Origin of the sequence: Streptomyces sp. NPDC014870 (assembly GCF_043081505.1) — a bacterium.
Classification (GTDB): Bacteria; Actinomycetota; Actinomycetes; order Streptomycetales; family Streptomycetaceae; genus Streptomyces.
In genome coordinates this window covers 162,870-220,540 of sequence record NZ_JBIBWQ010000008.1, presented here as the reverse complement: position 1 = coordinate 220,540, position 57,671 = coordinate 162,870, and the positions used below count along the sequence as shown (strand labels likewise).

Annotated in this window: 46 protein-coding genes and 2 pseudogenes; 32 read left to right on the top strand and 16 right to left on the bottom strand. The window is 70.5% G+C overall.

Going from position 1 to position 57,671, the window contains the following annotated elements:
- The first annotated feature begins 10 nt into the window (after positions 1-10).
- Genes ACF09C_RS23680 through ACF09C_RS23670 form a run of 3 tightly spaced genes read left to right on the top strand, consistent with a single transcriptional unit; the run spans position 11 to position 1,370 of the window.
- Positions 11-256: a hypothetical protein gene (locus ACF09C_RS23680; protein ID WP_392094016.1), complete on the top strand. Its 246-nt coding sequence runs from the start codon at positions 11-13 to the stop codon at positions 254-256.
- A gap of 53 nt (positions 257-309) precedes the next feature.
- Positions 310-969 carry a zeta toxin family protein gene (locus ACF09C_RS23675; protein WP_392094014.1) on the top strand — a complete coding sequence of 220 codons (660 nt, stop codon included), beginning with the start codon at positions 310-312 and terminating at the stop codon, positions 967-969.
- Positions 906-1,370, top strand: coding sequence for a hypothetical protein (locus tag ACF09C_RS23670; RefSeq protein WP_392094013.1), 465 nt, complete (start codon positions 906-908; stop codon positions 1,368-1,370). The genes ACF09C_RS23675 and ACF09C_RS23670 overlap by 64 nt, the downstream gene beginning before the upstream one ends.
- Before the next feature lie 18 nt (positions 1,371-1,388).
- On the opposite strand, the gene ACF09C_RS23665 is transcribed toward ACF09C_RS23670, so the two are convergent.
- From ACF09C_RS23665 to ACF09C_RS23650, 4 genes are all read right to left on the bottom strand, one after another.
- The gene (locus tag ACF09C_RS23665) at positions 1,389-1,772 is read right to left on the bottom strand and encodes a DUF4913 domain-containing protein (protein WP_392094011.1); all 384 of its coding nucleotides are present in this window, start codon (positions 1,770-1,772) and stop codon (positions 1,389-1,391) included.
- Positions 1,773-1,800: 28 nt separating this feature from the next.
- Entirely contained in the window at positions 1,801-2,901 is a 1,101-nt protein-coding gene (locus tag ACF09C_RS23660; RefSeq protein WP_392094009.1) for a hypothetical protein, read from the bottom strand.
- Positions 2,898-3,539, bottom strand: a complete 642-nt coding sequence (locus ACF09C_RS23655; protein ID WP_392094008.1) for a hypothetical protein — start codon at positions 3,537-3,539, stop codon at positions 2,898-2,900. The genes ACF09C_RS23660 and ACF09C_RS23655 overlap by 4 nt, the downstream gene beginning before the upstream one ends.
- A gap of 116 nt (positions 3,540-3,655) precedes the next feature.
- Positions 3,656-4,783, bottom strand: a complete 1,128-nt coding sequence (locus ACF09C_RS23650) for a threonine synthase (RefSeq protein ID WP_392094006.1) — start codon at positions 4,781-4,783, stop codon at positions 3,656-3,658.
- 178 nt (positions 4,784-4,961) lie between these two features.
- Here ACF09C_RS23650 and ACF09C_RS23645 point away from each other — a divergent pair, with 178 nt between their 5' ends.
- Complete coding sequence (locus ACF09C_RS23645; RefSeq protein WP_392094005.1) at positions 4,962-6,536, top strand: S8 family serine peptidase; 1,575 nt, start codon at positions 4,962-4,964, stop codon at positions 6,534-6,536.
- A gap of 81 nt (positions 6,537-6,617) precedes the next feature.
- Here the strand turns inward: ACF09C_RS23645 and ACF09C_RS23640 are convergent, their stop codons facing one another.
- Entirely contained in the window at positions 6,618-8,117 is a 1,500-nt protein-coding gene (locus ACF09C_RS23640) for a translation initiation factor 2 (protein WP_392094004.1), read from the bottom strand.
- Between the two features lie 299 nt (positions 8,118-8,416).
- Here ACF09C_RS23640 and ACF09C_RS23635 point away from each other — a divergent pair, with 299 nt between their 5' ends.
- Entirely contained in the window at positions 8,417-9,535 is a 1,119-nt protein-coding gene (locus tag ACF09C_RS23635) for a DUF4190 domain-containing protein (RefSeq protein ID WP_392094003.1), read from the top strand.
- A gap of 88 nt (positions 9,536-9,623) precedes the next feature.
- On the opposite strand, the gene ACF09C_RS23630 is transcribed toward ACF09C_RS23635, so the two are convergent.
- A complete protein-coding gene (locus ACF09C_RS23630; protein WP_392094002.1) occupies positions 9,624-11,009 on the bottom strand; it encodes a glycoside hydrolase family 18 protein in 1,386 nt (461 codons plus the stop codon).
- 225 nt (positions 11,010-11,234) lie between these two features.
- Between ACF09C_RS23630 and ACF09C_RS23625 the strand changes: the two genes are divergently transcribed.
- The 7 genes from ACF09C_RS23625 to ACF09C_RS23595 all read left to right on the top strand — a co-directional run bounded on the left by ACF09C_RS23625 (position 11,235) and on the right by ACF09C_RS23595 (position 20,200).
- Complete coding sequence (locus ACF09C_RS23625) at positions 11,235-11,987, top strand: GntR family transcriptional regulator (RefSeq protein WP_362418107.1); 753 nt, start codon at positions 11,235-11,237, stop codon at positions 11,985-11,987.
- A 179-nt stretch (positions 11,988-12,166) separates the two neighbouring features.
- Entirely contained in the window at positions 12,167-14,128 is a 1,962-nt protein-coding gene (locus tag ACF09C_RS23620; RefSeq protein WP_392094000.1) for a recombinase family protein, read from the top strand.
- 135 nt (positions 14,129-14,263) lie between these two features.
- Positions 14,264-16,030 carry a purine-cytosine permease family protein gene (locus ACF09C_RS23615; protein WP_392093998.1) on the top strand — a complete coding sequence of 589 codons (1,767 nt, stop codon included), beginning with the start codon at positions 14,264-14,266 and terminating at the stop codon, positions 16,028-16,030.
- A 156-nt stretch (positions 16,031-16,186) separates the two neighbouring features.
- On the top strand, positions 16,187-16,366 hold the full coding sequence (locus tag ACF09C_RS23610) for an SPOR domain-containing protein (protein WP_362418113.1): 180 nt from the start codon (positions 16,187-16,189) through the stop codon (positions 16,364-16,366).
- A 76-nt stretch (positions 16,367-16,442) separates the two neighbouring features.
- Positions 16,443-16,886: a (deoxy)nucleoside triphosphate pyrophosphohydrolase gene (locus ACF09C_RS23605; protein WP_392093996.1), complete on the top strand. Its 444-nt coding sequence runs from the start codon at positions 16,443-16,445 to the stop codon at positions 16,884-16,886.
- 143 nt (positions 16,887-17,029) lie between these two features.
- On the top strand, positions 17,030-17,473 hold the full coding sequence (locus ACF09C_RS23600) for an ATP-binding protein (RefSeq protein WP_392093994.1): 444 nt from the start codon (positions 17,030-17,032) through the stop codon (positions 17,471-17,473).
- A 147-nt stretch (positions 17,474-17,620) separates the two neighbouring features.
- A complete protein-coding gene (locus tag ACF09C_RS23595) occupies positions 17,621-20,200 on the top strand; it encodes a SpoIIE family protein phosphatase (RefSeq protein ID WP_392093992.1) in 2,580 nt (859 codons plus the stop codon).
- A gap of 131 nt (positions 20,201-20,331) precedes the next feature.
- Here ACF09C_RS23595 and ACF09C_RS23590 read toward each other — a convergent pair whose 3' ends face one another.
- Together ACF09C_RS23590 and ACF09C_RS23585 are read right to left on the bottom strand one after the other, a co-directional pair.
- On the bottom strand, positions 20,332-21,039 hold the full coding sequence (locus tag ACF09C_RS23590; protein WP_392093990.1) for a PspA/IM30 family protein: 708 nt from the start codon (positions 21,037-21,039) through the stop codon (positions 20,332-20,334).
- A 59-nt stretch (positions 21,040-21,098) separates the two neighbouring features.
- Complete coding sequence (locus ACF09C_RS23585) at positions 21,099-23,180, bottom strand: TPM domain-containing protein (RefSeq protein ID WP_392094355.1); 2,082 nt, start codon at positions 23,178-23,180, stop codon at positions 21,099-21,101.
- A gap of 172 nt (positions 23,181-23,352) precedes the next feature.
- Between ACF09C_RS23585 and ACF09C_RS23580 the strand changes: the two genes are divergently transcribed.
- Positions 23,353-24,384, top strand: coding sequence for a hypothetical protein (locus ACF09C_RS23580; protein WP_392093988.1), 1,032 nt, complete (start codon positions 23,353-23,355; stop codon positions 24,382-24,384).
- Between the two features lie 106 nt (positions 24,385-24,490).
- On the opposite strand, the gene ACF09C_RS23575 is transcribed toward ACF09C_RS23580, so the two are convergent.
- From ACF09C_RS23575 to ACF09C_RS23560, 4 genes are all read right to left on the bottom strand, one after another.
- The gene (locus tag ACF09C_RS23575) at positions 24,491-25,261 is read right to left on the bottom strand and encodes a succinate dehydrogenase/fumarate reductase iron-sulfur subunit (protein WP_392093986.1); all 771 of its coding nucleotides are present in this window, start codon (positions 25,259-25,261) and stop codon (positions 24,491-24,493) included.
- A complete protein-coding gene (locus ACF09C_RS23570; protein WP_392093984.1) occupies positions 25,258-27,156 on the bottom strand; it encodes a fumarate reductase/succinate dehydrogenase flavoprotein subunit in 1,899 nt (632 codons plus the stop codon). Before ACF09C_RS23570 ends, ACF09C_RS23575 begins: the two co-directional genes overlap by 4 nt.
- A 1-nt stretch (position 27,157) precedes the next feature.
- A complete protein-coding gene (locus ACF09C_RS23565; RefSeq protein ID WP_392093982.1) occupies positions 27,158-27,994 on the bottom strand; it encodes a hypothetical protein in 837 nt (278 codons plus the stop codon).
- 87 nt (positions 27,995-28,081) lie between these two features.
- Positions 28,082-28,309, bottom strand: a complete 228-nt coding sequence (locus tag ACF09C_RS23560) for a hypothetical protein (RefSeq protein ID WP_392093980.1) — start codon at positions 28,307-28,309, stop codon at positions 28,082-28,084.
- Positions 28,310-28,573: 264 nt separating this feature from the next.
- Here ACF09C_RS23560 and ACF09C_RS23555 point away from each other — a divergent pair, with 264 nt between their 5' ends.
- The 13 genes from ACF09C_RS23555 to ACF09C_RS23495 all read left to right on the top strand — a co-directional run bounded on the left by ACF09C_RS23555 (position 28,574) and on the right by ACF09C_RS23495 (position 46,711).
- Complete coding sequence (locus ACF09C_RS23555; RefSeq protein ID WP_392093978.1) at positions 28,574-31,075, top strand: ABC transporter substrate-binding protein; 2,502 nt, start codon at positions 28,574-28,576, stop codon at positions 31,073-31,075.
- 389 nt (positions 31,076-31,464) lie between these two features.
- Positions 31,465-33,366, top strand: coding sequence for a translational GTPase TypA (gene typA / locus ACF09C_RS23550; protein ID WP_392093976.1), 1,902 nt, complete (start codon positions 31,465-31,467; stop codon positions 33,364-33,366).
- Between the two features lie 482 nt (positions 33,367-33,848).
- Positions 33,849-35,471, top strand: coding sequence for an ABC transporter substrate-binding protein (locus ACF09C_RS23545; protein WP_392093974.1), 1,623 nt, complete (start codon positions 33,849-33,851; stop codon positions 35,469-35,471).
- 126 nt (positions 35,472-35,597) lie between these two features.
- Positions 35,598-36,527 (top strand): ABC transporter permease, encoded by a 930-nt coding sequence (locus ACF09C_RS23540; RefSeq protein ID WP_392093972.1) that lies wholly within the window; start codon positions 35,598-35,600, stop codon positions 36,525-36,527.
- Positions 36,520-37,464 (top strand): ABC transporter permease, encoded by a 945-nt coding sequence (locus tag ACF09C_RS23535; protein ID WP_392093970.1) that lies wholly within the window; start codon positions 36,520-36,522, stop codon positions 37,462-37,464. Before ACF09C_RS23540 ends, ACF09C_RS23535 begins: the two co-directional genes overlap by 8 nt.
- Positions 37,465-37,478: 14 nt before the next feature.
- Positions 37,479-38,537, top strand: coding sequence for an ABC transporter ATP-binding protein (locus tag ACF09C_RS23530; RefSeq protein ID WP_392093968.1), 1,059 nt, complete (start codon positions 37,479-37,481; stop codon positions 38,535-38,537).
- On the top strand, positions 38,530-39,678 hold the full coding sequence (locus ACF09C_RS23525; protein WP_392093967.1) for an ABC transporter ATP-binding protein: 1,149 nt from the start codon (positions 38,530-38,532) through the stop codon (positions 39,676-39,678). The genes ACF09C_RS23530 and ACF09C_RS23525 overlap by 8 nt, the downstream gene beginning before the upstream one ends.
- A gap of 173 nt (positions 39,679-39,851) precedes the next feature.
- The gene (locus ACF09C_RS23520; protein WP_392093965.1) at positions 39,852-41,477 is read left to right on the top strand and encodes an ABC transporter substrate-binding protein; all 1,626 of its coding nucleotides are present in this window, start codon (positions 39,852-39,854) and stop codon (positions 41,475-41,477) included.
- Positions 41,478-41,562: 85 nt separating this feature from the next.
- On the top strand, positions 41,563-42,486 hold the full coding sequence (locus tag ACF09C_RS23515) for an ABC transporter permease (protein ID WP_392093963.1): 924 nt from the start codon (positions 41,563-41,565) through the stop codon (positions 42,484-42,486).
- Entirely contained in the window at positions 42,479-43,474 is a 996-nt protein-coding gene (locus tag ACF09C_RS23510) for an ABC transporter permease (protein ID WP_392093961.1), read from the top strand. Before ACF09C_RS23515 ends, ACF09C_RS23510 begins: the two co-directional genes overlap by 8 nt.
- A 6-nt stretch (positions 43,475-43,480) precedes the next feature.
- The gene (locus tag ACF09C_RS23505) at positions 43,481-44,455 is read left to right on the top strand and encodes an ABC transporter ATP-binding protein (RefSeq protein ID WP_392093959.1); all 975 of its coding nucleotides are present in this window, start codon (positions 43,481-43,483) and stop codon (positions 44,453-44,455) included.
- Complete coding sequence (locus tag ACF09C_RS23500; RefSeq protein ID WP_392093957.1) at positions 44,448-45,575, top strand: ABC transporter ATP-binding protein; 1,128 nt, start codon at positions 44,448-44,450, stop codon at positions 45,573-45,575. The genes ACF09C_RS23505 and ACF09C_RS23500 overlap by 8 nt, the downstream gene beginning before the upstream one ends.
- Positions 45,576-45,787: 212 nt before the next feature.
- Positions 45,788-46,711 (top strand): hypothetical protein, encoded by a 924-nt coding sequence (locus ACF09C_RS23495; RefSeq protein WP_392093955.1) that lies wholly within the window; start codon positions 45,788-45,790, stop codon positions 46,709-46,711.
- Positions 46,712-46,715: 4 nt separating this feature from the next.
- Here the strand turns inward: ACF09C_RS23495 and ACF09C_RS23490 are convergent, their stop codons facing one another.
- Positions 46,716-48,902 carry a prolyl oligopeptidase family serine peptidase gene (locus ACF09C_RS23490; protein WP_392093953.1) on the bottom strand — a complete coding sequence of 729 codons (2,187 nt, stop codon included), beginning with the start codon at positions 48,900-48,902 and terminating at the stop codon, positions 46,716-46,718.
- A 174-nt stretch (positions 48,903-49,076) separates the two neighbouring features.
- On the opposite strand from ACF09C_RS23490, the gene ACF09C_RS23485 reads away from it, so the two are divergent.
- From ACF09C_RS23485 to ACF09C_RS23470, 4 genes are all read left to right on the top strand, one after another.
- A complete protein-coding gene (locus ACF09C_RS23485; protein WP_137993529.1) occupies positions 49,077-49,271 on the top strand; it encodes a hypothetical protein in 195 nt (64 codons plus the stop codon).
- Positions 49,272-49,312: 41 nt separating this feature from the next.
- Positions 49,313-50,251 (top strand): N-acetyl-1-D-myo-inositol-2-amino-2-deoxy-alpha-D-glucopyranoside deacetylase, encoded by a 939-nt coding sequence (gene mshB / locus ACF09C_RS23480; RefSeq protein ID WP_392093951.1) that lies wholly within the window; start codon positions 49,313-49,315, stop codon positions 50,249-50,251.
- Entirely contained in the window at positions 50,248-50,592 is a 345-nt protein-coding gene (locus ACF09C_RS23475) for a DUF6113 family protein (RefSeq protein WP_392093949.1), read from the top strand. Before mshB ends, ACF09C_RS23475 begins: the two co-directional genes overlap by 4 nt.
- Before the next feature lie 908 nt (positions 50,593-51,500).
- Positions 51,501-53,015: a hypothetical protein gene (locus ACF09C_RS23470; protein WP_392094354.1), complete on the top strand. Its 1,515-nt coding sequence runs from the start codon at positions 51,501-51,503 to the stop codon at positions 53,013-53,015.
- Positions 53,016-53,088: 73 nt separating this feature from the next.
- Here the strand turns inward: ACF09C_RS23470 and ACF09C_RS23465 are convergent, their stop codons facing one another.
- The 3 genes from ACF09C_RS23465 to ACF09C_RS23455 form a co-directional block, all read right to left on the bottom strand.
- On the bottom strand, positions 53,089-54,663 hold the full coding sequence (locus ACF09C_RS23465) for an alkaline phosphatase D family protein (RefSeq protein WP_392093947.1): 1,575 nt from the start codon (positions 54,661-54,663) through the stop codon (positions 53,089-53,091).
- The gene (locus tag ACF09C_RS23460; protein ID WP_392093946.1) at positions 54,660-55,238 is read right to left on the bottom strand and encodes a phosphoesterase; all 579 of its coding nucleotides are present in this window, start codon (positions 55,236-55,238) and stop codon (positions 54,660-54,662) included. Before ACF09C_RS23460 ends, ACF09C_RS23465 begins: the two co-directional genes overlap by 4 nt.
- Before the next feature lie 381 nt (positions 55,239-55,619).
- Complete coding sequence (locus tag ACF09C_RS23455) at positions 55,620-56,120, bottom strand: FxLYD domain-containing protein (RefSeq protein WP_392093944.1); 501 nt, start codon at positions 56,118-56,120, stop codon at positions 55,620-55,622.
- A 127-nt stretch (positions 56,121-56,247) separates the two neighbouring features.
- On the opposite strand from ACF09C_RS23455, the pseudogene ACF09C_RS23450 reads away from it, so the two are divergent.
- Both ACF09C_RS23450 and ACF09C_RS23445 read left to right on the top strand, forming a co-directional pair.
- Positions 56,248-57,056: pseudogene (locus tag ACF09C_RS23450) on the top strand (DUF4394 domain-containing protein).
- Positions 57,057-57,203: 147 nt separating this feature from the next.
- Positions 57,204-57,671 (top strand): annotated as a pseudogene (locus ACF09C_RS23445) (hypothetical protein); the annotation flags it as partial.

Here is a 57,671-nt window from a genome sequence, read left to right as displayed (position 1 = left end):
AGCGGCAGCCATGACCGACAAATCTTCGCTACGTGACTACATCGAGCGCTATGCGGCGGGCGAGATTCCCCGTGACGAGGCCCTGGCGACCATCGCGGCATGGGACTTCGAGGAGGAGTGGTTCGACCCGGCCCACACCGCCCCGACGCACCAGGACAACACGCTCGCTGTCGTCAATCAGGCCTGGGGGCTCGGTCGCCTGACCGATGCGGACATCGAGGTGATCCGGCCGATCCTCAAGCGACGTGGGTTCTGACCGTAGGAACTCCGGTCTCGGGCAGATGGCGGAAAGGGAGCGACGTGCGCTTGGTGGGGGAAAACGCACAGTTCTACGAGGAGCTGCAAGAGCGGATGGGCTCCGGTGGGGACCTCGCGGTGGCAGGCGAGTACGACACCAAGAACCGCCACATGGACGCGGGAGTCTGGACCCCCGAGCGCAAGGGTCTGCACGTCGCGCTGATGGAGCGGTTCAAGGAGCAGTGCCAGGGGAAGCCGCGGAACGGCCACGCCGTGCTCTTCACGGGCGGTGCGCCCGGGTCGGGCAAGGGCAGGGCACGGCGCAACATGTCGGGGTGGGAGGCGCAGGATACGGCGCTGGGCGACGAATTGCGGCGCGTGCACGGCATGAGCCTCGACGACTACGTCGTGCTCGACCCGGATGACTTCAAGGTGGCACTCTTCGAACTGGGAGGTGCGCCGGAGCTTCCCGCCGGCCTCGACCGACTGTCCGACGGCCGCCCGCTGTCTCCGTCGGAGAAGGCTTCTCTGGTCCACAGGGAGTCGGGCCATGTCCAGGACCTGATCGAGCGGTGGGCCCGTGGCGAGGGCTACAACCTGCTCTACGACCAGTCCCTGCGGGCCTTCGACTGCTCAAGGACCTGCAGAGGGAGGGCTACGACCAGCGCGTGGTGCTGTCCGTCGAGGTGCCCGAGCAACTGTGCCTGGAGCAGAACGCCGACCGCTGGTTGACCGGTCGCAAGGAGTTCGACGCCGGGGACGACTGGTACGGCGGCCGCATGGCGCCCGAGGGGTTCATCAAGAGCCTCTACGAGGCCAGCAGCACAGGCCGCGGCTACTCCGTAGGCCGGGAGAACGCCGAGAAGCTCGCCGCGCAGGGGTTGGCCACCGGGCTGATCACCACCGACCGCGGCGACTTCGCGCCGGAGCCCGCAGCTGAGGTCGCCGCGCCGGCCACGGGCCGTTCCTTCGAACAGGGCGATGCCACGGTGCGGGTCGCCAGGGGAGCCCATTTCATGCCCGGTGTGACGATCGGCCCCACCCGCGTCCCGCCGCCGCGCGACGTCTCGACCCCGACCACCCCACCACCGCCGGGACCGGCGCCCCGGCGCGGCCCCGGCTTCGGCCTCTGACCCGAAGCCGGCGCGACGCTATGCCTGCGGGTCGTACTTCTCCAGGGGGAGCGGCTCGAAGGGGTACGCGGTGTGCCCGCCGACCTTGGGCGAACAGGCCGCGAACGGGCCCATGTCCGTGTCCATGAGCACCCGCAGGTGCGGATCGGCGTGGTGCAGCCACCACGTCGACATGCCCAGGGCCGGGTCGTGACGCAGATGCTCCCAGGCCAGCCAGAGCGCGGAGAGCCGCGCCCCGGCCTCGGGGTGTTCCCACCAGCGGGGGCACCAGGTGGCGGAGGAGCCGTTCACTCGGCGACGGATCGTCGGGGAGAGGTAGTCGGTGACGAAGGCGAAGACGTCCGGGAAGTAGAACTCCACTTCCTCGGCGTTCGCCGGCACCTCTTCGGGGCTCGTGCTCATCTGTGGTCCTTCGTGCAGAGGATGGCGGTCACCGCTCGATGTCCGTGGACTTGGGGCCGGCCTCAAGCGTCGGGTTGATCGTTCCGTGCGTGCTTACGGTCGTGGCGCGGCGGGCGGGGACAGTGACGGTGCTCGGGATTGTCACACCGGGCATGTACGCGTTCGCCGCCGTGGGCTGCTTGACCTCCGGTGCCTTGACCTCCGGTGCCTTGGCCTCCGGCTGCTTGAGCTCGGGCTCCTGCAGTTCTGGTGCCTTGGCCTCCGGCTGCCTGGGCTCTGCGGACGGAGCGGTCAGTTCTTCGTACGTCTCGACCCCCGACAGCTGAGTGACGGCGGAGGTGAGTGCCTCCTTCTGGTGATCGGGGACGTCGAGGGAGGCGAGCTTGGCGGCGAACCCCCCAGGGGTCGATTTGTCCGCCAGGTAGTCCTCCCTGCGCAGTTGGCACCGAACGGCAGGGTCCGCCATGAGGTCGTGCAGCTCTGCCGGCAGATGCTCCTGGTGGGGAAACTCGATCGGGAACCCCACGGCCTCCCTGCCGACACCCTCGGGGCCGACGATCCTGGGGATCTCGGTCCTGCCCAGGATGGATTCGGCACCGATCTCGGCTGCGAAGACAGCGACCTGTCCGGTCGCGGCGTTGGCGTACTCCGCCGAGGCGGCGTCCCAGACCTGCGCCGGAGCCGCCTGGACGTCCTCTTCCTTCAGGCCGAAGCGCTTGACGATCGCCTTCTGCACGTTGCGGTCCCACAGCTCGTACGACTCGAGCTTGCGGCCGACGGGGGTGTCTTCCAGTACCTGGTACCCCCGGCTCTCACCACATGCCTGGGCCAGGAACCTGTGGCCCACGTCATGCGGTGCTCCCTCCGGCTGGGACCTCCAGGACCAGAGCGCGCGGACTTCCCCGCGGTTCGGGACGGTTGCCGGCTCGTCCGCCGCCACGTGGGCGCTGAAGGCCAGCACATCCGTGAACTTCTCCTTGCCTCCCGCCTCCTGCCAGTCCGTGTACAGACGGTTGACCGCTTCCCGGACCCTTGCCGGGGGGAGAGGGTCCCGGCCTTCCTGGTACGCCTGCTCCAGGGCGATCGCACGCGCTATCTCGGCCGGTGTCGGCGGAGCGAATTCCGTCACGGTCCGGTCTCCAGGAACTCAGCGGGCCGATGCACCTCGAGCGAGATGGCCGAACCACCCGGAGTGTCGGAAGTCCAGGTGCCGAATGTGACGGTCTGGTCCAGCACGATGTACGGCAGTCCCGGGGTGTCGCCGACAGGCGCCCAGTAGGCGAACCGGTAGGGCTCGTGGTTGAACACACGCTCCTCGCGGTCGTTCCAGTATCCGGGGTGCGGGGGCTCGGGGAAGTCGGCGGCATCCCAGGGGCCGGTCCAGGTGGGAGCGCCGAGCACGCCTTCGGCGGCCTTGAGATACGCAGGCCACGTCTGGTCCACGGTGCCGAAGACCGCCGGGTTGTCCGCGGCGGTGTCAGCGCTCATCTGCCAGGCGAAATGGTTGAGACTCACCAGCGGGGCCCATTGCCCGCCCACCCGGTCGTAGAACGTCCACCGTCCCCCACCCGTCGTCCGCACCTGCAGCTGCCGGTCGAACGTCAGCGGCTCCCAGCCGTAGCGCCCGCACCACCTGTCGAACTCCCCCGACCCGGACTGCGGCGGTCCTGACCACACTGACGGCCAGTCGTCGACGGCCCGCATGTTCGCCAGCTCGGCCGCAAGGTCCCCTGGCGTTCGATCGGTTGTCACCGTCAGCACCTTCATCTCCTTCGTCCTCGGTGTGCTCGACCGTACCTGGTCAGGGAGGGGATCCTTCCGAACGATGACGGCACGAGGACAGCATGGGGACAAGCACGAGGACAGCGTGGGCGATCTGAGGCTCACCCCCGCCCCACCCCCGCCCCCACCCCCGTCTTCGCCCCCGCCCCGCACAGGGGCAGCACCGTCAGGCCCGGACGCGGAGGGGTCGCGCGGACCGCTGCCCAGCAGGCGGCGCCTGTGGACTCGACGAAGAGGCCGCGGCGGGCCAGGTCCAGTTGGGCGGTGTGGAGTTGGTCCTCCGTCACGGTCAGGAACGTGCCGCCCGTCGCGCGGACCGCGTGGAGGATCTGGGCCGCTCGGGGTGGGTTCGGGATGGCGATGCCCTCGGCAAGGGTCGGCCGGGCCGGCTCGGGCTCCAGGAGGTCCTCCGCCCCCGCCTCGAAGGCTCGCGCCAGGGGAGCGACCGCGGCCGCCTGTACGGCGATCAGGGGCGGGCGGGTGTCGATGAGGCCGTGGCCGTGGAGCTCCTCGATCGCCAGGGCCGCGCCCAGCAGGAGCGTGCCGTTGCCGACCGGGACGACGAGGGTGTCCGGGAGGCGGCCGCCGAGGTCCTCCCAGAGTTCGTACACGTACGTCTTCGTACCGTGCAGGAAGTGCGGGTTGTATACGTGCGAGGCGTAGAAGACGCCAGGCTCGTCGGCGGCCTCGCGGGCCGCCCGCGCCGTGGCCTCCCGGTCGCCGGGGACGAGCGTCAGGCGGGCTCCGTGCGCCCGGATCTGTTCCAGCTTCTTCGCGGACGTGGCCTGCGGTACGTACACCTCGCTGTCGAGGCCCGCCCGCGCGCAGTACGCGGCGATCGCCGTGCCCGCGTTGCCGCTGCTGTCCGCGAGGACCCGGCGCGGCGCGAGCCGGCGGGCCAGTTCGGCCAGCATGACCGCGCCCCGGTCCTTGAAGGACAGCGTCGGCATGAGGAAGTCCAGTTTGGCCGAGACGTCCTCCGTCAGGGCGACGAGCGGAGTGCGGCCTTCCCCCAGCGACACGCGCGGCGATTCCGTCGCCAGTGGCAGTGCTTCCTTGTAACGCCACAGTGAATTCACGCGTGACGCAAGGGACGTGAGTGAAACCGGGGCGCTCGTGAAATCGAGATCCCACGGGCCACGGCAGCGCGGACAGCACCAGGTGAGGGCGTCTGCGGGGGAGTTGACCCGGCATCGCGGACATACGTAGGCGGCCATGGGCGCGAGCATGGCAGGTGTGTGGCACACGTGTTACGGGGCGCTCGGGACTCTTGTGTGATTCCTATGGATCCGTCAATCTTTCGCTCGGCAGCCGGATGTACGAAACGGCGTGGACACCTCACGTCGTCTTGTCATGCGCCTGTCATACCCCCACAGCAACGCACCACCTATGAGGAGGATCCCTCACATGTCAGTGATGCGTGATTCGCGGCGCAGACTCGCCGCGGCCAGCGCCATAGCCGTCGCCGCTCTGGCTCTCGGCACCGCCGCCACCTTCCCGGCCACCGCGGCCGAGGCCGCCGCCGAAGGCGTCATCCAGAACGCCGGGGCCCCCGGGACGATCGCGGACAGCTACATCGTCACCCTGAAGGACTCCGCCCCGGCGGAGACCTCCAAGGGCCGGGCGGTCGCTGCCAAGCACGGCGCGAAGATCAAGAAGACGTACACGGCGGCGCTGAACGGCTACAACGTCGAGCTCTCCGAGGCGCAGGCGAAGAAGCTCGCCGCCGACCCCTCGGTTGCCTCCGTCGTGCAGAACCGCGTCTTCACGGTCGACGGCACGCAGCCCTCCCCGCCGTCCTGGGGCCTGGACCGGATCGACCAGCGGGCCCTTCCGCTGAACCAGAGCTACACCTACCCGGACAGCGCGGGCCAGGGCGTCACGGCGTACATCATCGACACCGGTGTGCGGATCTCCCACAGCGACTTCGGCGGCCGGGCCTTCAACGGCTACGACGCCATCGACAACGACAACGTCGCCCAGGACGGCCACGGCCACGGCACGCACGTCGCCGGCACCGTCGCGGGCAACGCCTACGGTGTCGCCAAGAAGGCCAAGATCGTCGGCGTCCGCGTCCTCAACAACCAGGGCTCCGGCACCACCGCGCAGGTCGTCGCGGGCATCGACTGGGTCACCCAGAACGCCGTGAAGCCGGCCGTCGCGAACATGAGCCTCGGTGGCGGCATCGACTCCGCCCTCGACACCGCCGTGCGCAACTCGATCGCCTCCGGCGTCACCTACGCCGTGGCCGCGGGCAACGACAACTCCAACGCCTCCAACTACTCGCCGGCGCGGGTCACCGAGGCCATCACGGTCGGCTCCACGACCAACACCGACGCCCGCTCCAGCTTCTCCAACTACGGCACGGTGCTGGACCTCTTCGCCCCGGGCTCCTCCATCACCTCGGCCTGGAACACGAACGACACCGCCACCAACACCATCTCCGGTACGTCGATGGCCACCCCGCACGTCGCGGGCGCGGCCGCCGTCTACCTCGCGGACAACCCGTCGGCCACCCCGGCTCAGGTGTCGACCGCGCTGACCAGCGCCGCGACCCCGAACGTCGTCGGCAGCCCGGGCACCGGCTCCCCGAACCGGCTGCTCTTCGTCGGTGGCGGCGGCACCACCCCGCCGCCCGGCAAGAAGTTCGAGAACACGGCGGACTACGCCATCGCCGACAACTCGACCGTCGAGTCCCCGGTCACCGTCAGCGGCGTCACGGGCAACGCCCCCGCCGCCCTGCAGGTGCCTGTGAACATCGTTCACACCTACATCGGTGACCTTCAGGTCCAGCTCATCGCCCCCGACGGCAGCGCGTACACGCTGAAGGCCTTCGGCACCGGCGGCAGCTCGGACAACATCAACACCACGTACACGGTCAACGCCTCCTCGGAGGTCGCGAACGGCACGTGGAAGCTGCGCGTCACGGACAACGCGAACATCGACACCGGGAAGATCGACTCCTGGGCGCTTCAGTTCTGATCTGAGGTGCGTCAGCTGCACTGAGTGAGTGGACAGGCCCTGGGGGCGGTCGCCGGTGTCGGCGGCCGCCCCCTCGTCTCGTCACACGGCGTCCAGCAGCGCGTGCATCGTCTCCCTGGGGAGCGCCGGATTCGCCGCCGCCTCCTTCGACAGTTCCTTGTCTTCGAGGAGTTGAAGAAGCCGCTCGACCGGAAGCGCCGGGTTCCTTGCCGCCCCCGCACGCACGCGTGCGTCGGCGTCCCGCGTGAGCGCGTCGACGAGGGCCGGCTCCGCATCGGGGTCCATCGTGGCCAGGAGGCGTACGGCGGGGTCCTCGGCGGTTCCGAAGCGCGCACCGAGCCCGGCGACCGGGAAGCGGGGCAGGCCGAGGAGGCGGTCGCGGTTCCTTCCCGTGTACTCCAGGTAGCAGCGCAGGAGCAGCTCCGGCGGCGCCTCCGGGTGGTGCTGCGCGAGGACGATCCGTACGCCCGGGTCGTCGTCCGCGGCGAGGAGCGCGACGAGCTCCGGCGGCAGCTCCGGGTTGTGGGCGACGCGGCGGCGCAGCAGGGGGTGCGCCGACCGGGCGTGCGCGAGCGGCGCCCGGTACAGGTCCGGGCCCACGTCGACGACCTCGTGCGGCTCGACGACGTAGTCGACGGCGGCCCGTTCGGCCTCGGTCAGCTCGGCGCGTACAGAGACGGCGGTACGGACGTCGGGGTCCGGGTCGCGCGCGAGGAGGTCCACCAGCTCGCGCGGGAGGTCCGCCCGCCGCGCCACCTCCACCCGGGCCTTCGCGTCGCCGACGCGGGCGACGTGCGCGACGACGTCCTGCGGGGTGCTGTAGTTGTGCGCGAGGCACCACAGGTCGTCGTCCTCGCGCTCCTGGAGCAGCTCGTCGACGACCGCCCGGGAGAGCCGGCAGTTGACGAGGATGTGGCCGTGGGCGTGCGACCGGGTCCCCGGCAGGGCGCGCAGCCGCCGCTCCATCTCCGCCGCGTCGTCGTTCTCGTCCCGCCGGGCCCGCGCGCGCTCGGCGGCGGTGCGCACGTCGGGGTCGGGGTCGGCGAGCAGGGCCGCCCGGCGCTCCTCGGACAGGGCCGACCACATCCCGGTGCCGTACGCGCGGAGCTCGGCGACCGGGTGGGCCGCGTGCGCGAGGAGCGTGCGGTACGGCACCTGGCGGGAGAAGAGCAGCGACTGGAGTTCCTGCCCGTCGTACGTCGTGAGCATCCGGTCGGTCACGTGGTCCGGGAGGTATCGCGGCCAGACGTCCTGCCCGGGCCCGTCGGCCAGGAGCGCACGGACGAGCCAGTGCTCGTCGTCGACGACCCGGCCCCGGGTCTCCCCGGGCACATGGGGGTTGCGTGCGAGGCCGCCACGCGTGCGTGGCGCCGGGTGCGCGACGATCGCGTCCACGACCTCCGGCGGCAGTTCCCGTCGCCACCGGCAGAGCGCCGACCAGGCGGCCTCGTAGGGCGGTTCGAGCAGCCGCAGGAGGATGTCGACGGTGGTGGCCGGGTTGAGGGCCAGGCCCTCCAGGGCCGCGCTCCCTGGCCCCGCGTCCGTCGCCCCGTCCGTCGCCCCGCCGGTTGTCGCTGTCACCTGTGTACCGCCTCCACCCCTCGACCACGTACGATGCGCGCGCCGCCGATCGCACGTTCGTACCACCCCGCCGCCACAGGAGCACCGTACTCGTGGAGCCCTCCCAGCCTCCCCAGGATTCCCACTCTCCGCAGGGCTCCCAGCCTCCGCAGGGCTCCCCGCCCGCCCAGGATCCTCAGTCGCCCCAGGACCCTCTGCCTCCCCAGAACTCCCAGCGCGCCGAGGAATCCCAGCCGCCCCGGCAGAGCTGGCCCGCCCCCGAGGCATCGGGTACGACCGCCGCGCCGTCGCCCGTTCCCGTGGCTCCCGGGCCGTACACCTCGGGCCCGTACGCCCCGTACGGGCCCTACGGGCCCGGCGCCGGCGCCCCCGGCCCGTACGGGATGCCGCCGCAGCGCACCACCAACGGGCTGGCCATCGCGTCCCTCGTCTCCGGCATCGTCTGCTGCCTCCCGCCGCTCGGCCTGATCTTCGGTCTGATCGCCCTCCCGCAGATCAAGAAGCGGAACCAGACGGGCACGGGGCTCGCCGTCTCCGGCATCGTCCTGTCCTCGCTCAGCTGCCTCCTCATAGTCCTCGGCCTCGTCTCCGGCGCCTTCGGCGACCTGCGGCGCGGCTTCCAGGAGGGTCTGGACGAGGCGGCGCGGGCGGAGTCCACGTTCTCGCTGCGCACGGGCCAGTGCTACAACGTCGACGGCAAGCTGGAGGCGGAGACCTCGGACGTCGAGGTGGTCGACTGCGCGCAGCCGCACGAGGGCGAGGTCACCGGCGGCTTCAAGCTGACCGGCTTCACCAAGTGGCCGGGCGAGACCTCCATCGACGACATCGCCACCAAGCGCTGCGGCGACATCGGAGAGGCGTACGCGCTCGACAGCTGGGCCTTCCCCGAGGAGGTCTACGACTTCTACTACATGCCGAGCCGCGAGAGCTGGCGGGTCGGCGACCGCACGGTGACCTGTGCGTTCGTCATCGACGGCGGCGAACCGATGAAGGGGTCCCTGCGCTCCGACAAGACCACGCTCGACGCCGACCAGCTCCACTTCCTGACCACCATGAACCGGATCGACGACGCCCTGGGCCAGGAGCCGGAGGACGACGCCGACGAGGACCTGGGCGCGAACAAGGCCTGGGCGGGGAAGGTGCACGAGGCTGTCGCCGCCGCGAGCCGGGGCCTGAAGGACCACTCCTGGCCGGCCGCCGCCACGACCGACGTCGACAAGCTCGTCAAGGAGCTGGACGCGTCCGCGAAGCAGTGGAACAAGCTGGCGAACTCCGCCGACGAGGACGCTTTCTGGGAGCACTACGACCCGGCGTACGACGGGACCTTCTGGGACTCCGAGGCCCAGGCGCGCGCGACCCTGAAGCTGGCGTCGACGCCTTCGCCGTGGTCCGAGCCGTCGTCCGACTCCTCGGCCTGAGGCGGCGCCAGGAACGTGCGGGGCCTTCGGGCCGGAACACGTGACGGGGCCGGGACTCCCTCCAGGAGTCCCGGCCCCGTCGTGTCGGCTAGCGGCGGCCGAGGACGCGGTCGACGGCCGTGATCAGCTCGCCGTCGGGGGTGTCCCCGTCCAGCGACCAGAACATCGCCCCGCCGAGCCCCTTCGCCCGCACGTACGCCGACTTGGTGCCCAGCACCCACGGGTCGTCGTACGTCCACAGGTTCGTGCCGTCGAAGAGCCAGGCGTGGCCGTTCCGCCAGTCCCGGTGCACCTTGTACGTCCCCGAGTCCGCGAGCTTCTTCAGCGCCTCGTAGTCCTCGCTGCCGTTCGCCCAGGTGCCCGTGGCGGGGCCGGTGGCGGGCCGGCCGAGCCCGTTGCCGCCGCCCGAGACACCCGTCCAGCCCTGCCCGTAGAACGGCATGCCCACCACGAGCTTGCGGGCGGGCGCGCCGCGGCGCAGCCAGTCGTTCACGGTCTGGTCGACGCTGAAGTCACCGGACGCGGCGAAGAGCGCGGACTGCTGGGCGGTGGTCGACTCCCAGGAGCCGTGGAAGTCGTAGCCCTGGAGGTTGACGAAGTCGAAGTCCTTCATGATCTTGGGGACCTCGAAGCCCGCGTCGATCTTGGCGGGGGCGGTGGGGACGAAGGCGGTCAGCTCGTAGTGCTTGCGCTTGCCGCCGTTCTCCCGCTGCCGCTCCTTCGCGTAGGCGTCGAGCTGGGTGCGGAACTCCCGTACGAGCGCGGTGAAGTTCTGCTTGTCCTCCGGGCGGAACACGGTGTCGACGTCGCCCGCGGAGCCTGGCCACTCCCAGTCGAGGTCGATGCCGTCGAAGAGACCCGCGGCGGCTCCCGCGCCGCCACGGGCGCCATCGGCGGGCAGGTTGCCCTTGATGTGCAGGTCGATGCAGGAGGCGACGAGGGCCTTGCGGGAGGCCGGGGTGCGGGCCGCGTCGGAGAAGTGCGTGGACCAGCTCCAACCGCCCAGCGAGATCAGCACCTTGAGGCCCGGGTGCTTCGCCTTCAGCTCGCGCAACTGGTTGAAGTTGCCGGCCAGCGGCTGGTCGGCGGTGTCGGCGACGCCGTCCACCGAGCTCGCCGCGTCGAGCGGGCGCGCGTAGTCGGCCCACGCGTCGGCCTCGCCGGGGACGTTGCCGGTGAAGCACTTGCCGTCCGGACTCACGTTGCCGAAGGCGTAGTTGATGTGGGACAGCTTGGCCGCCGCGCCACTGGTCTCCAGGTCCTTGACCTGGAAGTTCCGTCCGTAGACGCCCCATTGGGTGAAGTAGCCGACCCGCTTGTACGCCGTGTTGTACGCGGTGTTGTGCGACGTGCGGTCGGCGTCGCCGCGCGAGGAGGCGGGGGCGGGATCGGCGCCGGCGGCGGGGGCGAGGCCGGCCACGAGGCCGAGGGAGAGGGCGGCGATCGTCAGCCGGGCAAGGGTTGTTCGACGCATGAGGCTCGTTTCCTGTGCGTGTGCCGGAAGGGAGCGGTGCTCAGCGGTGCGCACAGGAAGCTATTGGTCTGGACCATTCACGTCAAGGTCTCGGGCGGCTATACCTGCGGTAAGCGCAGGCGTAAAGGTAAATCATCACTTCGGGTGAAACTCTGGCCCATGCTTGCGGGTGGCCACCGAGGGTTGTCAGTCTGTAGCTGTCCGTCAACCTGAGGGGAGTGTCCTGTGACGTTCGGTGAGCAGCCCGCCTATTTGCGCGTGGCGAGCGATCTCCGTAAGAAGATCGCCAACGGCTCGCTTCCGCCGCATACCCGCCTCCCTTCGCAGGCACGCATCCGCGAGGAGTACGGGGTCTCGGACACCGTGGCCCTGGAGGCCCGCAAGGTGCTGATGGCCGAGGGGCTCGTCGAGGGCCGCTCGGGTTCGGGTACGTACGTCCGGGAGCGGCCGGTACCGCGCCGGATCGCCCGCTCCGGATACCGGCCGCCGTCGGGCGCCAACCCCTTCCGCCAGGAGCAGGCGGCCGACGGGGCGCGCGGCACCTGGGAGTCCAGCAGCGAGCAGGACCACGCGAGTGCCGCGGTGGCCGCCCGGCTCGGCATCGAGCCCGGCGAGCGCGTGATGCGCACCCGGTACGTGTACCGGGACGGCGGCGAGCCGATGATGCTCTCCACCTCCTGGGAGCCGCTCGCCGTCACGGGACGGACGCCGGTGATGCTGCCCGAGGAGGGGCCGCTCGGCGGTTGCGGGGTCGTGGAGCGGATGGCGGCGATCGACGTGGTCGTGGACAACGTGGTGGAGGAGGTCGGCGCCCGTCCGGGGCTCGCGGAGGAGCTCCTCGCGCTCGGCGGAGTCCCGGGGCACGTGGTGATGGTCGTCGAGCGGACGTACTACGCCTCGGGGCGGGCGGTGGAGACGGCCGACGTGGTGGTCCCCGCCGACCGCTACCGCATCGCCTACCACCTACCGGTCCGCTGACCGGACCTGACGACCGTCGGCCGGACCCGACGATCACCGCCTGGACTTGAGGGTCGCCGGCCGGACCTTGTGACCGCCGGCCAGGCCTGACGACCGCCTGCCGGACGGGGGCGTCCGAGGGGTGGTAACTGTCCCTCAAATGAGTGTCTATGAGTGTTTTTAGGTGTCATGAGTGTCGTGTGATCTTCCGTGTGAATCTGACGGAATGGGCACGCGCGCAGGGCATTGCGCCCCGCACGGCGTACCGCTGGTTCCGTGAGGGCACGTTGCCGGTCCCTGCGGAACGAGTGGGACCGCGCACGATCCTGGTGAACATCGACGCGAACACCTCACCGACGGTGACCGGCGGTGTGGGCTTGTACGCCCGTGTCTCCTCGCACGATCAGAAGACTGATCTGGAGCGGCAGACCGCCCGCTTGTCGGCGTGGGCCGCGAAGGCCGGGCACGAGGTCGTCCGGGTGGAGTCCGAGATCGCATCAGGGAAGCGGCGGCTGCCGGTGAGTGAGCCGAAGAAGAGGCTCCGCACTGTCGAGGACCCGTTCGTTGCTCTCGGGCCGTCCGGGGTGGCGGTGCGCGACCGGCTCAAGCACCTCAATGCCGAGGACGAGAAGGTGTTGCGCCTGGTCGGCGAACACCTGGGACGCCTGGCGTCGCTCGATCTCAAGCAGCGGTGTGCGGACGGCCATGACCACAACAGCGATACGTGGGCGGCCCGGAAGCAGGGCCTGACAGCCGCCTCGTCGTCCCGCTGGGCCGGGTCGATCACGAAGTCCACGCACGATCAGTGGGCGCTGTCCAGGCGTTGCCAGCTCGCGCACATCCAAGGCCTTGAGGCCGGTGTCCGCACGCTGATGCACCGCCTGTCGCAGCCGATCGGCGAGAAGGGCACCAAGCGGGCACCGGGCGGCTACCGCTCGAAGGGCGAGTGGTTCCAGAAGAGTCGCCGCCTGGCGATCCTGGAGCATCGTCTCGACGTGGCCCGCGCCGACCGTGAGGCCGGTGTCGTTCATGTGGTGCGCGGCGGCCGGAAGCTGCTGGGCAACCGGAACAGCCTCGAAGCCACCCAGCTCACCGAGGCACAGTGGCGGGAGCGTTGGGAGGCAGAGCGATGGTTCCTCGCCGCTGACGGCGAGTCCGGGAAGCGCTTCGGCAACGAGACGATCCGCGTCACCCCGGACGGCGAGGTGAGCATCAAGCTACCCGCGCCGCTGGCGGAGCTGGCGAATGCCAAGCACGGCAGGTACGTCCTCGCCTCGAAGGTCGCGTTCGCGCACCGGGGCCAGGAGTGGGCCGACCGCATCAGCGAGAACAAGGCGGTCGCCTACCGCATCCACCTCGACGTGACCCGTGACCGCTGGTACCTGACCGCCTCGTGGACCAAACCGATCGTCAAGACGATCCCGCTCGCTGCCGCACGCGCTGAGGGCATGGTCGGTGTCGACACGAACGCCGACCACTTCGCCGCCTACCGCCTCGACCAGCACGGCAACCCGGTCGGTGAGCCGCGCCGCTTCTACTACGACCTCACCGGGTCGGCGGATCATCGCGACGCCCAGATCCGGCACGCCATCAGCCGACTGCTGCACTGGGCCAAACGCTGCGGCGTCAAGGCAATCGGCATCGAGAACCTTGACTTCACCGCCGAGAAGACACGGGAGAAGCACGGCCGCAAGAAGCGTTTCCGGCAGCTCATCTCCGGCATCCCCACCGGCAAGCTCACAGCCCGGCTCGTTTCCATGGCGGCCGAGACCGAACTGTCGATCGTTGCTGTCGATCCGGCCTACACCTCCCAGTGGGGAGGCCAGCACTGGCAAAAGCCGCTGGTCACCCCGCGACGCAAGATGACCCGTCACGATGCCGCCGGCATCGCGATCGGGAGACGCGCCCTCGGGCACCCGATCCGGCGACGGACGGCACCGCCCCCACACCACCAGAGTGATGGTGTGGGGCATCGGACCGTCCAGGCCGGACCAGGTGGCCGAGGGCGTGAGGAAACCCGCCCACCCGTCACGGAACGTGCACGCAATGCACGCCGCCGAACGGGGACACAGAGAACGCGGAAGACCAGCGCATCCAAAACCGTTCGGAATGCGCGCAGTTCCGGGAGCTGTCATCAGATGTCACTCCTGGACACTGTTTAGGAACGGTGTCTCCGGGAGTTTACGAACCGTCAACTCCCGTAACCCCGTGGCAACCGCGTACGGACGCGTGCCGACACGCCCCGCTCCTACCTTCCTGGTCCGTACCCGCACACCGGTCGGACGACAGGAACCCTCATGACGGATACGGTCACCCCGGCGGAGTCCTCAGCCGAACCCCCAGTCGTGTCCGCGGCAGAGCCCCCGGCCGGGTCCCCGGCCATCGCGCCGCCGCCCCGCCGCAGTTACGCCAAGCTGGCCGCCGACGAGAGCCGCGAGGACTACTCGCTGCGCTACGCGCCGCACTCCTTCCGCCGCTGGTCCCCCTCGATGGTGGCCGGCACGGCGCTCGGCGGCATCGCCTATCTCGCCGACTTCGCCATCGGCGCCTCGATCGTCTTCACCTACGGCTTCACGAGTGGCCTCGCCTCGATCCTCACCGCCGCGGCGATCATCTTCCTCACCGGCATCCCCATCGCCAGGGCCTGCGCGACCTACGGCCTGGACATGGACCTGGTGACCCGGGGCGCGGGCTTCGGCTACTTCGGCTCCACCCTCACCTCCCTCATCTACGCCTCCTTCACCTTCATCTTCTTCGCGCTCGAAGGCTCGATCATGGCCCAGGCCATGCACCAGGCCGTCGGGCTGCCGGTCGAGATCGGCTATCTGGTCACGACCCTCATCGTGATCCCGATCGTCTTCCGCGGCATGGGCGCCCTCGCCAAGGTGCAGGCCTGGACGCAGCCGATCTGGATCGTCGGCATGGTGCTGCCCTTCGTCGTGCTCGCCTTCGAGGCCCCGGACGCCTTCGGCGCCTTCGGCTCCTTCGGCGGTACGGAAGGCGCCGGCTCGGGCTTCTCCTGGATCGGCTTCGGCCTCGGCACGGGCGTCGCGCTCTCGCTCATCGCCCAGATCGGCGAGCAGGCCGACTATCTGCGCTTCATGCCCGCGAAGACCGAGGCCAACAAGCGGCGCTGGAACCTCGCCGTGCTCGCCGCCGGACCCGGCTGGGTGATCATCGGCGCGGCCAAGCAGCTCGGCGGCGCGTTCCTCGCCTTCGTCGCCCTGGAGGCCGTCGGCAAGACGCACGCCCTGGAGCCGATCGCCCCGCAGATCGAGGCGCTCAAGCCCTGGCTCGGCACCTTCGCGCTGCCCGCCGCCGCGGTGTTCGTGATCGTCTCCCAGATCAAGATCAATGTGACCAACGCGTACAGCGGCTCGCTGTCCTGGTCGAACTTCTTCTCCCGTGTCACCCATCGGCACCCCGGCCGCGTCTGGTACATCTTCCTCAACCTCGCCATCGCGCTGACGCTGATGGAGATGAACATGTTCGCGGCCCTGGGCAAGCTGCTCGGTTTCTACTCCAACGTCGGCATCGCCTGGATCGCCGCCGTCGCCGCCGACCTCGTCATCAACAAGCGGGCCGGCTGGAGTCCGCCGTACATCGAGTTCAAGCGGGCCTACCTCTACTCCGTGAACCCGGCCGGCTTCGGCGCCATGGTGATCGCCTCGACCGTGTCGATCCTCGCCTTCTTCGGTCTCTTCGGGACGTACGCGCAGGCCTTCTCCACCTTCATCGCCGCCGGTCTCGCGCTGGTCCTCTGCCCGCTGATCGCCTGGGCCACCAAGGGCCGCTACTACCTGGCCCGCCCGAACCCGGTGAACAGCCCTGGTGTCGAGGTGGCGGACGTGACGGCGACCCACGACTGCGCGGTCTGCGAGACGGCGTACGAGCTGCCCGACATCGCCGACTGCCCCGTGCAGTCCGGGCCGATCTGCTCCCTGTGCTGCTCGCTGGACGCGGAGTGCGGCGACGTCTGCCGCAAGGACCCCGCGGCCGCCGGTCCGGTCCTGATGCCGGTGCCGACCGTGCCGCAGGCCGCCAAGGCCGCCACCAAGCTCTGATCTTCGGCCTCCCTCCGTCGGTTCCCGGCCGGATCCGTACCTCTTTGTGAAAACCCGTATCCGCTGTGTAAAGGTCAGGCGTAAGGTCGGGCATATGCGGATTGCCATTTCAGGGAGATCCAAAGAGACGACCGGACCGGCGGAGGGAGAAGTCCGATGACCGACAGCGGCCCTGTTCTGCCCTGGCTGGTCATACGGCAGGACGACAACGGCAACCGCTATCGGGTCGGGCGGTACGCGACGAGGGACGAGGCGCAGCAAGTCGCCGACAGCCTCGACGATCGGGGGCACAAGCAGCTCTACTGGGTGGAACGCATCGGTCAGCCCGCGGTCTGACCCGTACCGCTCGGGACTGACCAGGACCGACCCGCACCGCCCCGCGACCTGACCCGCGCGGGTTACGCTCCGGCCCATGACAGAGAGCACGTCCGACCACGTGGCCGACCACGTGGTCGTGGTCGCCGGAGCCCTGTACGACCGGGGGCGCCTGCTGGCCGCGCGCCGCAGCGCCCCCGCCGAGCTCGCCGGCCGTTGGGAGCTGCCGGGCGGCAAGCTGGAGCCGGGGGAGAGCCCCGAAGAAGCCCTGGTCCGCGAGTTGCGCGAGGAACTCGGCGTGGAGACCGAGCCGGGTGAGCGCATCCCCGGCGAGTGGCCGCTGAAGCCCGGATACGTCCTCCAGGTGTGGACGGCCCGGCTGCTCGCCGGCGAACCCCGCCCGCTGGAGGACCACGACGAACTGCGCTGGCTGGCCCGCCACGAGCTGGACTCCGTCGACTGGCTCGACCAGGACCGCCCCGCCGTCGCCGAGGCCCGACTGCGCTGGCCGTCCGGCGCCGCCGACGGAGCGCGCGGCTGAGGCTCTACGCCGTTCGTGCCACCGTGCGCCCACTGGGCGGAGCGCCGCGATATCCCGCCCCGAATATCGGGTATGTGCTGATTAACCCCCCGAAAAAGGACGTGGGCCTCCCTTCTGGTGATGGGCTGGGGAAGTGATCGGGCGTGATCGACACCGAAGGCGACTGCGTCGAGTGGCATTTCCCGGCGGAGGCCAATGCCGTGCGCACGGCCAGGCACGCGGTGCGCGACACGCTCCGGAGCTGGCGCATCGACGCGGCCGTCGGTGATGTCACGGTCCTGCTGGTCAGCGAGCTGGTGACCAACTCCCTGCGGTACGCCTCCGGCCCGATCGGCGTCCGGCTCGTCCACCTCCAGCCCGACCCGGACGGCCCGGCCCACGACACCGCCCGCGACACCCCCCACCGCCCCGCGCTGCTCGTGGAGGTCTCCGATCCGCTTCCGGATCCGCCCACCGAACGGCCCGCGGGACCCGACGACGAGGGCGGCCGCGGACTCCAGCTGGTGGCCTGTTCCGCACAGCGCTGGGGCACGCGCAAGGGCAGATCGGGCAAGACAGTGTGGTTCGAGCTGGCCCTGCCGGGTTAAGAGAGGGGAGGGACAACGATCACCATGGTCTCGGCCGGAAATGAACGAGACCACCCTGTGATCGTGAACGTCGTGCCGTCGGGGGCCGTAGTGCTGAATACTGCGGGCATGGCCGGTCCGGTGCGGTGAGCTGGAGGGGACGGTCGCGTGAGCGAGATACCTGAGACGGCGAGCGGCGTCGTGTGGCAGAGCAGCCCGCCCGGCTCGATCTATGACTACATACGGGTCGCCTCCTTCTCGATAGGGCCCGACGGGCTCGTCGACCAGTGGAGCAGGCGGGCGGTGGACCTCTTCGGCGTGCCCGCCGACGAGGCCGTCGGCAAGGATCCGGTCGAGGCGTTCATGCCCGCCGACCTGCGGGATCGCGGTCGCCGCCGGGTCGCGGAGATCCTCGACGGCCGGGAGTGGACGGGCCTCGTCCCGTTCCGGATACCCGGGCAGAACCGGCGCGACGGCGTCGCCGAGATGTACGTCATGCCGAGCCAGACCCCCACCGGCGAACGGGCCGCGCTCTGCATCGTCGTGGACGTGCGGGCGCTGCGGCACATCGAGACCGACCTCGCCGCGTCGCAGGCGATTTTCGGCCAATCCCCCTTCGGCTTTCTCCTCTTCGGTACGGACCTCACCGTGCAGCGGGCCAATCAGCGCTTCGCCACGGTCTTCGGCGGCGCGGCCGACGACCATCGGGGCCGTACCGTCCACGACTACCTCTCGCGGCCCGAGGCCGAGCGGATGACCGCCGCGCTCGAGCGGGTCCTGGAGACCGGTGAGTCCGTCACCGAACTCCAGATCGTCGGCGCCCCGCCCGGCTCCACCGAACGGCGCCACTGGTCGATCAACCTCTACCGCGTGCACAGCGGCTCGGGCCGGGCCGTCGGTGTCGCCGGTCTCGGCATCGACGTGACCCGCCGCCACAACGCGGCCCGCGAGGCGGCCAGCGCCCGCCGAAACCTCGCCCTGCTCAACGAGGCAGGTGCCCGCATCGGCACCTCCCTCGACCTGGAGGCCACCGCCCGCGAACTGCTCGACGTGGCCGTCCCCGGCTTCTGCGACCTCGCCTCCGTCGACCTCTACCAGGGCCTGCTCACCGGCGACGAGGCCCCGCCCGGGCGGTGGGGGAGCTCCCACGACGTCGGCTACGGAGCGGGCAGCGCCGAACTGCGCCGGGTGGCCTTCGCCAGCGCCGTCTCCGACACCCCGCTGCGGAGCCCCGAGGCCGCCGCCGGCTCCGACGCGAGCGGCGGCTGTTGCGGCCCGGGGCCCGTCGAGGTCGGCTCCGTGCACCGCTACCCGTTCAACTCGCCCTGCGCCGGGGCCCTCCGCACCGGCCGCGTCAAGGCCGTACCCGGCCGCGAAGGCGGACTCGTCCAGTCCACCCTCGTCGTGCCGATGGTCGCCCACGACACCGTCGTCGGCCTCGTGCAGTTCTCCCGGACCAAGGGCAGCGAGCCCTTCGGGGAGCGGGACCGGGCACTCGCCGTCGAACTGGCCGCCCGCGCGGCCGTCTGCATCGACAACGCCCGGCTCTACCGCCGCGAACACGAGCGGGCCCTGATCCTGCAGCGCAGCCTGCTCCCGCCCGGAGACCCCGAGGCCGCCGGGCTCGACATCGCCTGCCGGTACCTGCCCGGCACCGCCGCCACCGAGGTCGGCGGCGACTGGTTCGACGTCATCGAACTCCCCGGCCACCGCACCGCCCTGGTCATCGGTGACGTCATGGGCCGGGGGCTGCGCGCCGCCGTCGCCATGGGCGAACTGCGCACCGCCGTCCGTACGCTGGCCCAGCTCGACCTCGAACCCGCCGAGGTCCTCTCCCACCTCGACGAGATCGCGCGCGGCCTCGGCGCCCCGGCCGGCGCCCAGCAGAGCGCCCGCGCCCACAAGACCCGAGGACCGGAACTCTCCGAGGTCTACCTCGCGACCTGCGTCTACGCCGTCTACGACCCGGTCACCCGGCGCTGCACCTTCGCCAACGCCGGCCACCTTCCGCCGGTCCTCGTCGAGCCCGGCGAGAAGGCCCTGCTGCTCGACGTGCCCCCGGGGATGCCGCTCGGCGTCGGTGGCGAGCCTTTCGAGGAGGTCGAGGTCGAACTGCCCGAGGGCTCCCTGCTCGCGCTCTACACCGACGGACTCGTCGAGTCCCGCGACCATCCCCTCGACGAGGGGCTGACCGCCTTCCGCAGCGCGTTCACGGACACGGCCCTGCCCCTCGAAGACGTCTGCGACCGGGTCCTGACCACCTTGCACACCGGGCACGGCGAGGACGACATCGCCCTCCTGATGGCCCGTATCCAAGGACTCCCGTCCGAGGCGGTCGGGGACTGGCGGCTGCCGAGGGAACCCCGCTCGGTCGGCCGGGCCCGCGAACTGGCCCGCGCCCAGCTCGCCGCCTGGGACCTCGAAGCCCTCGTGGACACCGTCGAACTGCTCGTCAGCGAACTGGTCACCAACGCCCTGCGCTACGGCGAGGGCGAGATCAGGCTCCGGCTGCTGCGCGACCGGACCCTGGTGTGCGAGGTCTGGGACGCCGGGCTCGTCCAGCCCAGACGCCGCCGCGCCCGGGACACCGACGAGGGCGGGCGCGGACTGCAGCTGGTCGGACTGCTCAGCGCCGCCTGGGGCTCGCGCCGCACCCCCCGGGGCAAGACCGTCTGGTTCGAACTGCCCCTGCCGGACGGCGAGGGAACCGCGGAGCCCACGGTGGAGCAGCTCCTGAGCATGTTCTGACCGGCGCCGGAACGAGGGCCGGAACCAGGGCCGGAACGAGGGCCGGCACCGGTGCCGCGGCCACCCGCGGGCGCGGTTCCACAGGCTCCGTGCCCCCGGGATCCGCTCGGGCCTCGGCGCCCGAGCGCCGGCTACTTCTTCAGCGCGGCGAGCCTCGCGTCGATCTCCGCGCTGTCGCCGAGCGCGTCCAGCTGCTCGAACTGGGCGTCCAGGGAGGAGGCGGCCAGCTCCTGCTTGCCCATCGCCTTCGCCTCCTCGCGCCGGACCTTGTCCTCGAAGCGGTTCAGCTCGCTCGTCGGGTCCAGCACGTCGATGTTCTTCACGGCGTCCATCATCGTGTTCTGCGCCTGCGCGGACTTGGCGCGGGCCACCAACTCGTCGCGCTTGGACTGCAGCTCGCCCAGCTTGGCCTTCATCTGGTCGAGCCCGCCCTTGAGCTTCTCCACCACCTCGGTCTGCGCCGCGATCACCGGCTCGGCCGTGGTGGCCTCCTTCTCGGACTGCAGCTGGCGCCCCAGGGCGACCTTCGCCAGCTGATCGAAACGGTCCGCCTCGGCCGTCTGCCCGGCGGCCCGCAGCTCGTCCCCCTTGCGGCTCGCCGCCAGCGCCTTCTCGCCCCACCCCTGCGCCGCCTGCACATCCTCCTGGTGGTCCTGCTCCAGCATCCGCAGATTGCCGATCGTCGTCGCGACGGCCTGCTCGGCCTCCGAGATGTTGTTGCTGTAGTCGCGGATCAGCTGGTCCAGCATCTTCTGCGGGTCCTCGGCCTGGTCCAGCAGGGCGTTGATGTTGGCCTTCGCCAGCTGGGTGACACGGCCCAGGATGGTCTGCTTGCTCATGGTCCTTCTCCTTGAACACCAGGGGACTGAACAGGGGATCGAACAGGGGGCTGAAAGGGTCAGAAACGGCCGCCGCCGCCCAGTCGGCCGCGGGTTCCCCCGCCACCGAAACTGCCGGGTCCACCACCGAACCCGCCCCCGCCGAAACCTCCACCGACCCCCCCGCCATGACCCCCGCCTCCCCTTCCTCCGCCGAACAGTCCGCCGAGGATGATGCCGCCGAGCACCGCTCCGCCGAGCCCGCCGCCGCCACCTCCCACTCCTGTTACACCGCCCAGGCCGTTCGGGTTCCCATACGTACGGACGTCCTGCTCGGCGAGCTCCTGCGCGCGCCGGGCCAACGCGTCGGCCTGCTGGGCCTCGGCGAGCGCGGACTGCGGGTCCTCGGCGGCTTCGAGGGCCTTGGCCTTCTCCAGCCGCCGCTGCGCCTCGGCCAGTCGGGTCCTGGCCTCGCTGCCCACGGCGCCGCGGTGGGTCGTGACGTAGTCGGCGGCCGCTCCGATCGCGGACCGGGCGGTCAGCATCGCCTGGTCGAGGAGCGCGCGGGCGCGCCGCGTGCCCGACTCGCGCTCCCGTGCGCCGGCCAGCGCCTCGTCGAGCACGGCGTCCGCCTCCTCGACCCGGCGCAGCGCGTCGAGCGGGTCGTAACGGCCGGCGTCGACCGCCCGCCGTACGTCGGCGACGACCGACTCCGCCCGGGCGATGCGGCCCTGGAGGTCGGCGGTGGAGACGCCCTCGGCGGTGCCCTGGAGCAGGCCGCGGGCGTCGGCGAGGTCCGCCTCCGTCTCGGAGAGCGCGGTCGGCAGCTTGCCCACGGCCTCGGCCAGCTCCAGCGCCCGCCGGTCCACGGCCTCGCTCAGCAGGGCCGCCTGGTCGACGGCGCCCTCGGCCGCCCGGATGTGGACCGCCGCCGCGCCGTTGTCGCCGGAGTCGACGGCCTGCCGGGCCTGGTTCAAGTGCGTGGTCGCGAACACCAGCCGGCCCTTGGCCTGTTCCACGTCGCCCGCGACGGGCGAGGCGGCCGACTCCGCGTACCGTTCCCGCATCGCGGTGAGCGCCGCCTCCGCCGTGCCGACCCGGCCGGTCTGGTCACGGAAGGCGGCCTCCGCGTGGGCGAGGGCGTCGGGGGCGTTGCGCTCCAGCGCCCGGAGCCGGTCGAAGTCCTCGGACTCGGCGTCGAGCCGGGCGTCGGCCTCGCCGCAGCGCCGCACGATCTCGTCCAGCATCGAGCGGCGGGTCGCGTCGTCCTCGGGGAAGGCGTCGTCGAGCTTCTGCCGCAGCCGGAACGCGGCCGTCAGCTCCTCCTTCGCGAACGCCACCGCGTCGGTGAACGGCCGGGCGGCCTCCTCGCCGAACTGGGCGGTCGCGAATCCGAGTTCCTCCTGGCTCGTGCGGACGGCGTCGTCGGTGTCGACAAGGGTCTGCCGCGCCTGCTTGTCCAGCTCCTCCAGCGTGAGCTGCGCCGGCTCCTTCGGGGCGCCCCAGCCCTGCCCGGCCTGCGGCTTCGCGCCACCACCGCCACCACCGGAGCGGGCCCCGCGCCGCCGTCGGGTCCACGCGTACGCCGCGACGGCGCCCGCGCCGCCGACGAGGACGACGGGAAGGACGAGGTCGGCCCCCGAGGTGCCTTCGTCCGCGGCGCCGCCGGGGTCGGCGGGGCCGGGGGTGATCGTGGGGGTGGGGACGGGCTGTCCGGCGAGCACGGCGTCGTAGCCGTTGGCCGCGCCGATGGCGGCGCCCGCCCAGTCGTTCTGCCGCAGCGCGGGCTCGATCGCGGTCCTGGCGACATTGTCGAGCTGGGCCTGGGTGAACCGGGAGTCGGGGTCGGCGGAGTAGCCGTACCGCCGGTCGTGCGTGGCCACCGCGAGCAGGACGTCGTCGACCCCGAGCCCGTTGCGCTGGGCGGTGGCGTCGGCCCAGCTCTGGCCCGAGCGCCCGGAGAAGTCCCGTACGTACACGACGAAGAGCTGCACCCGGCGGTCGTCGTAGAGCTGGTCGAGGGCCTGGACGACCGCGCCGCGGCGGTCGCCGAGCGCACCCACCGTGTCGGTGATCTGCCCGTCGCGGGAGAGGACGACGGGGTCGTCGGCCCGGGCGCCGTGCACGGCCGGCACGACCAGCCACCACGCCGCCACCAGCATCGCGAGAAGGGCTCGGGTGGCTGTTCGCGTCACAGGGGGAGGTTATGTCCCGATCTATCCGTTCGCGACCGGGCGGACAGGGGGAGACGGGGCCGGCGGAAACCATTCTCCACAGCCTCGCGTCACTGTCGGTAGCCGCCGCTACGGTGGTGCTCACGTAACGAACACGATCTTGGGGGCTCAGGTGGACGGTCGCGTACGACGCTGGTGGCGGCGGGGGCGCTGGGTCGCGCTCGGCCTGGCCCTGCTTCTGCTCCTGCCGACGGCGGGCAGCGCGCTCGCGCTGCGCCTCAATTACACGGGAGACCTCCGCGAGGGGACGAAGACCCGCGGCAAGGACGCGATCTGGCTGGGGCACGCCTGGGTCGACGGCCGGAAGAAGGACGCCGACCTCGCCGCCTTCGCCGCCCGGATCAAGGGGACGGGGATACGGGACCTGTACGTCCACGCGGGCCCGCTGGAGCACGACGGCACCCTGCCCGCCGCGCGCTACCCCCGCGCCGCGTGGCTGATCGACGCCGTCCACCGGACGATGCCCGGCATACGGGTGCACGCCTGGCTCGGCGACATCCTGGCCACCGAGGGCCCCGAGGGGCTGCGCCTGGAGGACGCGGCCTCGCGGGCGGCCGTCGTCGGCTCGGCCCGGCAGATCCTCGACGCCGGCTTCGACGGGGTCCACTTCGACCTGGAGCCGCTGCTCTCGGACGACGCCCACTACCTGTCGCTCCTCGACGACCTCGGCGAGCTGACGAGGGCCCGCAAGGCCCCGCTCTCCGTGGCCGCCCACCAGATCGACCCGCTGCCCGCCCTGCACTCGGTGAACGGCGCGGTCAGCGGCAGCGAGAAGTGGTGGTCGCAGGAGTTCTTCGGCCAGGTCGCCCGCCGGGTCGACCAGATAGCCGTCATGTCCTACGACACCTGGATGCCGCTGGAAGGCATGTACGGCGGGTACGTGGCCCAGCAGACCAGCCTCGCCCTGGAGGTCACCCCCGAGACGACCGACCTGCTGATGGGGCTGCCGTTCTTCCACGAGGACGACCTGGGCCACCACGACTCGGCCGAGACCGTCGCGGCCGCGATCCGCGGCACCAGGCTCGGCCTGGGCCGCGCGGACCACGACCGCGAGCGGTTCGGGGTCGCGCTCTACGTCGACTTCGCCGCGAAGGAGGAGGACTGGGCGTCGTACCGCCGCGACTGGCACTGACCCACCGCCGAGGGTGGGCGGGCCCGGACCACCCGGCCCGGACCACCCGGCCCGGGCCGGACCCGCCCGCGCCGGACCCGCCCGCGCCGGCTACGCCCCGCGCCGGCTACGCCCCGCGCCGCCGGATCTTGTTGCCGAGCCACACCAGCGGGTCGTAGGAGCGGTCCACGACCCGCTCCTTCAGGGGGATCAGCGCGTTGTCGGTGATCTTGATGCCCTCGGGGCACACCTCCGTGCAGCACTTGGTGATGTTGCAGTAGCCGAGCCCGTGCTCCTCCTGCGCCGTCCGCTTCCGGTCGAGCCCGGACTCGGCCGCCGCGTCCAGCGGGTGCATGTCCAGCTCGGCGACCCGCATCAGGAAGCGCGGCCCGGCGAACGCCGGCTTGTTCTCCTCGTGGTCGCGCACCACATGGCAGGTGTCCTGGCACAGGAAGCACTCGATGCACTTGCGGAACTCCTGTGAGCGCTCCACATCCATCTGCCGCATCCGGTACTCGCCCGGAGCCACCCCCTCGGGCGGCACGAAGGCCGGGATCTCCCGCGCCTTCGTGTAGTTGAAGGACACGTCCGTCACCAGGTCCCGCACCACCGGGAAGGCCCGCAGCGGGGTGATCGTCAGCGTCTCGGCCCGGTCGAAGACCGACATCCGGGTCATGCACATCAGCCGGGGCCGTCCGTTGATCTCGGCGGAGCACGAACCGCACTTGCCCGCCTTGCAGTTCCACCGCACGGCGAGATCCGGGGCCTGGGTCGCCTGCAGCCGGTGGACGATGTCGAGGACCACCTCGCCGTCGTGCACCTCGACCGTGAAGTCCGTCAGCTCCCCGCCGTCGGTGTCGCCCCGCCACACCCTGAAGTGCGCGTCATAGGTACTCACTCGTACAGCTCCTCCTCGGCGAGGTACTTGACCAGCTCCTCCTTCTCGAACAGCGCGAGGAGGTCCGGACGGATGGGTTCCGTACGTGTTCGTTCGAGCGCGATGCCGTGCTCGTCGTCGCCCGCGGGAGCCGGGTGGCAGAGCAGGTTCACCGGTCGCCACGCCCGCTCCATCGACGGATGGTCCTCCCGGGTGTGCCCGCCCCTGCTCTCTGTCCGCTCCAGCGCCGCGCGGGCCACGCACTCGCTGACGAGCAGCATGTTCCGCAGGTCGAGCGCCAGGTGCCAGCCCGGGTTGAACTGCCGGTGTCCCTCGACCCCGGCCCGCCGCGCCCGGACGCGCAGCTCGGCGATCCGCTCCAGGGCCTCGGCCATCTCGCCCTCCCGTCGGATGATCCCGACGAGGTCGTTCATCGTCTGCTGGAGCTCCTGGTGGAGCGTGTACGGGTTCTCGGCGGAGGGTTCCTCGGCCGCGCCGAACGGCGCCAGGGCCTCGGCGGCGGCCGCCTCGATCCCCGCCTCCGTGACCGCCGAGTGCGGAGCGGACGTCGCGTACTCCGCCGCGTGCCAGCCCGCCCGCCGTCCGAAGACCAGCAGGTCGGAGAGGGAGTTGCCGCCGAGCCGGTTGGACCCGTGCATCCCGCCCGCGACCTCGCCCGCCGCGAAGAGCCCCGGCACGCCCACGGTCGCCGCCGTGTCCGAGTCGACCGCGACGCCACCCATCACGTAGTGGCAGGTCGGCCCGACCTCCATCGCCTCCGCCGTGATGTCGACGTCCGCCAGCTCCTTGAACTGGTGGTACATCGAGGGCAGCCGCCGTTTGATCACCTCGGCCGGCATCCGGGTCGACACATCGAGGAAGACCCCGCCGTGCGGGGAGCCGCGCCCCGCCTTCACCTCGGCGTTGATGGCCCGCGCCACCTCGTCGCGCGGCAGCAGCTCGGGCGGACGCCGGTTGTTGTCCGGGTCCTCGTACCAGCGGTCGCCCTCCGCCTCCGACTGCGCGTACTTCTCCTTGAAGACGTCCGGGATGTAGTCGAACATGAACCGCTCGCCCTCGGAGTTGCGCAGCACCCCGCCGTCCCCGCGCACCGACTCGGTGACGAGGATCCCCTTCACCGACGGCGGCCAGACCATCCCGGTCGGATGGAACTGCACGAACTCCATGTTCACCAGCGGCGCGCCCGCGAGCAGCGCGAGCGCGTGCCCGTCGCCCGTGTACTCCCAGGAGTTGGACGTCACCTTGAAGGACTTGCCGATCCCGCCGGTGGCGAGCACCACGGCAGGCGCCTCCAGGACGAAGAAGCGGCCCGTCTCCCGCTCGTAGCAGAACACGCCCGCCACCCGCCCGGACTCGTCCCGCAGGACCTCGGTGACCGTGCACTCCTGGAAGACCTTCAGCCGGGACTCGTACTCCCCGGTCTCCCGGAAGTCCTCCTGCTGGAGGGCGACCGTCTTCTGCTGGAGCGTACGGATCAACTCCAGTCCGGTGCGGTCGCCGACGTGCGCGAGGCGCGGGTACTCGTGGCCGCCGAAGTTCCGCTGGGAGATCCGGCCGTCCGGTGTGCGGTCGAAGAGAGCGCCCCAGGTCTCCAGCTCCCAGACCCGGTCGGGCGCCTCGCGCGCGTGCAGCTCCGCCATCCGCCACTGGTTGAGGAACTTCCCGCCCCGCATGGTGTCGCGGAAGTGCACCTGCCAGCTGTCGTGCGGGTTGGCGTTGGCCATGGAGGCGGCGATTCCGCCCTCGGCCATCACCGTGTGGGCCTTGCCGAACAGGGACTTGCAGATGACGGCCGTCCGCGCGCCCCGCTCGCGCGCCTCGATCGCGGCGCGCAGTCCGGCGCCGCCCGCGCCGACCACGACCACGTCCCACTGCTGCCGGTCGACTTGCGTCATGTCAGAAGAACCTCGGGTCGTCGAAGGTGCCGGTGGCGAGCAGGTACACGTACAGGTCGCAGACCGCGACCGAGACCAGGGAGGCCCAGGCGAGCACCATGTGACGGGTGTTGAGCCGCCCGACGAAGCTCCAGGCGCGATAGCGCACCGGGTGCTTCGAGAAGTGCTTGAGCCGCCCGCCGACGATGTGCCGGCAGGAGTGGCAGGAGAGCGTGTACGCCCAGATCAGCACGGTGTTGACCAGGAAGATCACGGTTCCGAGGCCCGCGTGGCCCCACGCGTAGGAGGAGTCCCGGAAGGTCAGCACGGCGTCGTACGTGAGGATCGCGGCGACCGGGAGCGCGGCGTAGAAGAAGTACCGGTGGATGTTCTGCAGGATCAGCGGGAAGCGGGTCTCGCCGGTGTACGTGGCGTGCGGCTCGGCGACCGCGCAGGCCGGGGGAGAGGCCCAGAAGCCCCGGTAGTACGCCTTGCGGTAGTAGTAGCAGGTCAGCCGGAAGCCGAGCGGGAAGACCAGGATCAGCAGGGCGGGGGAGAGGCCCCACCAGCTGCCGACGATCTCCCAGTTGGGGCCGCCCTTCATCGGGACGCAGTTCTCGGCGAGGCAGGGCGAGTAGAACGGCGAGACGTAGGGGGCCGCGTAGTAGTCGCTGTTGGCGAAGGCGCGCCAGGTGGAGTAGGCGACGAAGGCGAGCAGCCCGGCGGCGGTGGCGGCGGGCGCCAGCCACCAGCGGTCGGTCCGGAGGTGGCGCGGCGCGATGGCCGCACGGGAAGGGGAGTGCACGCCGGTGGCGCGCACCCCCCTTCCGGTGGACGGCGGTTCGGTTCCTGTGGCCAAGATGGGTCTCCTGGGTCCGGATCTCCTGGGACGCGTTCCGACGGTCGGTCTCCTAGGGGGCGCCCTGTTCCGGCGGGCGCACGGCTCCTAGGGGGCGTGCCGGTCGCGTGCTCCCAGGCCCTCGTCGTCCGAGTCCGTCCACAGCCCGCTGTCGTAGGGGGTGTCGGGGATCGTCACGAGGTTCTCGGGGCGGCCCGGGGGTGGTCCCGCGGTGACGCCCTTCTCCGCCGCGATGCTGCGTTCCAGTTGTCCGACCGTGCGGACCAGGTCTTCCAGGCAGCTCTTGACGGCCGCCAAATCGTCCTGAAGGGACATGGGTTGCCCTCACTTCCGCGAGTGCGGGTGGCGAACACGCGATGGGGGGAGAGTGTCGCGCGTCACACCCCGCTTGTGAAGCCATGTGTACGGGATTTCACTCGTCCGGAGAGCGGTGCCGCCCGGCGGTTGGGCCGCACGGGTGGGTTTGCCCCGTCCTGCCGCCGTGTCGCCGTGGCCGGATCCGGTCCGTCCTTTTCAGTGTATGAGCAATAGGTGTGATCATCGCCAAATGCCATAAAACTGGACGAAGGGGTACAAGTCATGTCCCAGGTCGGCGCCCCTCGCGGGAGGACATGCTCCAGGAGCCCCCGCTCCCGCACGCTCCGCTCCGTCGCCACGCTCACCAGCGCCGTGCTCGCCATCTCCGTCCTGGCCGGATGCAGCTCCGCCGACGAAGCGGACGAGGCCGCGCCCGCCGTGCCCGACCACGCACCCGCCGCGCGTGACCAGGTGCAGGACGGCGCCACGCTGAACTGGGCCGTGGACGCGATGCCCACCACGCTCAACGCCTTCCAGGCCGACGCCGACGGCGCCACCTCCCGCATCGCCGGAGCGGTCCTGCCCGCGCTCTACACCCTCGACGAGCGCGGCCGGCCGCGGCGCAACCCGGACTACCTGGAGTCCGCGCAGGTCGTCGAGACGGAGCCCAAGCAGGTCGTCCTCTACAAGCTCAACCAGCAGGCGGTGTGGAGCGACGGCCGCGAGATCGGCGCCCCCGACTTCGTCGCCCAGTGGCGGGCCCTGAACGGTCGCGACACCGCGTACTGGACCGCCCGCAACTCCGGCTACGAGCGGATCGAGAAGATCGAGCGCGGCAAGAACGACCTGGAGGTACGGGTCACCTTCGGCAAGCCGTACGCCGACTGGCAGTCCCTCTTCACCCCCCTCTACCCGAAGGAGGTGATGGGCTCCCCGAGCTCCTTCAACGACGGTGCGCGGACCACCCTGAAGGCCACCGCAGGACCGTTTCTTCTCAAGGCCTCGGACGCCAGGGCCGGCACGGTCACCCTCACCCGCAACCCCCGCTGGTGGGGCCAGACCGCCAAGCTCGACCAGCTTGTCCTGAAGGCCGTCGCGCGCCAGGACCGTGTCGCCGCGCTCGCCGCCGGCACCCTCGACCTGGCCGAGATCGACCGGTCGGCCGCCGACCGCATCGCGCTCGCCGTGAAGGACGCCCGCGCCGGCCAGGGCGGCTCGCAGGTCCTCTCGCACGGGCCGAGCGCGGCGATCACCCCGTCGGCGGCCCTGAAGTCCTGGGCGCTGGCCAACGGCTCCGACGAGGCGAAGGCGGAGACCGTCCGGGCCGCGCGCGAGAAGAACCAGAAGGCCGTCGACCAGTACGCGGCGGAGCAGAAGGCGCTCGGCAAGCTGGTGGTCCGCAAGTCGCTGGAGCCCGCGTACACCCAGCTCTCCCTGAACGGCGAGGACGGTCCGCTCGCGGACGAGCGGGTACGGCGGGCGGTGGCCCGCGCGCTCGACCGTCGGGAACTGGCCGAATCCGTACTCAAGCCGCTGGGCCTTCCGGCCGACCCTCCCGGCAGCCACCTCGCCCTGGCGGGGCAGGCCGCGTACGCGGACAGCAGTGACGCGCTCGGCGACCAGGACACCAACGAGGCGCGGGCGCTGCTCGCGGACGCCGGATGGGTGCCGGGCGGCGCCGCGAAGAAGCCCGCCGGGACCAAGGCGGGCAGCGAGGCCGTGGAGAAGGGTGCCGGCGCCGAGAAGAAGCCGGACGCGGAGAAGAAGACGGACGCGGAGGAGCAGAAGAAGGCCGACGCGGACAAGAAGGCCGACGCCGAGAAGAAGACGTCCGACAAGGCCGCGAAGCCCGACGCCGAGAAGAAGACGTCCGACAAGGCCGCGAAGCCCGACGTCGACGCCGCCTCCAACGACGGCCTCTACATCGTCGGCGACGACAAGCCGGGCGGCACCGCCGCCCGCGACGACGGCAAGGCCCCCGAGCCCGTGATCGGCGCCGGAGGCCCCGAGAGCGGCACCCACATCCTCGCCCCCGCCCCGGGCGCGGCCCTGGAGAACATGGCCGTGCTGCGCCAGGCCGCCCTGCTCGAGGCCGGCACGGGCGCCGGGGCCAGGGCCCAGAACCCGGCCGCGGGCCCGGACAAGGGCGTCGCCGGGGCCTACGCCCCGCGCGGCACCGCCGCCCCCGCCGTGCCGGCTGCCGCCACCGGTGCCCTCGGCAAGGACGGCAAGCCGCTCAACCTGCGCTTCGTCCTGCCCTCGGGGCCGGGCTCCGAGTCCCTCCGCGCGGTCGGGGACAAGATCGTCCGGATGCTCGACGCGATCGGCATCCGAACGGAGATCACCAAGGTCGCCGACGAGAGCTTCTTCAAGGACCACATCGCTGCCGGCGACTACGACCTCGCCCTGTACTCCTGGCCCGCTTCCGCCTTTCCGGCGACCGACGCCCGGCCGATCTTCGCCAAGCCCGAGCCGGCCTCGGACGGCTCACTCCTGGTCGAGCAGAACTACGCCCGCGTCGGGACGGATCGTATCGACCAGCTGTTCGACCAGGCGGTGGCCACCCTCGACGAGAAGGAGGCCCGGGAACTGGTCCGCCAGGCCGACGCCCGGATCTGGGCGGCCGCCGGCTCGATCCCCCTCTACCAGCGCCCCCAGCTGGTGGCGGCCAAGCCCGGCCTCGTGAACGCGGGTGCCTGGGGCTTCGCCACCCCCCGCTACCAGGACATCGGCTTCAAGAAGCCGGAGTCCGCGAACGGCGCCGAGCGCAACATCAAGAAGTAGCGACGAAGCAGCGACGCAGCAGCGAAGAAGCGGCGAAGAAGCGGCGAAGAAGTCGCCAAGAACAGGCGAAACCGCAGGTCGCAACCTCAGAAGCCGCTCAAGTTCCTTGCCCGCCGGTCTCCCCGGCGGGCAGGATCGCCTCCGGCCCCTTGACCCGGCCGCCGCCGCACGCGCAGCCCCCACTCCTGATCCGCGCGGCGCTCTCGATCCCCACGCGTCACACCGTTCCACCGAGGCCCCAAACCTCCCAGTAGGCCCTCTCGAATCCGGGCGGGGAAGCCCCTTGCACGGCGGCCCCGTACCATAGGACATAGCCGTGGCGCGTCCGCCCGGCGGGCGTAAGAGGAACAGACGCCGCATCCCACGATCCGAGAGAAGCGCAAGCACCCATGCCCACGCGCCACGACATCCGTAACGTCGCCATCGTCGCCCACGTCGACCACGGCAAGACGACCATCGTCGACGCCATGCTCAAGCAGGCCGGTGCCTTCGCCGCCCACCAGCAGCTCGACGACCGCATGATGGACTCGAACGACCTGGAGCGTGAGAAGGGCATCACGATCCTCGCCAAGAACACGGCGGTGAAGTATCACCCCAAGGACGGCGGGGCCCCGATCACGATCAACATCATCGACACCCCCGGCCACGCCGACTTCGGTGGCGAGGTCGAGCGCGGTCTGTCGATGGTCGACGCGGTCGTCCTTCTCGTCGACGCCTCCGAGGGCCCGCTGCCGCAGACCCGCTTCGTGCTCCGCAAGGCCCTCCAGGCCCGGATGCCCGTCATCCTCTGCATCAACAAGACGGACCGCCCGGACTCCCGGATCGACGAGGTCGTCAACGAGACCTACGACCTCTTCCTCGACCTGGACGCGGACGAGGACCAGATCGAGTTCCCGATCGTCTACGCCTGCGGCCGTGACGGCATCGCTTCGCTGACCAAGCCGGAGGACGGCACCGTCCCGGCCGACAGCGACAGCCTGGAGCCGTTCTTCTCCACCATCCTGGAGCACGTCCCGGCCCCGTCGTACGACGAGGACGCGCCGCTGCAGGCCCACGTCACCAACCTCGACGCCGACAACTTCCTCGGCCGTATCGCGCTGCTCCGCGTCGAGCAGGGCGAGCTGCGCAAGGGCCAGACGGTCGCGTGGATCAAGCGGGACGGCAGCATCTCGAACGTCCGCATCACCGAGCTGATGATGACCGAGGCGCTCACCCGTAAGCCCGCCGAGGTGGCCGGCCCCGGTGACATCTGCGCCGTCGCCGGTATCCCCGACATCATGATCGGCGAGACCCTGGCCGACCCGGAGAACCCGATCGCGCTCCCGCTGATCACGGTCGACCAGCCCGCCATCTCCATGACCATCGGTACGAACACCTCGCCGCTGGTCGGCCGCGGTGGCACCGGCAAGGGCGCGGAGGCGAAGTCCGCGGTCAAGGACCGCAAGGTCACCGCCCGCCAGGTGAAGGACCGCCTGGACCGCGAGCTCGTCGGCAACGTCTCGCTCCGCGTCCTCGACACCGAGCGCCCCGACGCCTGGGAGGTCCAGGGCCGTGGTGAGCTCGCGCTCGCCATCCTGGTCGAGCAGATGCGCCGTGAGGGCTTCGAGCTCACCATCGGCAAGCCGCAGGTCGTCACCAAGGAGGTCGACGGCAAGATCCACGAGCCCGTCGAGCGCCTCACGGTCGACGTGCCCGAGGAGCACATGGGCGCGGTCACGCAGCTCATGGGCGTCCGCAAGGGCCGCATGGACAACATGTCGAACCACGGCTCCGGCTGGGTCCGCATGGAGTTCGTCGTCCCGTCCCGTGGCCTCATCGGGTTCCGTACGGAGTTCCTGACCAACACCCGCGGTACGGGCATCGCGCACTCGATCCACGAGGGCCACGAGCCGTGGTTCGGCGCCCTGCAGACCCGTAACAACGGCTCCCTGGTCGCCGACCGCGCGGGTGCGGTCACCGCCTTCGCGATGACCAACCTCCAGGAGCGCGGCGTCCTGTTCACCGACCCCGGCACCGAGGTGTACGAGGGCATGATCGTCGGCGAGAACTCGCGCTCCGACGACATGGACGTGAACATCACCAAGGAGAAGAAGCTCACCAACATGCGCTCCTCCTCGGCCGACTCCTTCGAGGCGATCGTGCCGCCGCGCAAGCTCTCCCTGGAGCAGTCGCTGGAGTTCTGCCGCGACGACGAGTGCGTCGAGGTGACCCCGGAGGCCGTGCGCATCCGCAAGGTCGTCCTGGACCAGAAGGAGCGCGGCCGCTCCGCGTCGCGCGCCAAGAACGGCTGACGTACGCCGAGAACGGCTGACGTACACCCGGAACCGCTGACGCGATCCGCGCCCGTGTGATCTCGGTCGCCGACGGTGGCTGACAGCGCATCAGACAGAGGCCCGGACCCCCGCAGACACTGTGGGGGTCCGGGCCTTTCGTCAAATCCATTTCATGGGCGGGGTGTCCGGATATCGGCCGTCGCTCTCCGGAACGTGTGTTAACGGTCCGTTTCGCGGGTGTCTGTCTGTGATCGCTTTGTCCGGATTTCGGTCTCATGACCCCTGGCGATGTTGTCAAAACGAGACCACTTAAGTGTGGTTTACGGCCCGGCCGTACTTAATAGTTGGCTGCATTGAGCTCGGGTCAATGGGTCACGCACTGTGGGGAGTGCCGACTCACGAGCACACTCGGGGCACATGGAGTGCAATGCCGTCAGGGGTGTCGGCGCACTCGGAGTGCCCTTCTTGTAGTGACAAGTGGACTCATGAGGAGGAACCCCATGCGCGGTGCCAAGAGCGCCAAGTGGGTAGTGGGCGCGACCATCGTGGCCCTGGCAGCGACCGCCTGTGGTGGCGGCAGTGGCAAGGACGACAGCGCCTCGAAGGAGAAGGGCAAGCCCGCGGGCTATGTCTCGATCGACGTCGGTGAGCCCCAGAAGCCGCTGATCCCGGCCGACACCAATGAGTCGCTCGGTAGCTACGTGATCCAGTCGATCTTCACCCAGCTCCTGGACTTCGACGCCCAGGGCAAGATCGTCTACACGAACGCCGAGTCGATCAAGACCACGGACTCGAAGACCTGGACGGTCAAGCTCAAGCCGGGCTGGAAGTTCCACGACGGCACCCCCGTCACGTCGGCGTCCTACGTCAAGGCGTGGAACTGGTACGCCAACATCGAGAACAAGCAGCAGAACGCCTTCTGGTTCGAGGACATCGCCGGCTACGCCGACGTCCACCCGGAGAAGGGTGCCCCGGCCAAGAAGGAGATGTCGGGCCTGAAGGTCGTCGACGACACGACCTTCACGATCGAGCTGTCGAAGCCGGTCCCGTACTTCGAGTACAAGCTCGGCTACACCACCTGGGCCCCGCTGCCCGAGGTGTTCTACAAGGACACCAAGGCCTTCGGCCAGGCGCCGGTCGGCAACGGTCCCTACGTCTTCGAGAAGTGGGACCACAAGAAGCTCATCCAGGTCAAGGCCAACCCTGACTACCAGGGCCCGAACAAGGCCAAGAACAAGGGTGTCCTCTTCAAGAACTACGCGACCGTCGAGGCCGCGTACCAGGACCTCCTCTCCGGCAACCTGGACATGATCCGCCAGGTCGGCCCGAAGGACCTGCCGAAGTACAAGCAGGACCTCGGTGACCGCGCGGTCGAGCAGCCGTACGCGGCCATCCAGAGCCTCGTGCCGACCTTCTACTCGAAGACCTTCAAGGGCATCAACCCGAAGGTCATCCAGGGTCTGTCGATGGCGATCGACCGGGACACGATCACGAAGACCGTGCTCAACGGCACCCGCCAGCCCGCCACCAGCTTCATCCCGCAGGGTGTCGCCGGTAAGCAGGACCTCGGCAGCGACGTCTTCAAGTTCAACCCGGCCAAGGCCAAGCAGCTCGTCACCGAGGGCGGCGGCGTTCCGGACAACAAGATCTGGATCCAGTACAACGCCGACGGTGGCCACAAGGAGTGGATCACGGCCGTCTGCGAGTCGATCCGCAACTCCACCGGTGTGGACTGCATCCCGGACGCCAAGCCGGACTTCCAGACCGACCTGGAAGCGCGCGACAACAACCAGGTCAAGGCGATGTACCGCGGTGGCTGGGTCGCCGACTACCCGGTGAACGTCAACTTCATGCGTGAGCTGTACGGCTCGACGGCCGAGGCGAACAACGGTCGCTTCTCGGACCCCGAGGTCGACGCCGCGTTCAAGAAGGGCGACAACGCCAAGTCCCTGGAAGAGTCGATCAAGCTCTACCAGGAGGCCGAGAAGCTCGTCCTCACGAAGATGCCGGCCATCCCGCTGTGGGAGTACAAGATCAACGGTGGTTACTCCGAGGCCGTCGAGAACGTGACCGTGGACTTCCACGGTGACTTCAACGTCTACGACGTGACCGTCAAGAAGTAACCAGCCCCAAGGGCCCACCCCACTCGGCCATCACCCGCCACCGCAACGGCGGTAGGTCCACGGGGCCGGTTCCCACATCCAGGGAGCCGGCCCCGTGGGCTGCAGGTATTCATATCGGAGGCAAACATGGGGCGTTACGTCGCGCGGCGACTGCTCCAGATGATCCCGGTCTTCATCGGGTCAACCTTGCTGATCTTCTCCATGATGTACGTGCTGCCCGGCGACCCCGTGCGCGCGCTCGCCGGAGAACAGACCGTCGACCCGGTGCAGATCGCTCAGATGAAGAAGGACCTCGGACTCGACCAGCACTTCCTGGTGCAGTACGGGAACTATCTTCTCAACCTGCTGCAGGGCGACTTCGGCACGCAGATCGCCAGTGGGCAACCGGTCGCGGACATCATCGCGGACGCGTTCCCCATCACGATCCGACTCACCCTGTTCGCCTTCACCTTCACCGCCCTCGTCGGTATCTCCCTCGGCGTCTTCGCCGGGCTGAAGGCCGACACGCTCCGGGACCGCGGTCTGCTGGTCCTGACGCTGCTCGTCATCTCCGTCCCCTCGTTCGTCCTCGGCTTCCTGGCGCAGTACTTCTTCGCTCACCAGCTCGGCTGGGTGGAACCGAACGTGAGCGCCGTCGCGGACTGGAACGAACTGATCTTGCCGGCCGTCGTGCTCGGTTCGCTGTCGCTGGCGTACGTCGCCCGCCTCACGCGTACCTCGATCGCCGAGAACCTGCGCTCCGACTACATGCGCACCGCGGTGGCCAAGGGCCTCCCGCGCCGCCGCATCGTCGGCATCCACCTGATGCGCAACTCGATGATCCCCGTCGTCACCTTCCTCGGTACCGACCTCGGCGCCCTGATGGGCGGCGCGGTCGTCACCGAGGGCATCTTCAACGTCCAGGGTGTCGGCTACAACGTCTTCTCCGCGCTGAAGCACCGTGAGGGCTCCACCGTCGTGGGCATCGTGACCCTGATCGTGGTTGTCTATCTCGTCGCCAGCCTGCTCGTCGACCTGCTCTACGCGGTCCTGGACCCGAGGATCCGTTATGCCTGAGGCACTCAAGGAAGCCGCCACCGAGCAGATCGCAGCCGAGGCGGCCGCCGCCAAGCCGGCCGAGAAGCAGGAGAAGCCGCGCAGCCTCTGGTCGGACGCCTGGTTCGACCTGCGCCGCAACCCGATCTTCCTGATCTCCGCCGTGCTGATCGTCGTCCTGCTGACCATGGCCGTCTTCCCCGGCCTGTTCACCAGCGCCGACCCGCGCCACGCGGACCTCGCCAAGCACTACCTCCAGGCGCCGAACTGGGGCAGCTTCTTCAAGGAAGACTGGTTCGGCTACGACATCCAGGGCCGTTCGATCTACGCGCGTGTCATCTACGGCGCCCGCGCCTCGATCGCCGTCGCCGTCGTCGTGACCCTGCTCGTCACGATCCTCGGCACGGTCGTCGGCATGCTCGGCGGCTACTTCGGAGGCTGGGTCGACACGATCCTGTCCTGGATCACGAACGTCTTTCTGGGCGTCCCCTTCATCCTCGGCGCGATGGTCGTCCTGACCTCGTTCGAGGAGCGCAAGCTCTGGGTCGTCATCCTGGCCCTGGCCTTCCTCGGCTGGACCCAGATCGCCCGTGTCGCCCGCGGCTCGGTCATCACCATCAAGAACGCGGACTACGTGATGGCGGCCAAGGCGCTCGGCGCCTCCACCTCGCGGATCCTGATGCGGCACATCCTGCCGAACGCCATCGCCCCGGTCATCGTCGTCGCCACCATCGCGCTCGGCGGCTACATCTCGGCCGAGGCCACGCTGTCCTTCCTCGGTATCGGTCTCGCCGAGCCCACCGTCTCGTGGGGCGTCGACATCTCGTCGGGCCAGGAGCAGCTGCGCAACGCCGCGTACGTCCTGATCATCCCGTCGGTCATGGTGTCGATCACCGTGCTGGCCTTCATCATGCTCGGCGATGCGGTGCGCAGCGCCCTCGACCCCAAGCTGCGCTGAGGAGGGCGTACAACGTGAGCATCATCGACAAGACCGCGAACGTCCCCGCCCCGCGCGGCGGCGACGAGCACACCGGCCCGCTGCTCGAAGTCCGCGACCTGCACGTGGAGTTCCACACCCGCGACGGTGTGGCCAAGGCGGTCAACGGCGTCAACTACAGCGTGAACGCGGGCGAGACGCTCGCCGTGCTCGGCGAGTCCGGGTCCGGCAAGTCCGTCACCGCGCAGGCGATCATGGGCATCCTCGACATGCCGCCCGGCAGGATCCCCAAGGGTGAGATCTTCTTCCGCGGCCAGGACATGCTGAAGATGTCCGACGAGGAGCGCCGGAAGATCCGCGGCCAGAAGATCGCGATGATCTTCCAGGACGCGCTGTCCTCCCTCAACCCCGTCCTCTCCGTCGGCTACCAGCTCGGCGAGATGTTCCGGGTGCACCAGGGCCTCTCCAAGAAGGACGCCAAGGTCAAGGCCATCGAGCTGATGGACAAGGTCAAGATCCCGGCCGCCGCGGCCCGGGTCAACGACTACCCCCACCAGTTCTCCGGCGGTATGCGCCAGCGCATCATGATCGCCATGGCGCTCGCCCTGGAGCCGGACCTGATCATCGCGGACGAGCCCACCACGGCGCTCGACGTGACCGTCCAGGCCCAGGTCATGGACCTGCTCGCGGAGCTCCAGCGCGAGTACAACATGGGTCTGATCCTGATCACCCACGACCTCGGCGTGGTCGCCGACGTCGCGGACAAGATCGCGGTCATGTACGCGGGCCGGATCGTCGAGACCGCGCCCGTGCACGAGCTGTACAAGCGCCCGGCGCACCCGTACACCCGGGGTCTGCTCGACTCGATCCCGCGCCTGGACCAGAAGGGCCAGGAGCTGTACGCGATCAAGGGCCTGCCGCCCAACCTGCTTCGCGTGCCCACCGGCTGCGCCTTCAACCCGCGCTGCCCCAAGGCCGACGACATCTGCCGCACGGAGATCCCGGCGCTCGCGCCGGTCACCGAGCAGGACGGCACGGAGCTGCCCGGCCGCGGCAGCGCCTGCCACTTCTGGAAGGAGACGATCCATGGCTGAGCTCAGCAAGAGGGACGAGGCCGCGGACGCGACTCCGAACGTCACCGAGGTCGAGACGGTCGACGCCGCCACCGAGGCGGAGGCCGTGGCCGCCATCGAGGCGCCCGTCGAGTGCGGTGAGCCGATCCTCCAGGTGCGCAACCTGGTCAAGCACTTCCCGCTGACCCAGGGCATCCTGTTCAAGAAGCAGGTCGGCGCGGTCAAGGCCGTGGACGGGGTCTCCTTCGACCTCTACCAGGGCGAGACCCTCGGCATCGTCGGCGAGTCCGGCTGTGGCAAGTCCACGGTCGCCAAGCTGCTGATGACGCTGGAGCGGGCGACCGCGGGCGAGGTCTTCTACAAGGGCCAGGACATCACCAAGCTGTCCGGCCGCGCGCTGAAGGCCGTCCGCCGGAACATCCAGATGGTGTTCCAGGACCCGTACACCTCGCTGAACCCGCGTATGACGGTCGGCGACATCATCGGCGAGCCCTTCGACATCCACCCCGAGGTGGCCCCGAAGGGCGACCGCCGGCGCCGGGTGCAGGAGCTGCTCGACGTCGTCGGTCTGAACCCCGAGTACATCAACCGCTACCCGCACCAGTTCTCCGGCGGTCAGCGCCAGCGCATCGGCATCGCCCGCGGCCTCGCGCTCAACCCGGAGATCATCATCTGCGACGAGCCGGTCTCGGCCCTGGACGTCTCCGTCCAGGCGCAGGTCATCAACCTGATGGAGAAGCTGCAGGACGAGTTCAACCTCTCCTACGTCTTCATCGCCCACGACCTGTCGATCGTCCGGCACATCTCGGACCGGGTCGGCGTCATGTACCTCGGCAAGATGGCCGAGATCGGTACGGACACGCAGATCTACGACCACCCGACGCACCCCTACACCCAGGCGCTGCTGTCGGCGGTCCCGGTCCCGGACCCGGACGCGCGTGAGGGCCGCGAGCGGATCATCCTCACCGGTGACGTCCCCTCGCCGGCCAACCCGCCGTCGGGCTGCCGCTTCCGCACCCGGTGCTGGAAGGCCCAGGACAAGTGCTCCACCGAGGTCCCGCTGCTTGCGATCCCGGAGCGCTTCCAGGGTGAGGACACCCCGGCCGCGCACGAGTCGGCCTGCCACTTCGCCGAGGAGAAGGACGTCATCCACGCGGCGTAGTTCTCCCGATGTGCACCGAGGGCGCCCCGGCCATCACGGCCGGGGCGCCCTCGCGTCTGTGCCCTCGCGGGGCGTCGTCCGTGTTCTTACGGGTGTCGTAAAGGTGCATACCGCCCGTAGCCGGGTGATATTGGGGCTCTCGGTACAGACCCAGGATCCTCGGGAGGCACCTCATGCGCGGAGCCACGCACGCCAAGTGGGCCGCAGTGGCCGTTGCCGTCGCCCTCACGGCCACGGCCTGCGGCGGCGGCGGAGACGGCGGAGGTGGTGGCGCGGACGGCATCGTGAGCTCTTCGTGGGGCGACCCGCAGAACCCGCTGGAGCCCGCGAACACCAACGAGGTCCAGGGCGGCAAGGTCCTCTCCATGATCTTCCGGGGGCTCAAGCAGTACGACCCGAAGACCGGCGCGGCCAACGACATGCTCGCCGAGAAGATCGAGACCACGGACTCCACGAACTTCACCATCACCGTCAAGGACGGCTGGACCTTCTCCAACGGTGAGGCGGTCACCGCGAACTCCTTCGTTGACGCCTGGAACTACGGCGCCCATCTGAAGAACAACCAGAAGAACGCCTCCTTCTTCGGCCAGATCGAGGGCTACGACCAGGTCCACCCCGAGAAGGGCGAGCCGACCGCCGAGACGATGTCCGGCCTGAAGGTCGTCGACCCGCAGACCTTCACGGTCAAGCTCACCCAGAAGTTCTCCACCTGGCCCGACACCCTCGGCTACGCCGCCTTCGCGCCGCTCCCGAAGTCCTTCTTCGACGACCACGCGGCCTGGCTCAACCAGCCCGTCGGCAACGGCCCGTACACGGTCTCCTCGTACGCCAAGGGCTCCCAGATGGAGCTGGTGCGCTGGGACGAGTACCCCGGCGAAGACAAGGCGCAGAACGGCGGCGTGACCCTCAAGGTCTACACCGACAACAACACCGCCTACACCGACCTGACGGCCGGCAACCTCGACCTCGTCGACGACGTGCCCGCCTCGCAGCTGAAGAACGTCCAGGCGGACCTCGGCGACCGGTACATCAACGTCCCGGCCGGCATCATCCAGACCCTCGGCTTCCCCTTCTACGACCCGGCCTGGAACAAGCCGGGCCAGGAGAAGCTCCGCCAGGGCCTCTCCCGGGCGATCAACCGCCAGCAGATCACCGACACCATCTTCCAGAAGACCCGCACCCCCGCCGTCGACTGGACCTCCCCGGTCCTCGGCGCGGACGGCGGCTTCAAGGACATCTGCGGCGACTTCTGCAAGTACGACCCGGCGGCGGCCAAGCAGCTGGTCCAGGAGGGTGGCGGCATCCCCGGCGGCACGATGAAGATCTCGTACAACGCCGACACCGGCTCCCACAAGGAGTGGGTGGACGCCGTCTGCAACTCCATCAACAACGCGCTGGGCAACAACACGGCCTGCGTCGGCAACCCGATCGGCACCTTCGCCGACTTCCGCAGCCAGGTCTCCACGCAGAAGATGCCCGGACCGTTCCGGGCCGGCTGGCAGATGGACTACCCCCTCATCCAGAACTTCCTCCAGCCGCTGTACTACACCGACGCCTCCTCCAACGACGGCAAGTACAGCGACCCGCAGTTCGACAAGCTCGTCGACCAGGCCAACGCCGAGTCCGACATCGCCAAGGCCGTGGAGACCTTCCAGCAGGCCGAGGAGGTCCTGCGCGACGACATGGGCGCGATCCCGCTCTGGTACCAGAACGGCAGCGCCGGCTACTCCGAGCGGGTCTCCAACGTGACCCTCAACCCCTTCAGCGTCCCGGTCTACGACCAGATCAAGGTCAACTGACGCAGCGCGTCGGCGTACGGCCCGGCCCGGCGTTGCCCTCCCGCGCGCCGGGCCGTGCGCCTACCCCACACCCCCGGAGCCCCTCATGGGTCGTTATGTGATCCGGCGTCTGCTGCAGATGATCCCGGTCTTCATCGGCGCCACCCTGCTGATCTTCCTGATGGTGACCGTGATGGGCGACCCCATCGCGGGCCTCTGCGGCGACCGCGCCTGCGATCCCGCGACCGCCGCCCAGCTGGAGAAGGAGTTCGGCCTCGACAAGCCCGTCTGGCAGCAATACCTGACCTACATGGGCAACATCTTCACCGGCGACTTCGGTACGGCCTTCAACGGCCAGCCGGTGACCGAGCTGATGGCCAGCGCCTTCCCGGTCACCATCCGGCTCACCATCGTGGCGATCCTCTTCGAGATCGTCATCGGCATCAGCCTCGGCGTCCTGACGGGCCTCAAGCGCGGCCGCCCCGTCGACACCACCGTGCTGCTGCTGACCCTGGTCGTCATCTCGATCCCGACCTTCGTCACCGGTCTGCTGCTCCAGCTGCTCCTCGGCGTGAAGTGGGGCTGGATCAAGCCCGCCGTCTCCTCCGAGGCCACCTTCGACGAGCTGATCGTCCCCGGCCTCGTCCTCGCCTCCGTCTCCCTCGCCTACGTCACCCGGCTCACCCGGACCTCGATCGCGGAGAACAAACGCGCCGACTACGTCCGTACCGCCGTCGCCAAGGGCCTGCCGCGCCACCGGGTCATCACCCGTCACCTGCTGCGCAACAGCCTCATCCCGGTCATCACCTTCATCGGCGCCGACATCGGCGCGCTGATGGGCGGCGCGATCGTGACCGAGCGGATCTTCAACATCCACGGCGTCGGCTACCAGCTCTACCAGGGCATCGTCCGGCAGAACACCCAGACCGTCGTGGGCTTCGTGACCATCCTCGTCATCGTCTTCCTGCTGGCCAACCTCCTGGTCGACCTCCTGTACGCCGTCCTTGACCCGAGGATCCGCTATGCCTGAGCCCCTGCAGCCGCATGAGCCGTTCGACGACGGGCGCGCCATCGACCACACCGGGGCGGGCGCCGGCACGGACCTCGCCATGGAGGAGGGCGAGTCGCTGGAGAAGACCCCCGGCGGCCCCCTCGGCACCGGACCGGCCGGCAAGCCGCGCTCGCTCTGGTCCGACGCCTGGCACGACCTGCGCCGCAACCCGGTCTTCATCGTCTCCGGCCTGATCATCCTCTTCCTCGTGATCATCTCCATCTGGCCGTCCCTGATCGCCAGCGGAGACCCCCTCCAGTGCGACCTGTCCAAGGCCCAGGAGGGCTCCCAGCCCGGCCACCCCTTCGGCTTCAACGGCCAGGGCTGCGACGTGTACACCCGTACGGTCTACGGCGCCCGGACCTCCGTCGCCGTCGGCGTCCTCGCCACCCTCGGCGTCGCGCTCCTCGGCTCGCTCCTCGGCGGCCTCGCGGGCTTCTACGGCGGCGGCTGGGACGCGGTCCTCTCCCGGATCACCGACGTCTTCTTCGCCATCCCCGTCGTCCTCGGCGGCCTGGTCCTGCTGTCGGTCGTCACCAGCGCCACCATCTGGCCCGTCATCGGCTTCATGATCCTGCTCGGCTGGCCGCAGATCTCCCGCATCGCCCGAGGCTCGGTCATCACCGCCAAGCAGAACGACTACGTGCAGGCGGCCCGCGCGCTCGGCGCCTCCAACTCCCGCATGCTGCTGCGCCACATCGCGCCCAACGCCATCGCCCCGGTCATCGTCGTCGCGACCATCGCCCTCGGCACGTACATCTCCCTGGAGGCGACCCTGTCGTACCTCGGCGTCGGTCTGAAGCCGCCCACCGTCTCCTGGGGCATCGACATCTCCTCGGCCTCGCAGTACATCCGCAACGCCCCGCACATGCTGCTCTGGCCGGCCGGCGCGCTCGCCATCACCGTGCTCGCGTTCATCATGCTCGGCGACGCGGTGCGCGACGCCCTCGACCCGAAGCTGAGGTAGGCGCCCATGCTGCTCGAAGTGCGCGATCTGCACGTGGAGTTCCACACCCGGGACGGGGTGGCCAAGGCGGTCAACGGAGTCAGCTACTCGGTCGACGCGGGCGAGACCCTGGCCGTCCTCGGCGAGTCCGGCTCCGGCAAGTCCGTCACCGCCCAGGCCATCATGGGCATCCTCGACATCCCGCCCGGGAAGGTCACCGACGGCGAGATCCTCTTCCAGGGCCAGGACCTGCTGAAGCTCAAGGAGGACGCGCGGCGCAAGATCCGGGGCGCGAAGATGGCGATGATCTTCCAGGACGCGCTGTCCTCCCTCAACCCGGTGATCAGCGTCGGCGACCAGCTCGGCGAGATGTTCCAGGTCCACCAGGGGATGTCCCGCAAGGACTCCCGGGCCAAGGCGGTCGAGCTGATGGACCGGGTCCGCATCCCGGCCGCCAAGGAGCGGGTCGGGCAGTACCCGCACCAGTTCTCCGGAGGCATGCGCCAGCGCATCATGATCGCGATGGCGCTCTCCCTCGAACCCGACCTGATCATCGCGGACGAGCCGACGACCGCCCTCGACGTGACCGTCCAGGCCCAGGTCATGGACCTCCTCGCCGAGCTCCAGCGCGAACTCAACATGGGCCTGATCCTGATCACCCACGACCTCGGCGTGGTCGCCGACGTCGCCGACAAGATCGCGGTCATGTACGCGGGCCGGATCGTCGAGACCGCCCCCGTCCACGAGATCTACAAGGCACCCGCCCACCCCTACACCCGGGGTCTGCTCGACTCGATCCCGCGCCTGGACCAGAAGGGCCAGGAGCTGTACGCGATCAAGGGCCTGCCCCCGAACCTCCTTGCCATCCCGCCCGGCTGCGCCTTCAACCCGCGCTGCCCGCTGGCCAGGGACGTCTGCCGGACCGACGAACCGCCGCTGTACGACGTGTCCGAGGAACGCCACAGCGCGTGCCACTTCTGGCAGGAGGCCCTCCGTGGCTGAGCCGATCCTCGAAGTCCGCGACCTCTACAAGCACTACCCGCTCACCCGGGGCATCGTCATCAAGAAGCAGGTCGGCGCGGTCAAGGCCGTCGACGGCGTCGACTTCGACCTGCGCGCGGGGGAGACCCTCGGCATCGTCGGCGAGTCCGGCTGCGGCAAGTCGACCGTCGCGAAGATGCTGGTCAACCTGGAGCGCCCGACCTCCGGGGCGATCCGCTACAAGGGCGACGACATCACCACGCTGTCGCCGAAGGCGCTGCGCGCGGTCCGCCGCAACATCCAGATGGTCTTCCAGGACCCGTACACCTCGCTCAACCCGCGCATGACGGTCGGCGACATCATCGGGGAGCCGTACGAGATCCATCCCGAGGTCGCCCCCAAGGGCGACCGGCGGCGCAAGGTCCAGGACCTGCTCGACGTCGTCGGCCTCAACCCGGAGTACATCAACCGCTATCCGCACCAGTTCTCCGGCGGTCAGCGCCAGCGCATCGGCATCGCGCGCGGCCTCGCGCTCCAGCCGGAGATCATCGTCGCCGACGAACCGGTCTCGGCGCTCGACGTCTCCGTCCAGGCGCAGGTCGTGAACCTCCTCGAGAAGCTCCAGGACGAGTTCAGCCTGAGCTACGTCTTCATCGCCCACGACCTGTCGATCGTGCGGCACATCTCCGACCGGGTCGGCGTCATGTACCTCGGCCGGATCGTCGAGATCGGCACCGACAGCCAGATCTACGACCACCCCACCCACCCGTACACCCAGGCCCTGCTGTCGGCGGTCCCGGTGCCCGACCCGGACGCCCGGGAGCACCGGGAGCGGATCATCCTCAGCGGGGACGTGCCCTCGCCCGCGAACGTCCCCTCCGGCTGCCGCTTCCGCACCCGCTGCTGGAAGGCGCAGGAACGCTGTGCGCTCGAAGTGCCGTTGCTGGCGGTCCCGGCGGTCTTCCGGCTCGCGGACACCCCCGCGAAGCACGACTCCGCCTGCCACTTCGCTGAGGAGAAGCACGTGGTGCCGACGGAGGAGGAGCTGGGGAAGAAGCCGGGCGAGCCGGGGAAGCAGCCCGGCGAGCCGGGGGCGGAACCCGGGGAGCCGGGCGACGAGGATCAGGGCAAAACCCTGTGAACCACCGTCACCTGCCTTAACACAGAGGCAACTCGACCGACCCGGATCCGATATACGAACGCGTCAAGCTCGACAGCGTACGGCCGTGCGGGTGCCGTAGGCCGGCCGGAGCGCGCCATGTCGCCCCGGCCGGCCGCCACCGCCGTTCCACTTGCCGGTCGAATATGCGGAACCGCTTGTTTCGACGCGTGGTAGCCGTGAGTATCGGCTCCGTGACAGTGACACGACCGGCACGTCTCACCGGCGCCGCGCTGTGCGGGGCGCTCGCGCTCGTCATCGTCGTCTGGCTCCTGCGGGACCTCGCGGCCTTCGGCTCGCCCGCCGACCTCGGCTGGTACTGGGCGGGCGACCACGCCTTCCTGCTGCGGAGCAGGTCCGCCACGTCCCTGCTCGACCCCCTCCTGCTCGTCGCCTACGCCGCCACCGCCGTCGCCGCGCTCCGTTCCTCCCTCGCCGCGCCCGCGCTCGCCGCCGCCGGGGCCGTCACGCTCGCGCTGCGGCTGCCGGGACTGTGGGCCACCGGCGTCGAGGCCCTCGTCACGACCCTGCTCACGCTCGCCCTCGCCACCGGACTCGTCGTCACGGCCGCCCTGGGGCGCCGAGACGCCTCCGAGCGCCCGGCCCGCCCCCGTACGGCCCCGGCCGTCGCCGCCGGTGTGCTGTGCGCGGTGGCCGCCGTCGCCTGGGTGGCCTGGGAGGTGCACTGGGCGCGGGACCTGCCGGTCGAGGCGACCGTCGACCGGTTCACCGGCGGCCGCTCGCTCCTCCTGCCCGCTCTCGCGGTCCCGCCGGCCTGGCTCAACCTGATGCTGGCGGCCCTCTTCCTGGCCGCCGCGGGCAGCGCGTTCGTCCGCGCCCCGCACGCCCGGCCGCTCGGCCTGCTCGCGGGGCTGCTCCTGGCGGGCGGGGGGCTCGCAGGGGTCGCCACGGCGTTACGGACCGGTGGCTGGGCCGGACACCTCGCCGGGCTCGACGAGACCGGCCGACTGACCTTCGCCACCTCCGCGTACGGGCTGCTCGCCGGGGCCGCCGTACTCGTCCTGTCCGCAGTGCGCGGGGCGCCCCACCCCGCCGCACGCGGTCCGGTGGCCGCGCTGCCACCGGCCCCGCCGCACCCCCGCCCACCGGGCTGGTGAGCCCTCAGGGCGTGTTGAAGCCCTGGTGCTCCAGGCCCAGCGAGCGCTTCAGGAACTCCACCTGAAGCAGCAACAGGTTCTCCGCCACCTGCTCCTGCGGGGTCATGTGGGTCACGCCCGTCAGCGGCAGCACCTCATGGGGGCGCCCCGCCGCGAGCAGCGCGGAGGAGAGCCGCAGGGTGTGGGCGACCACCACGTTGTCGTCGGCCAGACCGTGGATGATCATCATCGGCCGGGCGGGCTCCTCGGGGGCCACCAGACCGTCGTCGGTGACCAGCGAGTTCGCCGCGTAGACCTCCGGGTCGTCCTGCGGTGTCCCGAGATACCGCTCCGTGTAGTGGGTGTCGTAGAGCCGGAAGTCCGTCACCGGCGCGCCCACGACCGCCGCGTGGAAGACGTCCGGTCTCCGCAGCACCCCGAGCGCCGCGAGATAGCCGCCGTACGACCAGCCCCGGATCGCCACCCGCCCCAGATCGAGCGGGAAGTCCTTGGCGAGCGCGTGCAGCGCCTCGATCTGGTCGTCGAGGGTCGGCGTCAGGTCGTTCTTGATCGCCTTCTCCCAGCCGGGCGACCGGCCAGGCGCGCCCCGCCCGTCCGCCACGATCACCGCGAACCCCTGGTCGGCGAACCACTGCGAGGTCAGGTGCGGGTTGTGCGCGGCGACCACCCGCTGGCCGTGCGGACCGCCGTACGGATCCATCAGCACGGGAAGCGGCCCGTCCCCTTCCGTGTACCCGGAGGGGAGCAGCACGGCGCACGGAATCCGCCGTGCGCCCCCCTCGACGAGCCGCACGTCCGCCGAGAGCACCGGCTTCTCCGCGTACGAGCCGATCATCGCCACCTCCGCGCCGTCCCGCAGCACCCGCGCCACGCTCCCCGGCGCGTCCGGCCGTGCCGAGACGAGCACCGTCACCCCGCCGCCGCGCACCGCCGAGTGGACCCCCACACCCTCCGAGATCCGCTCCGCGCCCCGCTCGCCGACCCGGTAGACGTGGATCTCCCCGGTCTCCGGCTCCGCCCGCTCCTCGCCCGCCGAGGCCGACACCAGGACGTCGTCCGCCCCGACGTCCAGGACCGCGCGGACGTGGAGCGCCGCACTTGTCAGCGCCCGGTCCCCGACCGCGAGCACCCGGGCCCCGCCCTCGTCCGCGATCCGCACCAGCCGCTCATCGACGCCGCCTTCCGGACCGAGCTCCTGCGGCGCCCACGCCGGCGCCCCCGGCAGCAGCTCCAGCCAGACCGGGTCCTCCTCCACGCGCACCGTCCGCGTCGCCCCGGTCGACGGGTCCACCGCCAGATGCAGCTGGGTCCGCTGGTCCCGGGCCTGCACGAGCAGCAGCGGCGCCCCGTCCGCCGACCAGTGCACCCGCGCCAGATACGGGTACCGCTCCCGGTCCCACTCGACCTCGGTCCGCTCCCCGGCCAGATCCACCACGTACAGCCGCACGTCCGCGTTCGGCGTCCCCGCCGCCGGGTACGGCACCACCTGGGGCTCCCGCTCCGGATGCGCGGGATCGGCGATCCACCAGCGCCGCACGGCCCGGTCGTGCGCCCGCGCCACCAGCAGCCGGTCCGAGTCGGGCGACCACCAGAACCCGCGCGAGCGGCCCATCTCCTCGGCCGCGACGAACTCCGCGAGCCCATACGTGGTGTGCGCGTCCTCCGGCTCAGCGAGCGCCCGGTCGCCCTCCCCGTCCGCACCCGTCACCCGCAACGCCCCGCCCACCACGTAGGCCACGTACCGCCCGTCCGGCGACGGCCTGGGGTCGATCACCGGGCCCGGTACCGGGAGTTCCCGCGCGGTCCCGGCCCGCAGCTCCGCCGCGAACAGCCGCCCCGAGAGTGCGAAAGCGGCCAACTCCACGGCCGCGTCCACCGCGTACCCGACGATCCCGCCGGACCCCTCGCGGCTCCGCTCGCGCCGCGCCCGCTCCTCCGCCGACAACTCCTCTGCCGCGCCCGCGAGCAACGCCTCCGGGTCTGCCGCGAGCCGCTCCCGGGGATCGTCCGTCAGGTCCAGGACCCAGAGCGCGTGGCTGCGTTCGGTGCCGGACGAGGACCGTACGAAGACCACGCGCGCACCGTCCGGGGAGACCGTGAACGTGCGCGGAACGCCCAGCGTGAAGCGCTGGGTCCGGGCGTACTGACGCGGGAACGACAGTGGATGCGACGGCAGTTGTGTGGAGGTCATGCGTCCGAAACTAGCGCTGTGCGCCCCCTCTGTGCCCCCGTACACCATCAATGCGGTGCCACACATAGTTATGATCCGTAGCGCTGGGTGGGTAGGGGACTCCTGACATCTGGCACATGCTCGCCGACCTGACCGTCCGAATATCCGACCGATGAAGTGTGGAGGTGAACCGCCGTGGCACTCTCGATTTCGGCGGTGGTGCTGCTGGCGATCGTCGTCTTCCTGCTGATCCGGAAATCCGGGCTGAAGGCTGGACATGCGGCGGTCTGCGCGCTCCTGGGGTTCTATCTGGCGAGCTCGTCCATCGCCCCGTCCATCAGCACGCTCACCACGAACGTGGCGGGCATGATCGGCGGCCTCAAGTTCTGAGCCGCGTGCTCGTCACAGGCCCTGCCTCGTAGGGTGGGGCCATGACGGTTCTCCCAGCCCGTCGTCTGCTCCTGGTGCACGCGCACCCCGACGACGAGTCGATCAACAACGGCGCCACCATGGCCAGGTACGCGGCCGAGGGCGCCCAGGTCACGCTCGTGACCTGCACACTCGGCGAGGAGGGCGAGGTCATCCCGCCCGCGCTCGCCCATCTCGCGCCCGACCGGGAGGACCGGCTCGGGCCCCATCGCGTCGGCGAGCTGGCCGACGCGATGAAGGAGCTGGGTGTCACCGACCACCGCTTCCTCGGCGGCCCCGGCCGCTTCCGCGACTCCGGGATGATGGGCGTCGAGCAGAACCGGCGCCCGAACGCGTTCTGGAACACGGACGTCGACACCGCCGCCGCGTACCTGGTCGAGATCGTCCGCGAGACCCGTCCCCAGGTCATGGTCACCTACGACCCCGACGGCGGCTACGGCCACCCCGACCACATCCAGGCCCACCGCGTCGCCATGCGCGCCGCCGAGCTGGCCGAGGACCCCGCGTACCGCCCCGACCTCGGCCCGGCCCACACGATCGCGAAGATCTACTGGAACCGCGTCCCACGTCCGCTCGTCGAGGCCGCCTTCGCCCGGCTGCGCGCCGAGGGCGCCGGCTTCCCCGGCATCGCGGACGTCGACGACGTGCCGGGGGTCGTGGACGAGGCGCTGATCAGCGCCGAGATCGACGGCGAGAGTGCCGGAGAGCCGGCCTGGGCGGCCCGCAAGACCGCCGCGATGCGCGCCCACGTCACCCAAATCGCCGTCGAGGGTCCGTTCTTCGCGCTCTCCAACGACCTGGGACAGCCGATCCTCACCACGGAGCACTACCAGTTGGTCAGGGGTACGCCGGGCGCGCCGGAGGGCGTGCGCGAGACCGACCTCTTCGCGGGCATCGAGGCGGACCGTGCGACCGACGCCCCGCGGGACGGGGGTGCGTGACGGTGAAGATCGTCTGGTACGTCGTCCTGGTGATCCTCGGCGCCCTCGTCGGCATCGCGGGCTCCTTCGTGCAAAACGCCTGGTTCCCCGGCGGGTTGATCCTCGCCCTGCTCGCCACCGCGGCCGTCTTCTACGGCGGGCTGCGGGCCACCGACACCCAGCTCGGCGTCGTGGCCCCCGGCGCGGCCTGGCTCGTCGCCGTGGTGCTGCTCAGCCTCGGACGCCCGGAAGGCGACGGGGTCTTCGGCGGCGGAGTCGCCGAAGTGATCTACCTGCTCGGTGGCATGGCGATCGCTGTGATGTGTGCCACGATGTCGCGGCTCGGCCGACCGGCCCCGTGAACAGGGTGACTTGAGAGAAGCTTCGGTGAAGGGGTGCCCGGACTTCTGCCGGATTGCCCCGTCCTGGGTCCCCGGTCGTCGGGTGCCTGTCCGCCCCGCCCAGTATGGTGGTGCGCGCCGCCGAGCCGCCCGGGTACACGAGCACCAGCAAGAGCGGGCGGTGGAGCCAACCGGGAGATCCTGCTTTGAGTCGTGAAACTGGTCGAGACACCGATAGTTCGTCCTCCGGCGCCCAGGGGCGCGGTGGAGCCGCGTACCCCTCGGGTACACCGCCGTACGGATCCCGCCAGTATCCGTCGCTCCACCCCACGCAGGACGGGTCCGACGAGACGGCCGCCGCCGCGCCGAGCGCTCCTCCGCTGCCGGAAGAGCCCAAGACCGAGACCACGCTGACCACGCGCATCCGGATCAACATCCCGGGTTCGCGGCCGATCCCGCCCGTGGTCGTCCGCAAGCCGGTCGGCGACAGCGGCTCGGCGGCGGGGCCCGCCCCGGCCGCCGAGGCCCCGGCACCGGCCCCCGCGCCCGAGGCGCCTGCCGCCCCGGCGCCGCCGGCTGCCGCGGAGCCGCCGAAGGCCGAGGAGAAGCCGACCAGCGACTGGTTCGCCCCGCGCAAGTCGGCCGCGCCCGACGCGCCGGCCACCCCGGCCCCCTCGGCGCCGTCTCCGGCCGCCCCGGCCGCCCAGTCGGGTCTCGCGGGGCTGTCCCAGCCCCCGGGCGCGGGCGCGCCGCGCCCCGGCGCCTCCGGTCCGCGCCCCTCGGGCCCGGGCGGTACGCCCCCCGCGGGGGTACGGCCCCCGGCCACGGGCGGCCCGACGCGCGGCGCCGGTTTCGCCGGTCCCGCGACGGGCGGCATCCCGAAGGTCGGCGGCGCGTCCATCTCGGCCACGCCCGCTTCCGGTACGCCGATGTTCCTCACGAACCCGCCGCAGGACGATGCCGCGTACGGCCCCGACGGCGCCCCCTACGCCCAGGGCGCCCCGCAGGGCCCCGGTGCGCCGCAGCGTCCGACGGGTCCGAACGGCCCGACCACGGGCCCGGTGCTGGGCAACGCGACGCTGGGCGGCGGCCCCATGGGGGGCGGCACCATGGGCGGTGGCGCGCCCCTGGCCGGCGGCCCCGTCGCGGGCAACCCGCTGGCGGGCATGGGCACCCCCGCGGGCGGCAACCCGCTGGCGGTCGGTGACCCCTTCGGGGGAGCGCCCAGGATGTCCGACGACACCGCCGTCCTGACGCCCCAGGGCCCCGGCCCGATCACCCCCGGCCAGACCCCGCCCGGCGGCGGCCATGTCTCCGGGGACACGCTCACCAGCGGCATCCCGGTCGTCCCCGCGGGCCCCGACCGGACGCCCCGCTCCCCGGACGGCGGCTTCTCGACCCCCGAGTACGTCGGCGGCGCCCCGGCCGCCCCGCGCCCCGCGCCCGCGTCCCCCGCCCCCGCCGCCTCCACGGCCCGCTCCTCCGCCCCGCAGAAGAAGGGCCGCTCCAAGCTGGTCCTCGTCGGCGCGGGCGTCGTCGGCCTGGCCGGTGTCGCCTACGGCGCCGGGCTGCTCCTCAACCACTCCGACGTCCCCAAGGGCACGACCGTCCTCGGTGTCGACATCGGCGGCGGTACGAAGGAGGAGGGGGTCAACAAGCTGGAGGCCGCCCTCGGCAAGCGGGCCCACGCCCCGCTCCAGCTCAGCATCGGCGGCAAGACCGTCACGCTCTCCCCGGACAAGGCCGGTCTCGCCCTGGACAGCCAGGAGACCGTCCGCGCGGCGGCCGGCAGCGACTACAACCCCGTCTCCGTGATCGGCTCCCTGTTCGGCGGCGAGCGGGTCGCGCAGCCGAAGCTCCCGGTCGACGAGGAGAAGCTGGCCGTCGCCCTGACCGACCTGGCCGGCACCTCGGGCTCGGCGACCGACGGGCGGATCACGTTCGCCCCCAACAAGGTCACCGCCGTGGAGGGCAAGCCGGGCCAGGGTCTGGACGTCGGCCGTTCGATGCTCTTCGTCAAGGACGCGTTCCGCGCCCAGGTCGAGACGGGCAAGGCGAAGACGGTCGAGCTGCCCGTCGTCACCCGCCAGCCGTCGATCACCAAGGCCGAGCTGGACCGGGCGATGAAGGAGTTCGCCCAGCCGGCGATGTCCGACGCGATCGTGATCAAGGCGGGCGCGAAGGAGATCAAGTTCGGTCCGGCGCGCTCGCTGCCGCAGATCCTCTCCATGAAGGCCGTCGACGGCCGCCTGGTGGAGGTCTACGACAAGAAGGCGATCGACCGCCTCCTGGACGGCGTCTTCGACGGCATCATGATCACCAAGGCCGACGGCAAGAAGCACCAGGTCTCCGCCGACGACGTCGCGTTCGTCATGCGTGACGCCCTGATGGGCAAGACCCCTGCCGAGCGGACGAAGACGATCGACCTGACCGGCCAGGGCTGACCCGGCCGCTCCACGCGAAGAGGGCCCGTCCCACCGGTCATGACGGTGGAACGGGCCCTTCCGCGTACCCGCCTCAGTCGCGGCGGTACTGTGCCGGCGAGTTCTTCGTCGCCGGGTCCTCGTACGAGCCCGCCTTCCCACGGTCCACGTGGAAGGTGGTCAGCGTGGAGACGGGGGACGCCGGGTCACGGCGGTCGTCGATCACCCGCATGTGCGCGCTCAGGCGCTCCGGGGTGACCTCGTACACGTCGTAGCCGTACCGGTTGCCCTCGAAGTACTTCAGGTGCGGGTTGCCCGCGCCCATGACCGGTCCGTTGGTCGCGTTCCAACTCGCCGAGTACGCGCCCGAGGTGACCGAGTGCGCCGTGAACTCCGTACCGATGACGGGCGAGGAGACATCGTCGAAGTCGGGCCGGATGTCGTCGACGAACGCCGAGTGCCAGTCGCCGGTCACGACGACCAGGTCCTCCATGCCGGTGCTGTGCACATGGCCGAGGACCTCCTTGCGCTCGGCGCGGAAGCCGTCCCACTGGTCGGTGAACATGTACGAGCCGCCCGGGCGGCTCCGCAGCTGGCTGAGCATGATCGAGTTGGCCCACACGTGCCAGGTGTCGGGGGCGGTCTCGATGTTCTTCCTCAGCCACGACTTCTGCCCGGCGCCCAGGATCGTCCCGTCGGTGAGGTTCTGCGCGGAGCGGTACGAACGCAGGTCGAGGACGGTCAGCTCCAGCAGGTTGCCCCAGCGGCGCACCCGGTGGATCTCGGGGTCCGGCAGCGCGGCCGTGGTCCCGGCGCCGCCGTCGCGGTGCGGCATGTTCTCGTACCAGGCCTGGTACGCGGCGGCCCGGCGCTGCATGAACGGCGCGCCGCCGCCCGTACCGGAGTAGTCGTTGGCGACCTCGTGGTCGTCCCAGGTCAGGTACCAGGGGTGGGCCGCGTGCGCCTCGCGCAGGGAGGCGTCGCCCTTGTAGAGCGCGTGCCGGCGGCGGTAGTCGGCGACCGTGAAGATGCCCGGGCCCTCGTGGTCGCGGACGTGGTCAGCGGGGACGCCGCCGACCTGGCCGTGCTCGTAGATGTAGTCGCCGAGGTGGACGACGAAGTCGACCTTCTCGCGGGCGATCCCACGGTGGGCCGCGTAGAAACCGTCGTGGAACGCCTGGCAGTTGGCGGTGGCGAAGCGGACCGAGGAGACGTCGCCGACGGGCGCGGTCTTCGTGCGGCCGATCCGGCTCCGCTTCCCGAGCGCCTTGAAGGCGTACCAGTAGTGGACGCCCGGACGCAGCCCGGAGACCGGCACGTGCACGCTGTGGCCGAGCGTCGCGGAGGCGGGCACGCAGCCGCGCGCGACGACGCGCCGCAGCCTGGGGTCGGTCGCGACGACCCACTCGACCTCGACGATCTCGCTCAGCCGCTGCTCGGCGGCGAGCGGTTCGGGGGCGAGCCGGGTCCAGAGCACGACGCTGTGCGGCTGCGGGTCGCCGGAGGCGACACCCAGCGTGAACGGCGCCGGGTCGTAGTCGGCGCCGAGCGCCTGGGCGGCCTCCAGGGCCTGCGCGGGCGACAGGCCGGCGGCCAGCGGCCAGGCGAGGTTCAGTGCCCCGGCGGCGCCGGCGGCCTTGAGCAGGTCGCGTCGGTTGAGCCTGGTCACTTGTATCCCTCCGTGGCGTGCAGCGTGAGCGATATGGCGTCGGCGTAACCGTCGTTGGACGTCCCGCCGCCGCTGCGGGTGAAGACGAGCAGCACGCGCGCGGTGCGCGCCGTGCGCGGCACGCGCGCGGTGGCGGTGCGCTCCAGGAGCGCGGTACGGGACAGCCGCTCGCCGGCCGTCACGGGACCGAGCACGGACAGGGCGACGGGCGTGCCCCGCTCGTCCCGGAACTCGACGGAGAGCCGCGCCCCGTCCTCCTGCGTGGCGTACCCGCCCAGCCACCCGGCGAGCGTGTAGCTCACGTGCCCCGCGTCGATGTGCCGCCACCCCGTGGCGCCGTGCCGCGGCAGGGCGATGTCCTGGACGAGCGCGGTACGCGGGCTGCTGCCCCCGGAGAAGAACCGCGTGCCCCGCTCGGCGGGCCCGGGGTCCCCGGCCCCCGGGTAGCCGTTCCCCAGGGTGTACGAGATGAGCGCGGGCGCCCCTTCGGCCACCACCCACCCGGTCACCGCACCGACGGGATCGGCAGCCCCGCCGGGCCCGCTCTCCGCGTCGCCGTTGACTACGAGATTCACTCGAGCCTCCTCGATCAAGCGCTGTTCGTTGTGCACATGGCGCGTGTATCCGAGCAGTTGGGAGTGAACTCTTGAAGGCCGCTCGGGGAACGGCGACCGGGAGTTGTACAGACAACTACCGGGTAGGGGAGGGGTGATGCTCGTGTCGACGGCGGCTGCGGGAGAGAATGTCTGTATGACCGACGATCAGATTCCCGCATCGGATACGCATACGACTCCGGATACGGCTGCGGAGCCCGAGGTTCGCTGCAACGAGCCCGGACCGGACAGCTGGACGATTCTTCCGCAGGGGGGTTCCTTCTGCGACCTGCCGCGCGGCCACGACGGACTGCACTTCGAGACGGGTGCACCCCGTAAGTGGTGGGCCGGCGAGTAGGCCCCTCAGGAGGCGAAGCGGGTGACGTCCGTGATCCGGCAGCTGATCTTGACGGTGACCTGGTCGAGCGACTGGGCCGTCACCCTCGACTGCTGACCGGGCGCGACGTTGTTGGTCGTCGCGTACGCCTCGCTCAGGCGCCTGTTCGCGGCGTCGACGAACTCGACCTGGACCATGTAGGTGCTGGCCTTGCTGGACCGGTTGGTGATCAGCAGTTCCGCGCTCGGCCACTTCGTCACCGAGTCCACCTCGCACGCGGCGATCCGCACGTCGCCCCGGGGCCCGTTCTCCTCCTGCGGTGTGGCCGGACTCGTCGGGGTCCTGCGCTCCGGCTCGTCCTCCCCGACGGTCAGCGTGACGGCGGCGACCAGGGCGACGGCCACGGCGATCAGGCCCAGGCACGAGAGCCCGATGATCTTTCCCGTGCTGCGCGTACGGCGAGGCGGCTCACCTCCGCCGCCCGGCTGCGGCTGACCCCAACCGGGCTGGGACTGCTGATGCGACATGGTGAAAGGGTTCGGCCGGACCTGCCGGCCCGCATCCGGACTACTCCGAACAGTCCAGGCCGGGCCGTCGCCCGGTGCCGGCTGCTGGTACGACTTCGCCGTGTGCGGCACCGTCCTGGCCCCCGGTCTGGCCTCGGCGGACTCGGAGGGCGCGGACACGTTCGCGTCCCGTCACGCGCGGCACTCCGGACTGGTCGGCGTAGGCCTCACCTCCGACCAGCGCCTCGTCGGCTTCGACACCGCCGACCCGACCGACACCTGGTCCTTCGGCCGGATCAAGGGCCTGACCGGGGACAGCAAGCTCGTCGGCATCGACTTCCGCGTCCAGAACGGCAAGCTCTACGGCGTCGGTGACCGGGGCGGCGTCTCCACGGTCGACAGCGACGCCAAGGCCGTCAAGGTCTCGCAGCTGACCGTGGGCCTGCAGGGGCGCCACTTCGGCGTCGACTTCAACCCGCCGCCAACCGTCTGCGCGTCGTCTCCGACACAGGCCAGAACCTGCGCCACAACATCGACGACCCGGCCGCACCGAGGACCACCACCCCGGACGGGGTCCTGACCAACCCCACGATGCCGCCCTCCACCGCTCTCGGGGTCACCGGCGCCGCCTACACCAACAACGACCTCAACCCGGCCACCGCGACCACCCTCTTCGACATCGACACCACCAACGACCGCGTCTCCCTGCAGTCGCCGGCCAACGCGGGCACCCTCGCCCCCACCGGCACCCTCGGAGTGGACGCCGGCCCGTCGGCGGGATTCGACATCTACTACAAGGCCTCCCACGGTTCCAACCACGGTTTCGCCGCCCTGACCACCAGCGGCAAGCAGCGCTTCTACAAGGTCGACGCACTCACGGGACGCGCCACCCTCGTCGGCGCCTTCCCCGCCGCCCACCAGGTCGTCGACGTCGCGCTCCCCCTCGACCAGCGCTGACCCGTCGTCATTTGGAGGAGCCGCCATCACGGATGCACTACCTCAAGTGGTGCGCAGGGAGGACCGAGCTGACGGTGGAACATGTCGACCCGGTCGAGAAGCCGACGCCCAGTCAGCCGTCGCGGTCGACGGAAGGAAGAGACACCGATGCGCTCTGCCCGCATTCTGTTCGCAGCCACTGCCGCAGCCGGCGCGCTGGCCCTCGCCGCACCCGGGGCCTACGCGACCACCGCAGGTGACTGGGACAAGGACGACTCCTCCCACAGCCAGAAGCACGACAAGCCGAAGGGCGGCATGCACACCGGCTCCGGTGCTCTGTCGCTGACCGGCGAAGACCACTGGGACAAGGACAAGGACAAGAAGGACCACTGGGACAAGGACAAGAAGGACCACGACAAGCCGAAGGGCGGCATGCACACCGGCTCCGGCGCCCTCTCCCTCGTCAACGCCGACGACTGGTCCAAGGACAAGGACAAGGAGTGGAAGGACAAGGAGAAGGGCAAGGAGAACGGCTGGAACCACGACAAGCCGAAGGGCGGCATGCACACCGGCTCCGGCGCCCTCTCCCTCGTCAACGCCGACGACTGGTCCAAGGACAAGGACAAGGAGTGGACG

Bases quoted from the DNA above. Each gene is read 5' to 3' on its own strand.
- ACF09C_RS23650 (WP_392094006.1), bottom strand. From the start codon at position 4,783: ATGCTCGCGCCCATGGCCGCCTACGTATGTCCGCGATGCCGGGTCAAC.
- ACF09C_RS23605 (WP_392093996.1), top strand. From the start codon at position 16,443: ATGACAGAGAGCACGTCCGACCACGTGGCCGACCACGTGGTCGTGGTC.
- ACF09C_RS23655 (WP_392094008.1), bottom strand. From the start codon at position 3,539: ATGAAGGTGCTGACGGTGACAACCGATCGAACGCCAGGGGACCTTGCG.
- ACF09C_RS23610 (WP_362418113.1), top strand. From the start codon at position 16,187: ATGACCGACAGCGGCCCTGTTCTGCCCTGGCTGGTCATACGGCAGGAC.
- ACF09C_RS23535 (WP_392093970.1), top strand. From the start codon at position 36,520: ATGCCTGAGGCACTCAAGGAAGCCGCCACCGAGCAGATCGCAGCCGAG.
- ACF09C_RS23505 (WP_392093959.1), top strand. From the start codon at position 43,481: ATGCTGCTCGAAGTGCGCGATCTGCACGTGGAGTTCCACACCCGGGAC.
- ACF09C_RS23585 (WP_392094355.1), bottom strand. From the start codon at position 23,180: ATGCTGGTGGCGGCGTGGTGGCTGGTCGTGCCGGCCGTGCACGGCGCC.
- ACF09C_RS23520 (WP_392093965.1), top strand. From the start codon at position 39,852: ATGCGCGGAGCCACGCACGCCAAGTGGGCCGCAGTGGCCGTTGCCGTC.
- ACF09C_RS23510 (WP_392093961.1), top strand. From the start codon at position 42,479: ATGCCTGAGCCCCTGCAGCCGCATGAGCCGTTCGACGACGGGCGCGCC.
- ACF09C_RS23560 (WP_392093980.1), bottom strand. From the start codon at position 28,309: ATGTCCCTTCAGGACGATTTGGCGGCCGTCAAGAGCTGCCTGGAAGAC.
- ACF09C_RS23665 (WP_392094011.1), bottom strand. From the start codon at position 1,772: ATGAGCACGAGCCCCGAAGAGGTGCCGGCGAACGCCGAGGAAGTGGAG.
- ACF09C_RS23680 (WP_392094016.1), top strand. From the start codon at position 11: ATGACCGACAAATCTTCGCTACGTGACTACATCGAGCGCTATGCGGCG.
- ACF09C_RS23455 (WP_392093944.1), bottom strand. From the start codon at position 56,120: ATGTCGCATCAGCAGTCCCAGCCCGGTTGGGGTCAGCCGCAGCCGGGC.
- ACF09C_RS23570 (WP_392093984.1), bottom strand. From the start codon at position 27,156: ATGACGCAAGTCGACCGGCAGCAGTGGGACGTGGTCGTGGTCGGCGCG.
- ACF09C_RS23645 (WP_392094005.1), top strand. From the start codon at position 4,962: ATGTCAGTGATGCGTGATTCGCGGCGCAGACTCGCCGCGGCCAGCGCC.
- typA (WP_392093976.1), top strand. From the start codon at position 31,465: ATGCCCACGCGCCACGACATCCGTAACGTCGCCATCGTCGCCCACGTC.
- ACF09C_RS23525 (WP_392093967.1), top strand. From the start codon at position 38,530: ATGGCTGAGCTCAGCAAGAGGGACGAGGCCGCGGACGCGACTCCGAAC.
- ACF09C_RS23540 (WP_392093972.1), top strand. From the start codon at position 35,598: ATGGGGCGTTACGTCGCGCGGCGACTGCTCCAGATGATCCCGGTCTTC.
- ACF09C_RS23630 (WP_392094002.1), bottom strand. From the start codon at position 11,009: ATGCGTCGAACAACCCTTGCCCGGCTGACGATCGCCGCCCTCTCCCTC.
- ACF09C_RS23615 (WP_392093998.1), top strand. From the start codon at position 14,264: ATGACGGATACGGTCACCCCGGCGGAGTCCTCAGCCGAACCCCCAGTC.
- ACF09C_RS23470 (WP_392094354.1), top strand. From the start codon at position 51,501: ATGTTCCTCACGAACCCGCCGCAGGACGATGCCGCGTACGGCCCCGAC.
- mshB (WP_392093951.1), top strand. From the start codon at position 49,313: ATGACGGTTCTCCCAGCCCGTCGTCTGCTCCTGGTGCACGCGCACCCC.
- ACF09C_RS23490 (WP_392093953.1), bottom strand. From the start codon at position 48,902: ATGACCTCCACACAACTGCCGTCGCATCCACTGTCGTTCCCGCGTCAG.
- ACF09C_RS23590 (WP_392093990.1), bottom strand. From the start codon at position 21,039: ATGAGCAAGCAGACCATCCTGGGCCGTGTCACCCAGCTGGCGAAGGCC.
- ACF09C_RS23515 (WP_392093963.1), top strand. From the start codon at position 41,563: ATGGGTCGTTATGTGATCCGGCGTCTGCTGCAGATGATCCCGGTCTTC.
- ACF09C_RS23555 (WP_392093978.1), top strand. From the start codon at position 28,574: ATGTCCCAGGTCGGCGCCCCTCGCGGGAGGACATGCTCCAGGAGCCCC.
- ACF09C_RS23545 (WP_392093974.1), top strand. From the start codon at position 33,849: ATGCGCGGTGCCAAGAGCGCCAAGTGGGTAGTGGGCGCGACCATCGTG.